45 protein-coding genes and 2 tRNA genes (1 of these 47 running past the window's edge) are annotated in these 57,671 nt (G+C 49.5%); 13 read left to right on the forward strand and 34 right to left on the reverse strand.

Annotated elements, in window-relative coordinates; translation table 11 throughout:
* From BLQ88_RS37685 to BLQ88_RS23745, 3 genes are all read right to left on the reverse strand, one after another.
* The coding region (locus BLQ88_RS37685; protein WP_090148994.1) for an ISAon1 family transposase N-terminal region protein at positions 1-256 on the reverse strand (256 nt) is incomplete at its 3' end.
* A 196-nt stretch (positions 257-452) separates the two neighbouring features.
* A tRNA-Leu gene (locus BLQ88_RS23740) sits at positions 453-541 on the reverse strand.
* 64 nt (positions 542-605) lie between these two features.
* A tRNA-Gly gene (locus BLQ88_RS23745) sits at positions 606-678 on the reverse strand.
* A gap of 381 nt (positions 679-1,059) precedes the next feature.
* Here BLQ88_RS23745 and BLQ88_RS23750 point away from each other — a divergent pair.
* Together BLQ88_RS23750 and BLQ88_RS23755 are read left to right on the forward strand one after the other, a co-directional pair.
* Positions 1,060-2,133: a TerC/Alx family metal homeostasis membrane protein gene (locus tag BLQ88_RS23750; RefSeq protein ID WP_090155144.1), complete on the forward strand. Its 1,074-nt coding sequence runs from the start codon at positions 1,060-1,062 to the stop codon at positions 2,131-2,133.
* Between the two features lie 25 nt (positions 2,134-2,158).
* Positions 2,159-6,157 (forward strand): AAA domain-containing protein, encoded by a 3,999-nt coding sequence (locus tag BLQ88_RS23755; RefSeq protein WP_090155146.1) that lies wholly within the window; start codon positions 2,159-2,161, stop codon positions 6,155-6,157.
* Here the strand turns inward: BLQ88_RS23755 and BLQ88_RS23760 are convergent.
* Positions 6,152-6,856: a 3-keto-disaccharide hydrolase gene (locus BLQ88_RS23760; RefSeq protein WP_090155148.1), complete on the reverse strand. Its 705-nt coding sequence runs from the start codon at positions 6,854-6,856 to the stop codon at positions 6,152-6,154. The genes BLQ88_RS23755 and BLQ88_RS23760 overlap by 6 nt on opposite strands.
* A 127-nt stretch (positions 6,857-6,983) precedes the next feature.
* Here BLQ88_RS23760 and BLQ88_RS23765 point away from each other — a divergent pair, with 127 nt between their 5' ends.
* Entirely contained in the window at positions 6,984-7,373 is a 390-nt protein-coding gene (locus BLQ88_RS23765; protein WP_090155150.1) for an HIT family protein, read from the forward strand.
* Between the two features lie 3 nt (positions 7,374-7,376).
* On the opposite strand, the gene BLQ88_RS23770 is transcribed toward BLQ88_RS23765, so the two are convergent.
* From BLQ88_RS23770 to aspS, 14 genes are all read right to left on the reverse strand, one after another.
* A complete protein-coding gene (locus BLQ88_RS23770) occupies positions 7,377-8,864 on the reverse strand; it encodes a capsule assembly Wzi family protein (protein WP_229212828.1) in 1,488 nt (495 codons plus the stop codon).
* 106 nt (positions 8,865-8,970) lie between these two features.
* On the reverse strand, positions 8,971-10,413 hold the full coding sequence (locus BLQ88_RS23775; protein WP_090155152.1) for a capsule assembly Wzi family protein: 1,443 nt from the start codon (positions 10,411-10,413) through the stop codon (positions 8,971-8,973).
* A gap of 48 nt (positions 10,414-10,461) precedes the next feature.
* A complete protein-coding gene (locus tag BLQ88_RS23780) occupies positions 10,462-11,883 on the reverse strand; it encodes a capsule assembly Wzi family protein (RefSeq protein ID WP_090155154.1) in 1,422 nt (473 codons plus the stop codon).
* A 33-nt stretch (positions 11,884-11,916) separates the two neighbouring features.
* Positions 11,917-12,918 carry a sugar transferase gene (locus tag BLQ88_RS23785; protein WP_090155156.1) on the reverse strand — a complete coding sequence of 334 codons (1,002 nt, stop codon included), beginning with the start codon at positions 12,916-12,918 and terminating at the stop codon, positions 11,917-11,919.
* Positions 12,919-13,254: 336 nt separating this feature from the next.
* On the reverse strand, positions 13,255-14,322 hold the full coding sequence (locus BLQ88_RS23790; RefSeq protein ID WP_090155158.1) for a glycosyltransferase: 1,068 nt from the start codon (positions 14,320-14,322) through the stop codon (positions 13,255-13,257).
* 48 nt (positions 14,323-14,370) lie between these two features.
* On the reverse strand, positions 14,371-15,486 hold the full coding sequence (locus BLQ88_RS23795; protein WP_090155160.1) for a glycosyltransferase family 4 protein: 1,116 nt from the start codon (positions 15,484-15,486) through the stop codon (positions 14,371-14,373).
* Positions 15,487-15,511: 25 nt separating this feature from the next.
* The gene (locus BLQ88_RS23800; RefSeq protein ID WP_090155162.1) at positions 15,512-16,591 is read right to left on the reverse strand and encodes a glycosyltransferase family 4 protein; all 1,080 of its coding nucleotides are present in this window, start codon (positions 16,589-16,591) and stop codon (positions 15,512-15,514) included.
* Positions 16,584-17,891, reverse strand: a complete 1,308-nt coding sequence (locus tag BLQ88_RS23805) for a hypothetical protein (protein WP_090155164.1) — start codon at positions 17,889-17,891, stop codon at positions 16,584-16,586. The genes BLQ88_RS23800 and BLQ88_RS23805 overlap by 8 nt, the downstream gene beginning before the upstream one ends.
* A complete protein-coding gene (locus BLQ88_RS23810; RefSeq protein ID WP_090155166.1) occupies positions 17,881-18,612 on the reverse strand; it encodes a glycosyltransferase family 2 protein in 732 nt (243 codons plus the stop codon). Before BLQ88_RS23810 ends, BLQ88_RS23805 begins: the two co-directional genes overlap by 11 nt.
* 3 nt (positions 18,613-18,615) lie before the next feature.
* Entirely contained in the window at positions 18,616-19,767 is a 1,152-nt protein-coding gene (locus BLQ88_RS23815) for a glycosyltransferase family 4 protein (protein ID WP_090155168.1), read from the reverse strand.
* Complete coding sequence (locus BLQ88_RS23820; protein ID WP_090155170.1) at positions 19,764-21,221, reverse strand: lipopolysaccharide biosynthesis protein; 1,458 nt, start codon at positions 21,219-21,221, stop codon at positions 19,764-19,766. The genes BLQ88_RS23815 and BLQ88_RS23820 overlap by 4 nt, the downstream gene beginning before the upstream one ends.
* Before the next feature lie 117 nt (positions 21,222-21,338).
* Entirely contained in the window at positions 21,339-22,427 is a 1,089-nt protein-coding gene (locus BLQ88_RS23825; RefSeq protein WP_090155172.1) for a Wzz/FepE/Etk N-terminal domain-containing protein, read from the reverse strand.
* Positions 22,428-22,429: 2 nt separating this feature from the next.
* Complete coding sequence (locus BLQ88_RS23830) at positions 22,430-24,850, reverse strand: SLBB domain-containing protein (RefSeq protein ID WP_090155174.1); 2,421 nt, start codon at positions 24,848-24,850, stop codon at positions 22,430-22,432.
* Between the two features lie 132 nt (positions 24,851-24,982).
* Entirely contained in the window at positions 24,983-26,752 is a 1,770-nt protein-coding gene (gene aspS / locus BLQ88_RS23835; RefSeq protein ID WP_090155176.1) for an aspartate--tRNA ligase, read from the reverse strand.
* 92 nt (positions 26,753-26,844) lie between these two features.
* Here aspS and BLQ88_RS23840 point away from each other — a divergent pair, with 92 nt between their 5' ends.
* The 7 genes from BLQ88_RS23840 (at position 26,845) to BLQ88_RS23870 (ending at position 39,361) form a co-directional block, all read left to right on the forward strand.
* Positions 26,845-27,783 (forward strand): PE-PGRS family protein, encoded by a 939-nt coding sequence (locus BLQ88_RS23840; protein ID WP_090155178.1) that lies wholly within the window; start codon positions 26,845-26,847, stop codon positions 27,781-27,783.
* 9 nt (positions 27,784-27,792) lie between these two features.
* Positions 27,793-29,679, forward strand: coding sequence for a CocE/NonD family hydrolase (locus BLQ88_RS23845; protein WP_090155180.1), 1,887 nt, complete (start codon positions 27,793-27,795; stop codon positions 29,677-29,679).
* Between the two features lie 9 nt (positions 29,680-29,688).
* Positions 29,689-31,800, forward strand: coding sequence for a prolyl oligopeptidase family serine peptidase (locus tag BLQ88_RS23850; protein WP_374754770.1), 2,112 nt, complete (start codon positions 29,689-29,691; stop codon positions 31,798-31,800).
* Between the two features lie 183 nt (positions 31,801-31,983).
* Positions 31,984-33,759, forward strand: a complete 1,776-nt coding sequence (locus BLQ88_RS23855) for a T9SS type A sorting domain-containing protein (RefSeq protein WP_090155182.1) — start codon at positions 31,984-31,986, stop codon at positions 33,757-33,759.
* A 21-nt stretch (positions 33,760-33,780) separates the two neighbouring features.
* Positions 33,781-35,631 (forward strand): leucine-rich repeat domain-containing protein, encoded by a 1,851-nt coding sequence (locus tag BLQ88_RS23860; protein ID WP_090155184.1) that lies wholly within the window; start codon positions 33,781-33,783, stop codon positions 35,629-35,631.
* Between the two features lie 253 nt (positions 35,632-35,884).
* On the forward strand, positions 35,885-38,008 hold the full coding sequence (locus BLQ88_RS23865; protein ID WP_090155186.1) for a bifunctional aldolase/short-chain dehydrogenase: 2,124 nt from the start codon (positions 35,885-35,887) through the stop codon (positions 38,006-38,008).
* 69 nt (positions 38,009-38,077) lie between these two features.
* The gene (locus BLQ88_RS23870; protein ID WP_090155188.1) at positions 38,078-39,361 is read left to right on the forward strand and encodes a sugar isomerase; all 1,284 of its coding nucleotides are present in this window, start codon (positions 38,078-38,080) and stop codon (positions 39,359-39,361) included.
* Here BLQ88_RS23870 and BLQ88_RS23875 read toward each other — a convergent pair.
* Positions 39,358-40,377, reverse strand: coding sequence for a GntR family transcriptional regulator (locus BLQ88_RS23875; protein ID WP_090155190.1), 1,020 nt, complete (start codon positions 40,375-40,377; stop codon positions 39,358-39,360). The two genes, BLQ88_RS23870 and BLQ88_RS23875, sit on opposite strands and share 4 nt — an antisense overlap.
* 142 nt (positions 40,378-40,519) lie before the next feature.
* On the reverse strand, positions 40,520-41,800 hold the full coding sequence (locus BLQ88_RS23880; protein ID WP_229212830.1) for a DUF6600 domain-containing protein: 1,281 nt from the start codon (positions 41,798-41,800) through the stop codon (positions 40,520-40,522).
* A gap of 128 nt (positions 41,801-41,928) precedes the next feature.
* Between BLQ88_RS23880 and arfB the strand changes: the two genes are divergently transcribed.
* Together arfB and BLQ88_RS23890 are read left to right on the forward strand one after the other, a co-directional pair.
* Positions 41,929-42,336, forward strand: coding sequence for an alternative ribosome rescue aminoacyl-tRNA hydrolase ArfB (arfB, locus tag BLQ88_RS23885; RefSeq protein ID WP_090155194.1), 408 nt, complete (start codon positions 41,929-41,931; stop codon positions 42,334-42,336).
* A gap of 14 nt (positions 42,337-42,350) precedes the next feature.
* Entirely contained in the window at positions 42,351-43,592 is a 1,242-nt protein-coding gene (locus tag BLQ88_RS23890; protein WP_090155196.1) for an MFS transporter, read from the forward strand.
* Positions 43,593-43,614: 22 nt separating this feature from the next.
* Here the strand turns inward: BLQ88_RS23890 and BLQ88_RS23895 are convergent, their stop codons facing one another.
* The 7 genes from BLQ88_RS23895 to BLQ88_RS23925 form a co-directional block, all read right to left on the reverse strand.
* Complete coding sequence (locus BLQ88_RS23895; protein WP_090155197.1) at positions 43,615-43,959, reverse strand: DUF6984 family protein; 345 nt, start codon at positions 43,957-43,959, stop codon at positions 43,615-43,617.
* Positions 43,960-43,988: 29 nt separating this feature from the next.
* Positions 43,989-45,020, reverse strand: coding sequence for a hypothetical protein (locus tag BLQ88_RS23900; protein ID WP_090155199.1), 1,032 nt, complete (start codon positions 45,018-45,020; stop codon positions 43,989-43,991).
* 50 nt (positions 45,021-45,070) lie between these two features.
* Positions 45,071-45,277, reverse strand: coding sequence for a DUF433 domain-containing protein (locus tag BLQ88_RS23905; protein WP_090155201.1), 207 nt, complete (start codon positions 45,275-45,277; stop codon positions 45,071-45,073).
* 380 nt (positions 45,278-45,657) lie between these two features.
* Positions 45,658-49,086, reverse strand: a complete 3,429-nt coding sequence (locus tag BLQ88_RS23910) for a DUF7133 domain-containing protein (RefSeq protein WP_090155203.1) — start codon at positions 49,084-49,086, stop codon at positions 45,658-45,660.
* Positions 49,087-49,129: 43 nt separating this feature from the next.
* On the reverse strand, positions 49,130-49,459 hold the full coding sequence (locus tag BLQ88_RS23915; protein ID WP_176885079.1) for a HigA family addiction module antitoxin: 330 nt from the start codon (positions 49,457-49,459) through the stop codon (positions 49,130-49,132).
* A 2-nt stretch (positions 49,460-49,461) separates the two neighbouring features.
* Entirely contained in the window at positions 49,462-49,740 is a 279-nt protein-coding gene (locus BLQ88_RS23920; RefSeq protein ID WP_090155207.1) for a type II toxin-antitoxin system RelE/ParE family toxin, read from the reverse strand.
* A gap of 141 nt (positions 49,741-49,881) precedes the next feature.
* Complete coding sequence (locus tag BLQ88_RS23925; RefSeq protein ID WP_090155209.1) at positions 49,882-51,087, reverse strand: DUF763 domain-containing protein; 1,206 nt, start codon at positions 51,085-51,087, stop codon at positions 49,882-49,884.
* 144 nt (positions 51,088-51,231) lie between these two features.
* Here BLQ88_RS23925 and BLQ88_RS23930 point away from each other — a divergent pair, with 144 nt between their 5' ends.
* Positions 51,232-52,524 (forward strand): hemolysin family protein, encoded by a 1,293-nt coding sequence (locus BLQ88_RS23930; protein WP_090155211.1) that lies wholly within the window; start codon positions 51,232-51,234, stop codon positions 52,522-52,524.
* Positions 52,525-52,611: 87 nt separating this feature from the next.
* Here the strand turns inward: BLQ88_RS23930 and BLQ88_RS23935 are convergent, their stop codons facing one another.
* From BLQ88_RS23935 to atpG, 7 genes are all read right to left on the reverse strand, one after another.
* Positions 52,612-53,301: an SDR family NAD(P)-dependent oxidoreductase gene (locus tag BLQ88_RS23935; RefSeq protein WP_090155213.1), complete on the reverse strand. Its 690-nt coding sequence runs from the start codon at positions 53,299-53,301 to the stop codon at positions 52,612-52,614.
* 20 nt (positions 53,302-53,321) lie between these two features.
* Positions 53,322-54,185 (reverse strand): UTP--glucose-1-phosphate uridylyltransferase GalU, encoded by an 864-nt coding sequence (galU, locus tag BLQ88_RS23940; protein WP_090155215.1) that lies wholly within the window; start codon positions 54,183-54,185, stop codon positions 53,322-53,324.
* A 190-nt stretch (positions 54,186-54,375) separates the two neighbouring features.
* Positions 54,376-55,371: a mevalonate kinase family protein gene (locus tag BLQ88_RS23945; RefSeq protein WP_090155217.1), complete on the reverse strand. Its 996-nt coding sequence runs from the start codon at positions 55,369-55,371 to the stop codon at positions 54,376-54,378.
* A 182-nt stretch (positions 55,372-55,553) separates the two neighbouring features.
* On the reverse strand, positions 55,554-56,081 hold the full coding sequence (locus BLQ88_RS23950) for a YceI family protein (protein WP_090155219.1): 528 nt from the start codon (positions 56,079-56,081) through the stop codon (positions 55,554-55,556).
* Positions 56,082-56,208: 127 nt separating this feature from the next.
* Complete coding sequence (locus tag BLQ88_RS23955) at positions 56,209-56,940, reverse strand: outer membrane lipoprotein-sorting protein (RefSeq protein WP_090155221.1); 732 nt, start codon at positions 56,938-56,940, stop codon at positions 56,209-56,211.
* 40 nt (positions 56,941-56,980) lie between these two features.
* Positions 56,981-57,169: a DUF433 domain-containing protein gene (locus BLQ88_RS23960; RefSeq protein ID WP_090155222.1), complete on the reverse strand. Its 189-nt coding sequence runs from the start codon at positions 57,167-57,169 to the stop codon at positions 56,981-56,983.
* 98 nt (positions 57,170-57,267) lie between these two features.
* Positions 57,268-57,671 carry the 3' portion of an ATP synthase F1 subunit gamma gene (gene atpG / locus BLQ88_RS23965; RefSeq protein WP_090155224.1) on the reverse strand. Its footprint extends 481 nt past the window's final position, so the window shows 404 of its 885 coding nt (coding positions 482-885); its start codon lies off the right edge, out of view — the gene reads right to left on this strand; its stop codon occupies positions 57,268-57,270.

Genomic DNA, 57,671 nt, shown 5'->3' on the forward strand with positions numbered 1-57,671 from the left:
TCTTGGTATTAAGCCATCTGCGGCGTTTGATGTGAAGGAAGACCTTATGGCCCCGAATTGGAAAATCCTGAACAGTAATCATCGGAAAGAACCCTTTGGAGAGCAAATTCTTCCTCTCCGGGTCATTCTCATCCGCATTCTTCTCATCTATATGCACGTGAAATACTCCATCCTGACGGTCGATGGATGTCAATTCAAAATTTTCAAGGATAAACTCTGGTAATAGAAACTGGATAATAGGCAAGAAACTCTCCAAAACGAACTAGGTTGATTAAAAACACAAACCTAGAAAATCCTATGCGCTCCACAAGTTTTTGATTTGATCCAACATTTGATGGTATCCCGAAGCGCAGCGGGTGGTTCAAATTCCTGGTGCATGCTGCAAGATAATGCAGGTGAGAGGGGAGTGCAATAAAAAAGGAGCTGCGATTGCTCGTAACTCCTTGGAAATTTGGTACCGGGGACGGGAATCGAACCCGTACGGGCGTTTCGGCCCACAGGATTTTAAGTCCTGCGTGTCTACCAGTTCCACCACCCCGGCAAAGCCAGGTACCGGTACCAGTGAAGAGAAAAAAAGCACCGTCTCCGGTGCTTTGCTCTCTCTGAGCGAAAGACGGGGTTCGAACCCGCGACCTCGACCTTGGCAAGGTCGCGCTCTACCAGCTGAGCTACTTTCGCGTATTTTTCATAACCGTTTCCGATTATTGTGGTGCAAATGTAGGGACGTCTGGTATTTGACGCAAGCTTTTGAGGAAAATATTTGACAAAAAAATTTCAGGAAAACATTAACAAATTGTAAATCAATCGGTCATCTCTGAAAATTTTTTTGGCCGAAAACCATCACAGGATGTGATCTGGGCCATTTTGCCTTTTAAATGTGTTTATCCTTCCGAAATACGTGCAGCGTAGGCCCCATTTGCCGCCCGTCAGTTTTCGCCTATCCGCTTCATATTTTGCTTACCTTTGCCTCCTTTAACCCCGTACGGGTCGGAACTTGCCGGTATGGCCCGGTTTTAGTAAGCGTCAGGCCCGTTCATTCAAAACTAAATTTGCTTGTTCATGTTTTCCAACGAAGTGCTGTTTTTTGGAGGTTTTATCCTGGTAATCAGTGTAATGCTGCTTTTAGATCTGGGCGTTTTCAACAAAAAAGACCATGTGGTCAAGTTTGGTGAAGCGGCCGCCTGGACTGTTGCCTGGATAGCGCTTGCATTGGCATTCTACCTGGTGATCAATACGCATGGCGACCTCGTGCATGGCATGGACAACTACGGGGAACTGGAAACGATCAAAAACAAGTACGCGCCACATCTGAAACTCATACCGGGCGACTTTGAGGAAAGCGTCGAACTCTACCGGAAAAACATGTCGTTGGAATTCATTACCGGCTACCTGCTGGAATATGCGCTCTCGGTCGACAATATTTTCGTGATTATCCTGATCTTCTCATCGTTTGGTGTAAGGCCCAAATACTTCAAGAAAGTGCTTTTCTGGGGCGTTTTGGGCGCAATTATCATGCGCTTCGTATTCATTTTCGTAGGATCGGCGCTGATGCAGCGTTTTGAATGGATCATCTACATTTTCGGTCTGCTGCTAGTTTACCAGGGCGGCAAGATATTCTTCGAAGGAGGAGAAGAGGAGAAAATCGATCCCGCGAAGCACCCGGTTGTGAAATTTGCTTCCAAATACCTGCCCGTGTTTCCGCGTTACGTGCATGAGCATTTCTTTGTGCTGAAAAAAGGGAAATGGCTTGTTACACCACTTTTTGTAGTAGTGCTAATCGTCGAATTTACCGATCTCATCTTCGCTGTCGACTCGGTACCGGCGGTGTTCTCGGTTACCAAAGACCCTTACGTGGTATTCTTCTCGAATATCTTTGCGATTATGGGGTTGCGTTCGATGTTCTTCTTCCTGAGTAACATTATGGGGCTTTTCCGCTTCCTTAAATACGGTTTGGGCGTTCTGCTGGTCTTTATCGGCGGCAAAATGCTCGCACACCACTACCTCGAATCCATCGGCTTTAAAACGGTGTATTCGCTGTACGTGATCATCGGTATTCTGGCGGTGAGTATCCTGGCTTCGGTCATTCTCCCCGAAAAAAAGGAGGTAGAGGACGAGGTCTTATCCAATAGTTAGGCATCGGGCAGCGTTTTGAGTACCTATGAGCCGGATTCTTAAAGCCTATCTAAAACGACTTACCAATCTTAGTACCCGCAACAAGTCGCTGTTACTCACAAACTTGTCTGCCGAGCAGTTCCTGGATTTCCATGATGCGGATTTCCTGCTGTCGAAAGCGTCCGTCGATGTGCTGAAACAGGTGATCCAGGGAAACAACCGGGTCGCATTGTGCGACGTGGCGGACCCGCGCTTTGAGAAGGTTAACGAGGTTAGCAAACGGCTGCGCAAAATAGCCCGTACCGAGCGCTTTATCGAAGAAGAGAGAGGTTCGCGTGACCTGTATGTGGGCTATCCGTTCGTGAAAGGAAAACTTTCCGATGGCACGCCTATCCATGCCCCGCTGCTGTTTTTCCCGGTGACGTTGCGTATGGACCGTGAACAATGGTGCCTTTTCGAGCGCGATGATAGCAATGTGGCCTTGAATCAGAGTTTCGCATTAGCTTACGGGCATTTCAATGAGGCTAAAATCCCTGATGAAGTACTTGAAAAGTCATTTGAGGATTTCCCAAACGACTTTCTCGAATTCAGGACACAACTATATGAATGGCTGAAATCGACGCCGTTTAAAATCAATTTCAATCAACAGCTTTTTGAAGATAAACTCGTCGCGTTCAGCGGGGAAAAGAGCTCGGATCTCGTAGCAAACGAGCGCAATGGGGAGTTGAAACTGTATCCTGAGGCCGTATTGGGCATTTTTCCACAGGCAGGTTCCTATCTCGTCCCGGATTACAACAAACTGCTGGATTTGGAAGAAGAGGGCAGTTTCAAAATACCACTAATCGCGTTAGACGATGAGGCCAGCGGAGAGACTGGCGATTTTGAATCCGAACAGCCGCTGCGTGAAAGCCGTCAGGCGAGGGAGGAGGATGTGCTGACACCGTTTCCTGTTGATGAATCGCAGGAGGAGATTATTCTGGCAGTGAAATCAGGCCGCTCGGTGGTGGTGCAGGGCCCGCCGGGAAGTGGAAAATCGCAACTTATCTGTAATCTGATCGCGGATTTTACTTCGAAAGGGAAGCGGGTATTATTGGTATGCCAGAAACGGGCGGCGCTCGATGTGGTTTACCAACGTCTGGCCACGACCGGTATGAAGGATTTTACCGGCCTTATCCATGATTTCAAGAACGACCGGTCGGCATTATACAGCCAGCTCGCGTCTCAAATAGAGAAAGTAGAGGGGTACCGTCAGCAGAATTACAGCCTCGATTCGGTATTTCTTGAACGACAATTTACCCAGGAAAGCCGGGCGATTGATAAGACCGTCGAAGAGTTGAATGGGTTTCGTTCCGCATTGTTCGACGAAACCGAATGCGGCGTCAGCATCAAAGAACTTTACCTTACCAGTGATCCACAGGCGCCGCACGCCGACATGCGGACCTACTGCCGGCAGTTCAGGATCGATACCTGGGACGGTTTCAAGAGGCATTTGAAAACCTACTCGGACTATGCATTTCTCATTCATCCAGCCCATCCCTGGCGTAACCGGCGGAGTTTTGCGGCATTTGGTATGGCGGAGCTGCGAACGATGGAGAATATGCTCTCGGAATGGCCGGCTGCATTTGAAAAGCAAACTCTCGGTTTTGAGCAAATAACAGGCGTTCCGTTTGATAATGCGTTTATCCGCAACCGTAAAGAAATCACAGAGCGGCTGACGGATATTACCGAACTGATTTCGGACGAAGCGTCCTGGAAACTGGTGAAAAAATATACGAGCGCGCCCGCAAATGCGCATGAACGGCTCGCATTTGTGCGTCAGGCTGTTGATGTATTGGAAGGTTTTATTGCCGAAGGCGGTATTGAAATGTCATTGCCGGCGTCGCAGCTGAATGCATTTGAAGCAATGCTCAAAAAGTCGCTTGAAACGAAGCAATCGGCTGTTTCCGGCTTTTTTTGGGATGTTTTTAGTAAAGAAAAGAAAGAAATCGAGCGGGTAGCGACGGCTAATGGCCTCACGGCTTCGCTCGAACACATGATGCGGCTGGAAGAGCGTCTCCGGAACCGCAGGCAATTGGAATCTTGGCTACAAAATGCAAGTTTGGGTTTTGAACCGGCATTCATCGATGATTTTTCGGCGGACCGCGCGGGTGAATATTTGTCATTCTTTAAATCTGCCGAGCGCGCTGCGGATGCGGTAGCGCGTATGGACGCAGGCGCGTGGAGGAATGTGTTTCAGGAAATTATCGGCTCAAATAGCCAACTCGAACGGTTTTCGGAAGCCATTCAAAATCTTAAACAGTGGCTGCAAGTTTGGGACCGCATGGAAAAAGCAATGCTGCCCTATTTGTTGCCGGAGCAGATTACCGCGCTGATCGACGATCCCGCCGGTTACAGCGGTAATCTACTGGACGCATTGCGCAACGATTTCGATTCGCTGGCCGACATGGACCGTTTGTGGGAGGAAATGACTGAATCGCAGCGGGGCACTACCCGGGCCACATTAGTGAAGGCAGCAGAGCTCGGTTTTACCCATGCACAGGAAGTGCTCAGCCTTTTTGAAAATAGCATTAAACTGGCCTGGATTGAGCATATCGAGAGCAAGTACCCGGCGTTGCGATCGGTGACTTCGCTTAAAATGAAGCAATGGGAGGATCAGATACAGGGCAGCATTGCGTTGAAACAAAAGCTAAGCTCGGATATTACGAACATCAAGTTGCGGGAAGCCACTTACGAGGATGTTGAAAAGAACCGGTTGGGGAATCGTGTGACGTACCGTGAACTCGGGCATCAGGTGACGAAAAAACGCAAGATCTGGCCGATCCGGAAGCTAATGGAAAACTACGCGGATGAAGTGTTTGCCCTTATACCTTGCTGGATGGCTTCACCGGAGGCAGTTTCGGCCATATTTCCGATGGAAAGCGGGCTGTTCGACCTGGTAATCTTCGATGAAGCGTCGCAATGCTATGCCGAGTATAGTTTGCCGGCAGCGTTCAGAGGGAAGCAATGGGTGGTTACAGGAGATAGCAAGCAGCTTTCGCCGAGCGATCTTTACCGGGTACGGTTCGAGGACAGGACCGAGGAAGAAGAATATTCAGCGGCCATTGAAATCGAATCATTGCTGGACCTTGCCGGACAGTCGCTGGATCATTACCAGCTGACAGGCCATTACAGGAGCCTTTCATTGGATCTTATTGATTTTTCAAACAGGAGTTTTTACAAAAAGAGCCTCAAACTTTTACCCGATTTCCATAAAATCAACGACCGGGAGCCGGGCATTCAATACATTAAAACCGAGGGCGTTTGGAAGAACAATACCAATGCAGTGGAAGTGGAGGAGGTGTTGCGGCTTATCCGCGAGCTTGCAGATAGCGGCAAGAGTATTGGTGTGGTAACCTTCAATTTCTACCAGCAGGCGGCCATTCAGGACGCATTGGAGCGGGAAATCGCATTGCCGAAGGACCTTTTTGTGAAGAATATCGAAAATGTGCAGGGCGATGAGCGTGACATTATCATCTTCTCCATGGGCTATGCACCGGACGAGAAGGGGCGCATTTCCATGCAGTTCGGTACATTGAATATGCAGGGCGGAGAGAATCGCCTGAATGTGGCCGTCACGCGTGCGCGGGAGAAGATTTACTTCGTTACCAGCCTCTGGCCTTCTCAATTACAAACTGAAAATACGGCGAACGAAGGTCCGAAACTGCTCCGGGCTTATATGGATTATGCATTGCAGGTTTCCGAAGGCAGGTTCGAGCCGGCGCCGCTGGCTACCGGGCAATTCCGTTCCGACTGGCTGCTGAAAGAGCGGTTGGTGCGGCAGAACCCTGCATTTGAGAAAGAACTTCCTTTTGGCGACATTACCGTAAAAGAAGAAGGGGCCTACAAGGGCTTGGTACTTACGGACGACGATCTTTACCATTACAGCAAGTCATCCAAAGAGCCTCACGCTTATCTGCCCCTTCTTTTGCGATTGAAAAACTGGCCGTTCAGGCGCGTTTACAGCCGCGAATATTGGTCGGGAAACCTTAAAAACGGCCTATTATAGTTCCTTGATGCGGATGTTGCGGTAAGAAACTTTGTTGCCGTGGTCTTGCAATGCGATCTTTCCTTTGGAAGACGCACCGAAGCCCTGCCAGGTTTTGAACTTGCTGTTGGCAACGAGTTTGTCCCATTCAGCACCCTGAGTCGGGAATTCAACTAATTTTTTGCCGTTCAGCCAGCTTTCGCCTTTGCCGCCCTTGATCACGATTTTTGCCTTGTTCCATTCGCCGGCAGGTTTTACCGCTGAGAAGTCGGAAGGAGGAAGCATATCGTACAATGATCCTGACTTGTGGTTACCGTCTTTACCAGCTTTCGCATCGGGGTGTTTCACGTCGTCGAGCACCTGGATTTCCGGGCCGGTAGAGTAGGGGCAGCAATATTTTTTGTCTTCGATCACGTGGTAAATGATCCCGCTGTTACCGCCCTCGGAGATTTTCCATTCCAATTCGAGTTCGAAATCACCGTATTCTTTGTCGGTAACGAGGTCTTTTCCACCTTTTTCGGCCAGTACCACCGCGCCATCCTCAATTTTCCATTGTGGCAGCACTTTGTCCTGTTGCCAGCTGTGCCAGCCGTTCAGGCTTTTGCCGTCGAAAAGAGAAACCCATTTGCCTTTTTGCGCTTCTGCATCATTTGAAAAGGCCAGGGCAGCCAGGGCGAGAACGGATGCTTTTCCGAAAGCCTTCCATTTTGTGAAATTCATGTTTCGCTTGTTAAAGTTTTAGGCCACAATATTAAGTACTTTTTGAGTTTTCAAAGGCATATTTGGATCGAAAGTTGGTGGCTCCTATTTTTGGGAGTAGCTCAAATAAATCTGACAACCTATCCACATGGCTTCTATATTTTCAAGAATCGTAGCAGGGGAGATACCCGCTCATAAAATTGCCGAAACGGAGGATTTTCTCGCGTTTCTCGATGCATTTCCCATCGCGCAAGGTCATATGCTGGTCATTCCGAAGAAGGAAGTCGATTATCTTTTCGACCTGGATGATGATCTGTACACTCGTTTGTTTCAGTTTGCCAAAAGCATTGTCCCTGCATTGGAAAAGACGGTTCCCTGCCTGCGTATCGGTGTAAGTGTGATCGGCCTGGAAGTGCCTCATGCGCACGTACATCTGCTCCCGCTGAATAGTATGGCCGACGCCGATTTCAGTAAGAAAATAAAAACGTCGCAAGAAGAACTCGCGACGCTGGCTGAAAAAATCAGAAGTAATTTATAAGGCTCAGTAAAACGAAAAGTCTTTTCGCACACCCAGCATGAATCCGTAAGTTTTGCGGTACAAATCTCCGATATCCGCTGCGTAGGCGCCTTTCACGGTCAGCCCGCCGAGGATATCGAGTTTGGATTGCATCATGAGCATTCCGGAGAATTGTCTGGGTGAGCCGATGAATGGTTCGAGGTATGATCCGCTATTCTCGGAGACAGAAAACTTACCCTGCCATTCGATTTTCCGAAATAATGTGCCTTGCAAACCGAGATGGAGCATCATCACCCGGTTGTTACTGGTGAAGTTGTCGGCGTAGTTGGGCCATTTCCATCGGGTTTGAGAAGTAGGGGGAATGAAAGGGGTACCTATTGTCCGATTATAGTATCCCCAGCCGTCGCGTACTTGCTGGTTGTTGAAGTAATTGTCGTGTCCTCGTTTCTTTCCGTCGCCCAGTACAAAAATATCACCTCCCTGATCTTTGGTGTATAAAAACTCCAAAACAGCTGCATTGATCTCAAAATTGGATCCATAGGAGTTTTTGCGCTTGACGCGAATCCCTGTCAGACCATCTTTAAGCCCGGTCAGATAAAAGAGCGAGCCGTCTTCATAAATGAACTGCCGGTAAAGGAAAATACTGGTTTCGTAGGTTTCGATCTCCATCGCAACATCGATCGAGCCCAGGTGGTTGCCTATCCGGCTGGTGCTGTCGAAAAAAGTAATGTCGTCGCCACTGCCGCCAATGGCCCCTATTACAGCATTGACATAATTTTTAAACCCGGAAGGCATATTCAATGACTCGTCATTGGTAACGCCCAGATTCTTTTTCAACCTACCTCCCCATTGTACCTGGTGGTTAAATCCTCCATAGAGTTTTAGAAGTGAATGCGGCTTGCCGATCCGGAGGTAGAAAGCCTTTTGATGGAATTTCAAATTTTCGGTGATCGGCCTGCTGTTCTCGAAAAGCCCGTCCGAATAAAATGCGTTGAAAGAAAGCCAGCCTTTAGTAAACGGCACCGGCACAAAACGCGTGGTACCCAGGTAAATTTTGGGGATCGGCAATGCGTTACCCGACCAGGCGTAGGAACCAGAACCTATTGTGGAATCCGCCAAGCCAAGCGCCTGTTTTTTACGGCCTACGTAAAGTTCCCAGTTTTTATAACGGATCGTCGCATGCGCCTGCGGGAGCAGGAACTGATTTTTTTGTACAAAATTACCAACCGCTTCCGCGCCAACACCCACACGCCATTCATTACGCGTTTTGTTCTTCGATATGGTCCAGTAATGTTCGAGCCCGGCACGTGCGCTGAGGTTGGGTCCGGTAACCGGCACGATGCCATATTGGTTGGATTGGATCCAGAATGGTGTATAACCATTGGTACTTCCCATTCCCACGAATTCCACATAGTTGGTGGTAGAGTCGGTGTAGATAACGGGCTCCTTGGTCTCAGATTGGGAAAAGCCAAGGAAGGGCACCATTGATAGTATGAATAGAAAAAATCTCATAGGTGTGCCCTCACGCTTTGTCCATAATGTGTATAATAGCCAACAAAAATAAGTATAACTTTTCTATTATCATATTGAACATATACGTCTCTTGCTTGCGAAACGATTAATCCAGGAACCCGCTTTTGCGCAGGCCTATCGCTAATCCGTAGGTATTTGGATACAGCTTGCCAATATCCGACGATAATGCGGAATAAACACTGCATCCTTTCAAGATATTTAAGTTTTTTTCTACACCCAGCCACAATGATACCTGCTGCTTCGCATCGTCGAACGGAGTAAGTAACGAGCCGGAATTCCGCGTGTATGTGCCGCGGAACGACAATTTCAGATGCAGCCAGGTGGCGGTTACACCAGTATGAAACGCCCAGAAACGATTATTATTGGTGAATTCGGAGTTATTGCGGGGTAAATCGCCATCGGTTGTGGCCGAGGCAGGCGCCAATGGGGTACCTATTCCCGATCCATAATACGACCAACCCCTTTGATAGACGTAGCTATTGAAATAGTTGGCCTTTTCGAATAATGCAAGTTCGGATATAGGGTAGCGATTCACCTGATTGCGCGTTCCGACCACTTCCAGGAGAAATGAATGGAATGCCAGATAGGAAGAACCTTTCGGCAGCGGTTTCGTGCGCCGGAGGCTTATCCCGTTGAGACCATCCTCAAAATTCGTAACCTTGAAAAGCGAGCCCGTTTCGTAAATATTCTGGCGGTAGAGGAAGAAATTCCAGTCTCTGCCATGCCATTCGCCGCCGATGTCGAATGTCCCGAAATGATTTCCCACCTTTCGGTAATCCAGTGTTTTGCCGGAAATGGTGTACCAATACGCTTTGAGCATATCGAGCTTGTAGAGCGGCATGATTTCCTTTTCGCCGCCCCAAATGGCCTGGTGGTTAGCGCCGAGGTAAATGCGGTAACGATGCGATTTGTTGCCGAGACGGAAATAGAGTTGTTTCTGATGCAAATAGGTGTCCGAAATGCGTGGAACACTACCGTAATTGATCCCGCTCGCGCCGAGGTAGCCGTCCGAATACGTAAATTTCAGTGCTACGAAGTTGTTGGTGAAATAAAGCGGCAGGTACTCGGGCATGGAAATCTGGACCCGCGGATAGGGCCTTGCATTACCTGCCATAGCGAGGGAGCCCGACGAAAGCGTCGTGTCTACCAGGCCGGCAGTCATTCTTTTTTGTCCGGCGAGGATTTCAATCTTGCCGATTTTCACGGCGGCGTACAAATCGGAGAGAAAAACATTCTCGGATTTGCCGTAACTGGCGATTCCCTGGATGCCCGCACTCCATTGAATAAACCTGGGATTATGAGGATTGTATACTTTGTATATCCCTGCATCGACGATTCCGAAGTTGCCGTTCAGGGGAATGCTGCCATATTGGTTGGCGTGTTGCCAAAACGGGGTTTGGGCCGTAGCTCCGGCCGCCGTCACCGACGCTTTATAGTATACCGTAGAGTCCTGGGCTTGTAATTCGGAGACGATGAGTAATAGATAAAGGGTCAGGTAAGCTCTTATGAGGGAAAATAGGAACGACATTTAGTAAATTAGGGAAATAAGTCACTCGTGTATGTAAAAGTTTTAAAGTTACCAGATAAAGCCGGATTTCCGCCAACTGACCATTACTGCCATATTTTGTGTATACAGCTGGCCGAAATCGGAAGCCAGGCTTAGCCCGAAAACGTCATTTTTCTTACTTAAAAGTGGTGCTTCAATTCTCAACAATAGGGATGTCTGATTAGCAACCGGCTCGATCGGGTTATCGAAAGTACCCGAATTCTGGGAAAAACTTCCTTTTAGCAGGAAATTTACCTTTTTCCAGGACGCTTCGGCACCAAGATGGTAGGCGACGATCCGGTTGTTTGCCGTAAAAGCGCTCTTTGATATGAACAGCTCTTCACGTGTGGTGGCCTGGGGAGCGATCATCGGAGTACCAAGACTGTTTCCACGGTACGACCACCCCTGATTGTAAACGTAGTGGTTGAAGTAGTTGTCTTTTCCGAAAATGCCGTTCAGGTAATCGAATATGGCTCCGCCCTGGTTTTTGGTGTAAAGAAATTCAAAGAGCAAGGTGTTGAATCTGAATGCAGGTACGTTTTCGCCTTTCTGCCTTCTTTTGAACCGCAACCCGCTCAAACCGTCCGAGACTGTGGACAAGTTTTTCAGCGAGCCGTCTTCATAGATCGTCTGGCGGTACAGGAAAATATCCCACTTTTTTCCTTTCCATTCCGCGGCAACATCAATTGTCCCGAAGTGGTTGCCTACGCGGCTGTGGGCCCAGGGCTTTCCGAAGACGACATATTCATAGGCTTTGCCCCTTTTAAGACCACCAGTGTAAATCTTGTTCTCACCACCCCACATTGCCTGGTGATTGAAACCTCCGAATACATTGAGGCGATGGGAACGCTTGCCCAGTTTCAGGTAGAGGGATTTTTGGTGAAGGTATACGTCGGGTACACTCCTTACGTTGCCGTAATGCACGGCCGCCGAGCCGAGGAGTCCGTCTCCATAAGAAAATTTGAAAGAAACGATATCGTTGCCTGGAATGAGGCTTACAAAATTGGGCGTTGAAATCTGGATCTTCGGATAGGGACGGTAGTTAGGCGACATGGCAATGGGACCCATCGTAAGCAGGCTGTCGCCCAGGCCCATAAATTCTCTTCTTTGGCCAATGCTCAGTTCCACCGGACCTGCTTTTCCCGCAATGAAGAGATCGGTAAAGAATGCGTCGTTTTTTTTGCCTGCGTAGCCAATCAACTCCGCGCCTCCCGACCATTGGAAGAAGCGAGGGTTGTTTTTGTTGTATAGCCGGTGAAAACTGGCCGCTCCCTGAACGAAAGAGCCCTTTTCTGGCATAGTCGCATTCCGATTGGCGTAGAGCCAGAATGGAACACCAGCCGTCGAGCCGACGGCATTTATTCCCGCGGAATAAAAAAAAGTAGAATCCTGTGAGTGACTTTCAGCGCAAAGTGCTGCCGATAACAGCAGCACATAAAGGATTTTCCTCATTCCAGGACTATTAAGAATTAGGTGTCAGAGGGATTACCTGCCTTTTTTGCCGAAAATAACTACGGCTGTCAGGAGTATGATTTTCAGTTCGAGTAGCAGGTTCCAGTTTTTGATATAATAAAGATCGTACATCAGCTTGTGGCGTGCGTCGTACACACCTGCTCCGTACGAGTACATAACCTGCGCGTAGCCTGTGATGCCGGGCTTGATGTTGTGGCGAAGGTTGTAGTAAGGAATGATCTCGTCGAATGTTTCGGTAAAAACGGGACGTTCCGGGCGCGGGCCGATCAGCGATAGGTCGCGTCTGAAAATATTGATGATCTGAGGCAGCTCATCGATACGCGTAAGGCGCATAAAAGAACCGTATGAGAATATCCGCGAATCGTTCTTCTTCGAAAATGACGCTCCGTTTTGCTCGGCATCCAGGCGCATTGACCGGAATTTGATACAGTTGAACGGTTTATTGTTCATTCCGACACGTTCCTGGAAGTAGAATACCGGTCCCGGCGATTCCAGCTTGATCCGGAAATAGCTGAGGATCCAGAGCGGGAACGTAAGCAGGAAGAGAATGATTGAAATCGTGATGTCGATGATTTTTTTCGGATAACGAACCCTTCTGCCGAATGTGGGGACTGACAGAAGATTGGGATTGATTTCGGTAACGTCGTCCGGGATATATACTTTTTTGAGGTCTCTCTCGCAGAAATCGTAAACGGTGGTGATCCGTATCGACTTGTTTTTCCTTACTACCAGTTCGTAGATAACCCGGTTACGACGGTCGTACTGGGGATTGGTAACCAGGTGTATTTTTTCAAATCTGTCGAGTAATGGCCTTACTGTGTGGTTTAGCAGATAATCGTCATTGTCTGAATGCGGGATCAGTATAATCTCCCTGTATCGTCTAAGGAGTGTCGCCAGATCGTGCTTTTGAAGAAAATAGTCGTAGCTGGTTACAATCAGGACTTCTTCTGAGACGGCATTTTTGCTTAGAAGCCGGTGAATGTACTTGCGGTCAGATACGTAAGTGTTGCCCATATGTGTGTATTTTATGAACTGAAATAGTGTGATTGTAGAATATACGTGTGTTAAAGCTACAAGTTTAGGAATAAACTTCCGAAATACGAAATTATAAACACGGTCGAATCAAATATAATTTTTGGCAGAGAAGGGCCTTAATGCAAAAAATTTATATTTGGTGGAGAAGGGGTGAAACTACATCAGCAAATATAGGGAAGGATTTGGCACAAAATATTATTTTACTGTAAAGATTTTTGCCATTTTTTTTACGGCTTACGGGGCTTCGGGAGATATTATTGATTTATCACATTTCCTATAATGATTAGCGTCGCATATGTGACCGCACGGTGAAGTTCAGGCCATCGACTTGTAGAGGGATAGGTACATCCGGTACATCGCGTCCACCGTAAAATATTTTTCATACGACTTCCTGGCTTCGGATTTTGCTTTCACCAGGTCGGCCGGATGGTTCGCATAATGCAATATCTGGTTCGCGAATTCATTTGGTGTGTTGGCTAATGCCCTTCCATTCAGTCCATTAAGTACTTCTCCAATGCCGCCTACATCGGACGCGATCACCGGAACAGAGTAGCACAATGCTTCCAGAATGGACATCGGCATTCCCTCGTAATTGGAAGGAAGCATGAACAAGTCGGCGTGCTGCAAAAGCCGGTGTGCATCCTCCGTTTCGCCGAGGCAATACGCATTTGCCGGAAGATCCGCCATTTCATCCTTGTTGCCGATCCAGAAAAAGTGAACATTATGGCCGGCCAGCAATTCCGCCACTTCACAAAAAAGCTCAAATTTTTTCTGCGGCGAGATCCGTGCGATGCACATGACCTTGAAGCCATCTTTCGATTGGATCAGTTCAGTTAGCCGCTGGTAACTTTCGCTCTGGTTTTCGGAGGCATTCGTCGAGTAGTCGGTAATGCCATTATAAATGTAGGATACGTTTTTTTTGATCCCCTCGTTCAGCAGGTTTTCATAGTCGTATTTACTTACACCCACAATGTGTTTCGCCCTGATCTGGAGCAGGCGTTCCAGGTGGAGGAACTTCCTGAATGCGATGCGGATGGAGTCGAAGCCATGGACAGTGTAAACGATTTTTTTCTTAGGAAACGCGAGGCGGCCGAGTATCCCGATTTTGGACGAATGCAGGTGGACCACATCCGGCTTGAAAATCTGGTACAGACGGCGCAATTCATTCACGACCTTATGCTCTTTGGAAAGACTGATCGACCGCTGCAACGGGTTGATCTTCCATTGAGCAACTTCCGATGGCAGCACTTTCCATAGTTCCCCATCCTCCGACGACGCCACCATTACCTCATGGCCATCGTTGACGGATTCCCGCGCGAGATTGATCACCACGGATTGAGCACCTCCGAGTTCAGCAAGCGTGATGACATGTAATATTTTCATAATCTCAATAACAACTCCAAAGGAACCGTTTCCCTGTTAAATTCAATATTAATGGCTGCCGGCAGCACCGGCCTTTCTCAGCATTCCCTGTATGCTGGCTACCAGGGATTCAGAATAGGTACCTACTGCTTTGAGACTTTCGTAACTATCCGACGAAATCTTTTGGTAAAGATTCGGATCTTCGATCGCCGATTCCAGTTTTTTCAAAGATTTGCCGAATGCTTCGGGTGTACTAATATCGGCAAAAATTGCCGTCTTCATGTCCGTTGCGTAGATCGGAATTTCGCCAACTGCCGTAACGAAGCATACCAGCCCGTTTTGCATCGCTTCTGCCACGCTCATAGCCATTCCTTCGTGGGTACTCAGCTGGATCAGAAAATGATAGTTCCTGAATAATTCCAGTTTTTGGCTCCCATTCACTTCGCCCTGAAACCGGACCCGGTTTTCGAGCTGGTTCGTACGAATGTATTCCATTACCGTTTCGAGCATACCATCATCCCTACCGTAAATATCGAGAGATACATTGTGCCCGCTGTCGGTCAGGTATCGGATCGTGTCGATGGCCAAAGGTAGGTTTTTTACGGTATTGATCCGCCCGAGAAACATGAAGCGTAGATCCTGTTTATCCAGGGGTGGAGCTGTTTTATAATCCGGTGAATGTGTAGTAAAAAACGAAATGACCTCGACGGCGGCCGACGGCTTGAAGTGCTGGGAAACAAATAGGGCAGTAGCCCGGGAATCGGTAAAGATCAGATCGGCATTACGGATGGCCGCCTGGCTGAATAGCTGGTCGAGACGGTGAAAAAATGCGGTGTTGTGTATAAAGGAGATGAACCGCAGCCGTGGCCGGAGCTTTTTGGCAATTACACCCAGCAGCGATGCCCGCCAAAGCGAACAGATCATCACATCGGGTGCAAAGTTCAATATGAACCGGATCATTTTGGGAATGACCAGCGGATACATGCTCAGCTTATAGTCGAACGGAACCAGACAGGCCTTCTCCTCGGGGGAAAGGTGGCTGGTTATATTGGCATCGACGCTTCCGAGTACCATCACTTTCAGGTCAAATTGCCTGTTCAGTTCGGGTAATGCCGATAACATCGCTACTTCGACGCCGCCGATCTGCACGTCGTGCAGGATGTAAAGTAGTTTTCGTTTGGCCAAGGTTAGTGTGTCGTTCAGTATGGTGTTATTTTGTGAATACCTGGCCCCATTGTTCCATAATGCCGCCTAATTCGAGCGAATGGAGCCTTTGCGACTTGTACGTTCTCATACGCCCGCGGAGATCGTCGTCCTGCATCAGGGCGGCCAGGGATTGCGATAATTTTTTCACATTTCCCGCTTCAACCAGGATACCATTCTTTCCGTCTTCGATCAGCTCTTCCGGTCCCGTATCGCAGTCGAATGCGACAATCGGCAAATGGAATGCCAATGCTTCCAGAAGTACCATCGGTAATCCTTCAAACCGCGAGCTCAGGCAGTATATTGATGCCTCCTGAAAGTAGGTGAACACAGCTTTCGTAGCGCCGACGAGTTCCACAGAATCTCCGATACCGTGCTCCGTTATCTTCCTTTCGAGATCAGGTCTGACTTCCCCATCGCCGATGATAAGCAACTTCCATTCTTTCCGAAGTTCTACCGGCAGTGCGCGCCAGGCATCTACCAATTGATCGAAGCCCTTCTGAAAAGTGAGCCGACCGACGGAAATGACCGTTTTGGAAGGATTATCATTCATTTGTTGCTCTTCCAGGAACATCGGGTTGGGAATGTGTACGAGTTGCGCATGCTGGTACCAGCTTCCTTGCTTCCAGAACTGGATATCGCGGGTCGTTAGCGTAATGATCCTGTCGGCGAAGCAAAGTGCAAGCTGCCGGGCAAACGACCGTGCCGGTATACCCAGATTTACTTTAAAATTGAAATGCTCCCAAACGATATGCCGGATACCGGTAAAAGCCAGAGCCGGTACCGAATACGTAGCCATGATCGATTCTACCGTAACAAATGAGTCGATGTGGTTGCTGTTAACGAACTGCCTTATCTTATGGTGTGAATAAAGGATTTTCCGGATTCCTTTCATCGTATCTATATGCAGGCTGGTTACTTTCACATTTGGTTCGAAAGGAAAGAAAACCTTTGCGGGATCGCCATAAAGGCCCAGGACATGAATATTATAATTTCTTTTGGCAAGCTCATTGATAATGACCGAAGCTACGCGTTCTGTCCCACCAACCGCCGAGATATTATAAATAAAAAAGACAATATTAGGCATACGATTTTTGTCTGGTGACCACTTGGAGCACCAGGTGTAGGATTTTAGCTACCACATAAGATACTGTCAAGAAAAAGAGGGCCCAGAAACTTGTATTGCCGAACAGCAAGAGATCATCGATAAGGCGCGTGGAGCAACTGATCAGCACGACAATGAACAGGAACGAAAAATAGTTCATATTCAGCGGGTTCAGGTTTTTAAATGTGTTACGCAGGTATCCTACCAGCAAGCCGATGATCAATGCATAAATAATACCTCCCCAAAGCCCGAAGAAATGATAGGCCAGGTAATTGTATCTCGCATTTGCACCTGAGGTCCTGCGGCCGGTATAATAGGCAAACACATCCACCCCCACCGGTTCCGGCGGCGTAATCGCGAAACCGAGATTTTTCAGTATCGTACCCCAGCCTGGGTAGAAAGCATATTTAAAAAAGGAAGATGCCTGGATGCTATCCATTACCTCGTCGTAATACCCCAGAAGAAAAATGTCACCACTCGACATAAGCCGCAGGCCTACCTGCTGAATGGCCGAGTTGATGTTGGCGCCTGCGGAGACGATCACAATGGCAACGGGGAAGCTAGCTAACAGTGCCATCATCGGCAGCGAAAGCTTGATCGTTTTCATCCTTCCCTGTACTACCATCGGGTAGGTAATCAGGAAATAAAGGATGAAGAAAATCAAAATGGATGACTTTGACCCGCTGGTAGCGATGTCGATCAACAGTACGAAACAGATGACCATCTCGAACAGGCTGAACCGCTTTTTGAGGTAAATGAGTTTGTAGTAAAGTGTGATGATAACCAGTGTCCGGTACGATATCAGGAATGCACGGATAATCCCGTGGCCGGCATAAGCCGAAACGTGGTTTTCTTCTTCGTTAAGCAGTACGATACCAACCGTTTTCAGATTGACGGCTACCACCAGTACATATGCGACGCAAACCACGAAAAGGAACAAATCGAACTCGCCTATGCCGCGGGTTGGTGTTTCAACTTTATGCGTATCACCCCCCAGCTTTATAACAGGAATGTATGCGGCGATCGAAAGACCGAGGAACAGCGCGATTTCAGTTCCTAAAAATGACCAGCCATATACAGGTTTCAATTGCTGGTCGGAATAGAGGAAGTACACGCAGAACGCCCCTCCGGTGAGGTTAACTACTGTGAGCAACAGCGGGTCGAGGAGACCCCAGTAAATCTTTCGGTACATGAAAAGGTAAAAGCATAGAAATCCCGCATAAATAGCTCCGTAGAAGAGCCAGTTATCTATGATCGACTGTATGAAAAACTCATTTCCCACCTTTCAGGCTGTTTTTAAAATTCGAAAGCTTCACACGGAACCAGTAGTAAGAGCCGACAGCACTGCCAAGGTTATTGAACACAATTCCGACAATGTCTTTTTTATGCCGCTGGTCTACATTCAATGAGCTCATACCTAGGTCGTTGTACAGTGAAATGAGTTTGGGCATATAAACGAAATGCTCGCGAAGTCGGCCATATAATTCCACGTTGTAGACATGGTCGGCTGCTAACTTATAGTCTAAGTTATACTTCTTTTGTTTATAAACGGACCTCGGGTAGAAAATGGCCTGGTGCGAAATGTTACGCAGCGGGATGTTCCATTTACTGGCTTTACCGGTATAAATTCGGTTACTCTTTTTGAGATAAGTATTCCCGTAGTAGATGCTGTCGGCCAAGGTAAATTCGGCGGCCACCTCTTCAATGATCGTGGGCGAGGCCAGTACGTCATCACATCCCAGGAAATAAGCCCAATCTCCTGTCGCGAGATCGAGCCCCTTGTTCATAGCGTCGTAGATCCCGCGGTCGGCTTCGCTTTTCCAGAGTGCGATCTGACCCTCATATTTTCGGATGATATCCAGTGTCCCGTCGGTCGAAAGCCCATCCAGAATGATGTACTCAATATTGTCGTAACTCTGGTTGACGACACTTTTGATAGCATTTTCCAGGTCTTTCTCGCCGTTCCTTACAACTGTGATGATCGAAATTTTAGGATACTGCATAACTTAGATTTTGCGGCAACTTGCTACTTCTCTGAGGAAGTTGTCGCGATATTTTGAAATCGTGAAATTTTGAGAAACATGGTCGCGCGCACGTTCGGCTATGCCTGCGTACAAGCTATTATCATTGAGTAATCTTTCAAGTTCAATAGCCAGCCCGTGTTCGCCGGAACGGAAAAGCAAGCCGGTTTGCTCATGCTGCACGATCTCGCTGGTGCCTGCCGAATCGTACGCAACCACTGGAGCGCCATACATCATACCTTCGATGGTGACGCGCCCGAGCGCCTCGTTGAGGGAGCACATCAGTAATACGTCGAGCCGGCGATAGATGCTTTGAATATCTTTGGTAAACCCCGTGAACCGGACATGATCGCTTATCCCAAGGTCCTGTATACAATTCGCAATTTCCTCATAATAAGCCGGATCACCAATTTCGCCTACAATTTCCAGTTCAACAGCAATGCCTTTTTTCAGGAGCGCATTCACGGCTTTTACGGCAGTCAACTGGCCTTTGGCGGGAACGATAATGCCTACAATGCCCAATAAGGGCGTCCCATTCCGCGTGCGTGAGCGAATGGCGGGAGGCGTGTCCACAAGTCCATTGTAGATTATGACATGCGGTGCGGTTACGCCCGCTTCGATCACCCTTTTCTGGGCAACGCTTTCTGAAATGCAGATTATGCGAGCCGCTTTGTTAGCCCAGAACCGGAAAGATGATCTGCCGAAGTTATATTTATAATCGTAATCCTCGTACACGAACTCGCGGATGTGCCATAGGTGCTTGCGACCTGAAAAGAAAGCGACGAGTGCTCCAATGAAGATGACCGAGGAGTTGGTATGGATCAGGTCGATTCGTTTCCGGATAACCAGCATTGCCATGTACAATGCGGCCACAATATTGAATCCAAATCTTTTAATGCTGTGAAACCATTGCGGAAATCTCGGGTCCTTGTGAACATCGTTGGCAAACCTGACGACTTTGTATTCGATGCCGTTTTGGGCCAGCTCCTTAGTGAAGTCGCCTTCTTCCAGGCATATCACCCACCAGTCGATCTCGTCACGCGTGGCGGTGAGTAATGTTAAAAGCGACCTGTTGGCACCGTAGAGTGTGCTGTAATGGCTGAATGACAATATTTTTGGCTTTGTTCCGGTCTTCATGACTTACTTTTCAAATGGCTCAGCTTTTTGACATAAGGTTCAATCAGAGGGAAATTAAAGGCGGCGGTTACCAAACCCATGATACAAAGTTTGATACCCAGTGAGATAATCACTATGGAAGGCCCCGAAGTCCAGCTGGCAGCGATATTTGCTTCCAGCAGGTAGGCGATTATGAGAACCACTAACGAGGGGATCCGCCGTGCAAGCAATGCGTAAAGTTCATAAACACGCTGTTGCAGCACCTTGTTGATCAGCATGTAAAACACGACCGAAAAGTTGACGTAAAAGGCAGCGACCAGCAGGATCGCCGTCATTTCCAATGATTTGAAATACAAAACACCACACAGGATAGAGAGGACTGTGACCGTACTGCAAATCAAGCCGGTGGTGAAGAGCAGATCGGTCCTTCCGGCAGCCTGAAAAATAGCACCGCTGCTGGACATCAGCATTTGTATCCAGATCGAAATACTGAGAATTCGGAGGATAGGCACTACCCCCAACCATTTTTCACCCAGAAATAGCTGGATGAGTTCCGGAGACGAGAAATAGATGAATACAGACACTGGCAGCCCGAGGATAGCCAGTATTTTCACAATTTTAATGTACTCCTGAAAAATAACCGCCTTGTTATGCTGGTACTTAGCCAGGATCGGGTGGATGACGGGCGTTATAACATGCGTGAGGTTCGATACGGGGTACATCATCAGCTGATAAGCCTGATTGTACAATCCCAGACCTGCATTTCCTATGAACTTACCCACGAGGATGTTATCGAGGTTCCTCGAAAAGTAGTTGATACAATTGAATGCAAACTGGTACGACGAATACTTCGCGATTCCCCGTATTCCGGAAAACGAAATGCCGGAATGGATTTTCAAGCCGGAGTTGACAAAATAAAGCGAAAAGACGAGGATGCTAAAAGCGATTGAACGCCAGACAATGGAGAAGAAACTGAAATCGTGGTAGGCAAGAGCGACGCCCAGGCAACCGGTCAGAAACGTGCTGGTTACGTCGATAAGACCGATGGTTTTAAATGCCTGTGCCTTGATGAGCATGTTTTTGGGAACGATGCACAATGCACTGAAAAATACCTGAATGGCTAGCAGCCGGCTGATTTTGATGTAAACGGGATTGTCGTAAAACGCCGCAATGGGGTAGGAAAGTAATGCAAATCCGGTTGCCAGCACGACGCTTAGCAGAATGCTTACTTTAAATATGTCCGAAAAATCTTTACCGGTAAAATCCTGCTTCTGAATGATTGCCGAGCCCAGCCCGATGTCGCTCAGGATGCTGAAAAACGTGATGAAAACAGTTACTACCCCTACAATTCCGAACTCCGCAGGGGAAAGCAAACGGGCCAGCATTGAATTTATGACCAGCCCCAGCAGTATTCCACTGTATTTCGTGATGAATACGATGATTGCCCCTCTCTTGATTTCCTGCTGAACTTTCATTGACCAGTTATATTTGAACGAGTTCGGGATCGTTGGCAATGAATGTAGCAGATACCTGCGAGGTAAACCGGGTAATCAAAAAACTAAGCATGTGTATTAAGTTGAGTATTGGCGCACTTACTGTTGTTCGTTTGCGCCCGAAACGATCTTCTGTATTACTTGTTCTTTAACGAGAAGGATGTATAAAAGGGTGAAGAAGCCGCCGAGGAAGCCCCATATCAAACCAATGCGCAACCTTTTGGGACTGCTTTTAGCCAATGGTACTTTCACCGGTTCGAGCACCTTAAACACCGGCCGCTCCTCTTTTACATTTACTTTGGCCTGCTCATATCTCCGCACGAGGTCGCTGTAAAGCGATTCCGACAGCACATATTCAGCTTGCAGCCGCTGTTCTTCAATTTTGGCAGTATTTGAAAAGATATTCCTGTTCTGGTCACGGTAGCTCTGGAGCGCATATTCTGCCGAGCGAAGTCTGGTTTTGGCTTCTTTCACACGGTCGGCGAGTAACCCTTCGCGCTGGCTGGCCTTGGACGAGCGGTAATCTTCCACGTAGTCGATCAGGTATTTTTGGGCTGCTTCGACTACGATTGCGGAAACAAAGGGATCAACCGTTTCCGCGCTGATGTCGATTACGCCGCTTTTCGGATCAACTTCTGCCGAAAGCATGGAAATCGCACCGATTACATTGGATTGCTCCTGAAGTGAGTAAGACAAGATTCCGTCTTTATTGAGCTTGATCTCTTTCTTCGGCGCATCCGATGATGAGGAGGAGAACAGACCGGAGAACAAACCTGGTTTCTGCTGTGCACGCATGAAATCCAGCAGCGTTTTATAAGGCTTATTGGTTTGATCGACAACGGGCTGTTTCAGGAGAAATTCGCCAAAGGGCGAGCTCTGCATGATGTTCGGGTAAAGGTCTGGTTGGAGTTTCTCCGCACCTTCGCCGAGTCCGGCGCCGAGCAGTGAGAACGAGCTCCTTCTGGAAGCACCATATTCAGGCAGCAGGCTCACTTTGGCTTCGTACTTTTTGGTGAGTGTGAAGCTGTAAGCAATACCGATTATTACAGACACAACCGCGACGATGATCAACAATTTGATATACTTTCCTAGGAACAGGATGATATCGGTGAAACGTATTTCCGAAGCGTCGAACGATCTTTCCGTGATGTTGGCTACTTCCGGCTTTTTTTCTGGATGGGATATCATGGTTAATTTCTGCTCAGGGTAATTGCCGCCAGGGTGATCGTACTTACAATGGATGCGACGAAAGAGAACAATGCGATGCGCTCACCAGGTGTCCGCTGACGATCCGGCTCGGCTACCTTCACGGGGACGGTCACGACCGCACCTGGCTCCACTTTCGGGAAGGATTTAAAGAACAGAAAGCTTTTTGTCCGATGCGTCCGGCCATTGGGGTAAGATACGAACACACGTTTTTTCCAACCTTGCTCGGTGTAACCGCCAGCCTGAGATATGTAATCCTCGTAACCGAATTTTGGATCGAAGTTCATCACGGACGGATTGTGCACGCCCCCTTGAATCCGCACTGTTTCCAGTCGCCTCGGGATGATCAGCGTGTCACCATGCATCAGCAACAGGTTCGATGAAAGCGACGGCTTATTGATAATTGCTTCGATATCGACGGCAATGAGCTCCTGGCCCCGGTAGAAACGTGCTCCGGGCAGATAAGCTTCGGACCGGAGGCCGCCTACCTTGCCGAACAGATCCGAAATGCGTTCGAAATTGTTGATAATAGTGTAGTTACCCGGATACCGGACTTCACCGATGATGGTAACCGATTTTTGAGCTTCGTATCGTGGCGACTTGCGTACCACGATAATGTCCTGTGGTTGCAGTTTGAACTTCTGATCATCAGGGTTCAGTACCAGGTTATCGGCTACGTCGATCGAGAAAATGCGAACGTTTTGCGAAGCAGGCAAATCAAGTGTATCGTTCTTTACACGACGAGATACTTCAATGCGATAAGGGATACCGCCTTCGGTATAGCCACCGGCCTGGAAAATAAGGTCGGCGATCGTAATGTCTTTATAATAGTAATAGTTTCCTGGGTTGATCACCGAGCCGCTAATGGTCAGGAAAGTAAATTCTTTCAGATCCTCCACCGATTTGATGGTCAGAATATCACCTGCCAGCAATGGAATGTCCGAAATTTCACCATTCACAAGTTTCCGGAGATCGATTGCTACGATACCCGTTTGGGTTTCGCCGCTGGACCTTTCCAGGATTGCCCTGTTCAGGAATGCACGCGGGCTGAGTCCCTGCGCCATCTGGATCAGTTTCAGCACCGAGTTGCAGCGCTCTTCCAATGCGTACGGGCCCGGTACCGTCACTGCACCGCGTATCTCGACCTGGTTTGCTACGACATCCAGGATTCGCTTTACATTGAAAATATCACCGTTTTTGGGTGCGAACGTCTCGATCTGAACAGAATCGATGCTACCGATCATGTAATTGGTACCGGTATTCCGCTGGTAAGTGAAAGTTTTGGTATAAGCTTCCGGTGTAAACCCGCCTGCATAGCGGATAAGGCTTGCCAGGCTCTCGCCTGCTTTCGCTTCGAAAATGCCGGGACGTTTCAATTGCCCATTCAGTTCGATCCTCGTTTCAAAAGGTCGGATAAGGATAATGTCCTGGTCTTGCAGGGCTATATTGTCGCGCAGGTCGGCATCGACGAGGAAGCGGTAAAGGTCGATTGTGCGGATGACCTTGTTGTTGCGTATCACCTCGATATTACGATACGAACCGTTCAGGCTTGGTCCGCCGGAAATCGAAAGGGCATTGAATGCGGTAGCGAGTGACGATACGGTGTATGTGCCGGGACGTGCAGCCTCGCCTGTGATCATCACGTGTATGCTGCGTACATTACCCAGCGTGATCGACGAGTAGGTACCCGAACCCGGGCGGTTGAGCGTCGAATAGGCCTGGCGCAGGCGGTTGATAATACGTTCACTAGCTTGCTCGATAGTCAATCCATTGACATACACCGGCGCGAGATTGAGCATTTTGACGGTTCCTTCCGGGCTGATCTTCATGCGGAAGTTATCCACAGCATTACCGTAGATATCCACCACAATCTCATCTTCCGGCCCGAGAATGTAGTTCCGGGGCGTGGCAATGCGCAGGTTGGGCTCAAATGTGGAGCGGGTCCGCGAAAAGAAGTTATATCCGAATGTGCGTCTTAACCGGCGGTTGCGCGCACGACGCGCGCTGGTGGAGTCGCGTTCGTTGTTGGCTTCATCGTCCAGTTCATCCGCTTCGTCCTGCTCCCTGGTTTCATCCAGTTCATCGCGATTCGGATCCTCCTGCTGCTTCTCGTCGGGCTTCTGTTGCAGCCGTTTGCGCATGGTCGATATCTGGTCAAGCGTATAACCTCTCTGCAATGCAGCCCGTTCGATATCCATATCCGACATACCCGCCGATTTGGCCTGGTTGTAGAAGTCGACAGCCTGCTGGTTGGTCACCTGGGAAGGGTCGACTTTGGGTTGCGTCGGGTCCGTCGGGAGCTGTGGAGAAGTGTTGTTTTGAGCAAAGACGCCGATGTTGATCAACAGGAGCAGCAACAAAAAGGCATTCCTGAAATTACTTCTTACAAAGGATTGATAATGCATGCAGTGTAGTTTAATTACAATCAGGACCGCTCCGTTTCCGGGTGGTCCTGCGGTTAAATATAAATGATGCCCGGGGCAAATCTACAAAATCTATTTTTATTTAAATGATCCGTCGGATCGATCCGGCTCTGATCACGAACCGGCACCTTCTACCCGGATTGCCAGCTCTTTAAGCTGCCCGTCCGATATCGTCGAAGGCGAGTCGATCATCACGTCCCTTCCGGAATTGTTCTTAGGGAATGCAATGAAGTCCCGGATCGAATCCGCCCCGCCGAAAATCGAGCAAAGCCTGTCAAAACCGAATGCGATACCGGCATGAGGAGGAGCTCCGAATTCAAATGCATTCATCAGGAAGCCGAACTGCTCCTGCGCCTCTTCGGCCGAGAATCCGAGGATCTCGAACATTTTCCGTTGCAGCTCTTTTTCGAATATCCGTACAGAACCTCCGCCCACTTCAACGCCGTTGATTACCATATCGTATGCATTGGCCCTTACTTGTCCCAGATTTCCATCGAGCAATCCGATATCCTCCGGTTTGGGGCTGGTGAACGGGTGGTGCATTGCAAACCAGCGGTTTTCCTCTTCCCCGAATTCGAGCAGAGGGAAGTCGATTACCCACAATGCACGGTATTCGTCGGGATTGCGCAGCCCCAGGCGGGAACCTATTTCGAGGCGCAGCTCATTGAGTTGCTTACGCGTTTTGTCGCCCTGGCCCGACAGAATCAGTAACAGATCACCCGGCTTGGCATCGAACGCTTCAACCCATTTTTTAAGCTCTTCTTCGGTATAAAATTTGTCTACGGACGATTTGATCGATCCATCGGTATTGTAACGAACGTATACCAGCCCTTTTGCGCCGATCTGCGGGCGCTTGATCCAGTCCGTCAGTTCGTCGACCTGCTTTCTTGTATAACCCGCGCAGCCGGTGGCATTGATACCCACTACCAGGCCTGCATCGTCGAATACGCCGAAGCCTTTTCCGGAAGTAAGGTCGCGATCTTCCCCTTTCAGTTCCACAAACTGCATTTCAAAACGAATATCCGGCTTGTCTGAACCGTAAAGGCGCATCGCGTCCGCGTAGGTCATGCGGGGAACTTCGGGCAGGTCTATATTTTTGACTTTTGCGAAAAGTTCGCGGATCATGCCTTCGAAGGTGTTCAAAACGTCTTCCTGCGTCACGAACGACATTTCACAGTCGATCTGGGTGAATTCCGGTTGGCGGTCGGCGCGCAAATCCTCATCACGGAAACACTTCACGATCTGATAATAACGGTCGAAACCGGCCACCATCAGCAATTGTTTGAATGTCTGCGGGGATTGGGGCAATGCATAGAACTCGCCTGGGTTCATACGGCTCGGTACCACGAAATCGCGGGCACCTTCCGGCGTCGATTTGATAAGGACCGGCGTTTCCACTTCGATAAAATTCAGGTTGTCCAGGTAAGTACGGGTGTAGCGTGCCACCTGATGGCGCAATTGCAGGTTTTTACGAACCACATTCCGGCGAAGGTCGAGGTAGCGGTACTTCATGCGGATATCGTCGCCGCCGTCGGTTTCGTCCTCGATCAGGAACGGAGGGAGTTTCGCGGGGTTCAGAATGCTGAGTTCAGCCACGCGGATCTCGATGTCGCCGGTTGCGATCTTGTCATTTTTTGCGAGACGCTCGATCACCGCACCTTTGGCCGAAATTACGAATTCGCGGCCCAGCGAGCGGGCGGTTTCCAACACATTTGCGGGGGTTTTACCCTCTTCGAAAAGAAGCTGGGTGATGCCGTAACGGTCGCGTAGATCGAGCCAGATCATGCCTCCTTTGTCGCGGACGCGCTGAACCCAACCACACAATACAACGTCTTGATTTACATGTTCTAAGCTTAATTCCCCGCAGGTATGTGTACGTAACATATAACTATTTTAATACTGATATAATGAAAGTCGCTGATAATAAATGCGGCAAAAGTACGTATTTTTAGCAAATCTAACATGAAGTGTTTTTTATGAAAATATATGGCAGCGTAGGCGGACGAGTGGGGTTGGTACTTTCATCACTTGTTTTTTCCGTAACCTGTTCATGCAGCGACCCCGAACCTTCCCCCGGCGGAAGCGGCCTGTCGGACCAATTTGAAACAGCCCCAGAACAATTCCCGATAGCTTCCGGGGTGATCGATGAAGCGTCCGGTCTCGCGGCAAGTGCTACCATGCCCGGTTACCTCTGGACGATCCAGGATTCCGGCCAGCCCAATGCATTGTACCTCATCAGCAAAGACGGTAAAAGCATCAAACAATATAATGTACCCGGCAGCAACAACCACGATTGGGAGGAAGTGGCGGTAGGCCCCGGCCCCGATAATGGCGTTTCCTACGCATACATCGCCGACATCGGCAACAACAATCAGCCGGTGACTTCTACGAACACCATTTACCGCATTCCCGAAATCACAGGAACGGATGGTTCGTTCAGCGAGAATGCTTTGCAAAAAATCACATTCAGCTATCCCGACGGCCCCCGCGATGCCGAAGCATTGATCGTCGATCCGGTAACAAAGGACATTTTCGTATTGTCGAAAGAATTGCGGGGCACAAACATTTACCGTCTTGCATTTCCCCAGTCAACAACGGATGTGAGTGTGGCCGAAAAGGTCGGTACTGTTCCGGGCGTGTTATTTGCAACGGCGGCCAGCATTTCCAGGGACGGTAGTGAAATAATGGTTCGCACGTACACGACTGCATATACTCCGGCTGTATATTATTGGAAAAGGAACAATGGCGAAACTGTCGCACAAACACTCGTCAAATCCGCCAATAAAACTTTGATGGTCGCGCTTGAACCGCAGGGCGAGGCGATCTGTTTTGAAAACGAAGGCAAAGGCTTCTACACTTTGAGCGAAAAGGGAAATGCCGCCAGCGTATCACTGAATTTTTACAAGCGAAAATAATCACAAACTATGATCAGAAATTTACTCCGCGCAGCACTCCTCGTGCTGGCGCAGCACGTTTATGGGCAAGTCGCTTCCGACGAGCAGTACATCCGTGAAAATTATTCCAAAGCCGAATACGACATTCCGGTAAGAGACGGCGTGAAGCTGCATACCATCGTTTACTCGCCCAAAGACGCCTCCGCGGACAAGAAATACCCCTTTTTAATGCAGCGCACCTGTTATAGTGTAGCGCCGTATGGAGCCGACAAATACCCGCCTCGCATTGGCCCAAGTCCCGCACTCATGCGCGACAAGTTCATATTCGTCTACCAGGATGTGCGCGGGCGTTACATGAGCGAGGGCACGTGGACGAACATGACCCCGCATATCGATCAGAAGAAAGGTAAGAACGACGTCGATGAGGCGTCGGATACTTACGATACGATCGAATGGCTGCTCAAAAACGTAGCCAACAACAATGGCCGGGTAGGGCAATGGGGTATTTCGTATCCCGGCTTTTATACTACCGCCAGCGCATTGGCCGGGCATCCCGCATTGAAAGCGTCGTCTCCGCAGGCTCCCATCGCCGACTTCTTTTTCGACGATTTTCATCACAATGGCGCATTTACACAAGGTTATTACCTCACATTTCCGGTGTTCGGCATTAAGCCGCCGAAGCCTACGAGCGATTCCTGGTTCACGGGTGAAATGTTTACCCCGAAGCCGGATGGCTATACATTCAACCTGGAAATGGGTTCTTTGAAAAATTTCGACAAATACTATTCCCAAAACTTTTACTGGCAGGAGACCGTCAACCATCCTAATAAAGACGAGTTCTGGAAGAAACGCGACATCCTGCCGCATTTGAAAGGCGTAAAACATGCATTCATGACCGTAGGCGGCTGGTTCGATGCGGAGGATTTGTATGGCCCTTTGAATACCTATAAAACCCTTGAAAAGAACAATCCTTCCATGTATAACACATTGGTGGTAGGGCCGTTCGGCCACGGCCGTTGGAGCCGTGAAACCGGGCATACACTGCATAATGACATTTATTTCGGAGATAGCATTGCCACTTTTTACCAAAACAATATCGAAGCGAAATTCTTTAAGCACTTTTTGAAAGAGGCGGGAGACGGAAAAACCGGTTTGCCGGAGGCATATTTGTTTGACACGGGAAAAAAGGAATGGAAGACATTCGATAAATGGCCGGCAGCCAATGTAGAAAAGCGCAAATTGTATTTTCACGCGAAAGGCAAGCTGGATTTCAATGCCCCGAAGGAAGGTAAATCGGTGACCGAATATGTAAGTGACCCGCTGAAACCGGTTCCCTACACGGCCAATTACAAGCAGATGTCGGGCTTCACGCCATTTGAGTACATGTCGGAAGACCAGCGCTTTGCTGCTACCCGAACCGACGTCCTCGTTTTTGAAACAGATATTTTAACCGAAGATGTTACCCTTGGCGGCGAAATCAATGCATTGCTGAAATTCAGCACGACAGGTACCGACGCCGATTTCTTCGTGAAACTGATCGACGTGTACCCCGACGACGAAAAGAACCACGCCTATATGCCCGACCCGAAAGTGGTGCTGGCCGGCTACCAGCAAATGGTACGCAGCGAGGTAATGCGTGCCCGCTTCCGCAACAGTTTTGAAAAGCCCGAACCCGTAATCGCAGGCAAGGTTACCGACCTGAAATTCCGTTTGCAGGATGTGCTGCATACCTTCAAAAAAGGGCACCGCATTATGGTGCAGGTACAGAGCACGGCATTCCCGCTGTTCGACCGCAACCCGCAGAAATACGTAGAGAATATTTACAAAGCGCAGGATTCCGACTTTACCAGCGCCAAACACACTATTTATCATCAGGCCGACGCTCCAAGCTCATTGGAAGTGGAGATCATTAAATAGGCCGTTTTTATGAATTCAAAAATTTTTGTGATGAGTTTGATGACAGCATCGGCATTGTCGGGGCACGGCAATGCACAGCAACTGAAATACCCTGACACGAGAAAGCAGGAGCATTTTGACGAATACCACGGCGTGAAAGTGGCCGATCCCTACCGCTGGCTCGAAGACGACCGTTCGGAAGAAACTGCGGCCTGGGTGAAGGCGCAGAACGAGGTTACCTTCGGCTACCTGAATGCGATCCCGTTCAAGGAAAAGATATTCGACGATCTCGAAAAGGCTTATAACTATCCCAAATATTCCGCACCGGGAAAGAAGGGCGAGTATTTCTATTTCTACAAAAACGATGGTTTGCAAAACCAGGCCGTACTGTACCGCCAGAAAGGGCTGAACGGCAAACCGGAAGTCGTGATCGACCCGAACAAGCTTTCGCCGGACGGTACAACGCGGCTTACTGTTTTCAGTTTATCCAAAGACGGTGCTCACGCCGTATTCGGCTTCTCGAAAGGCGGCTCCGACTGGCAGGAATATCAGGTGATGGATATGAAAGACCTCTCCATGCTGGCCGATAAGGTAGAATGGGTGAAGGTTTCGGGTGCTTCATGGCAGGGTGATGGCTTTTATTACAGCCGCTATCCCAAGCCGGACGGCAGCGCACTAGCTGCCAAAAACGAAAACCACCAGGTGTATTTCCACCGCATTGGCACGAAACAGGAGCAGGACAAACTCGTATTTGAAGACCAGGCTAACCCGCAGCGTTTTCACACCGTGGGTACCACCGAGGACGAGCAATATGCAGTGCTGAATGTAAGCGACCGCGGAAAAGGCAAGGATGGCAATGCAATTTGGGTATTGAAAAAAGGGGAGAGTCATTTCGTACCCGTCCGTGAGGAGATCACCGACGCCAGCTTCCGCATTATCGAAAACATCGGCCCCGATTTCCTGATCGAAACCAACGACGACGCTCCGAATGGAAAGGTAACGCTTTTCAAAACGGCCGGCAGGACTTGGGAAACTGTGCTGCCAGAACGCCAGGAGCCGCTGGAATATGCACAGCTGGCAGGCGGAAAGTTGTTTGTGTCGTATCTGAAAGACGTTACGAGCCGTGCGTACGTGTACACCCCCGCGGGCAAGCTCGAAAGCGAGATTGTATTGCCCGGGCTCGGCGCAGCGGCGGGTTTTGGCGGAGATAAAGAGGATACTTTCGTGTTTTACGCATTTACCTCTTTCAATTACCCGTCGACAATCTTCCGCTACGACATTGCGAGCGGTAGAAGCAGTGTATTCCGCGCACCCGAAGTTGCATTCAAGCCGTCGGACTACGAAACGAAGCAGGTATTTTATCCAAGCAAGGACGGTACCCGCATTCCGGCGTTCATTACCTATAAAAAGGGTTTGAAACTGGATGGTGGCAACCCTACAATCCTGTATGGTTACGGCGGCTTTAATGTGAGCCTGCCGCCTGCGTTTAGCCCTACCCGTATCCCGTTTTTCGATCAGGGCGGTGTGTTTGTACAGGCCAATCTCCGGGGCGGCAGTGAATACGGCGAGAAATGGCACGAGCAGGGTATGAAGCTGAAAAAGCAGAATGTGTTCGACGACTTCATCGCGGCGGCGGAGTATTTGATTCGTGAAAAATATACATCGCCGGAAAGGCTGGCCATTCAGGGCGGTTCCAATGGCGGGTTGCTGGTGGGTGCGGTGATGAACCAGCGTCCGGAGCTTTTCAAAGTGGCGTTGCCGGCAGTAGGCGTAATGGATATGCTCCGTTTCCACAAATTTACTATCGGCTGGAACTGGATCGCCGATTATGGCAGCAGCGATAATGCGGAGGAATTCAAGGTTTTACATATGTACTCCCCGCTCCACAATATCAAAGCAGGCGGACATTACCCCGCAACCATGATCACCACCGCCGATCACGATGACCGCGTAGTGCCCGCGCATTCATTCAAATACGCCGCGGAATTGCAGGCACAAGCCGGCAGTACTTCCTCCAACCCACTACTCATCCGGATCGACACCAACTCCGGCCACGGCGCGAGCAACACCAAAAAAGCGCTGGAAACCCAGGCGGATATTTACGCTTTCCTCTTCCGCAACATGGGCCTCACCTGGAAGTAATTAACAGGTAATCCATACGACAATATTAAGCTTCAATAATTTTTTGTAACCGGTGCACATTTTATTGTGCATTCGGTTACATTTGTATATACAACATTCTTACAGTACCGGCAGCATCTTCTGCCGTCCCAGGCACCCGCTCAACGTTTTTCGGAGAATTTCATTAACCCTTTTTTTGACGCTATGAAAAGATGTCTACTTGGGCTTATCGGCCTTGTTATTTCTATTAGTTCATTTGGCCAGTCGCTGGAAACGGATCGGCAGGCGCTTGTTGCAATTTACACCAAGGCTAATGGCCCGGATTGGGGGCTCAATTGGGTAGTACCGGGGAACACCGGCGACAATCCTTGCGGGTGGGATGGCGTGACTTGTGCCGGTGGCCGCGTGACACGACTGCGCATAGACAATATCCGGCCTGCAACACTGCCGGTAGAAATCGGGAATCTGTCGGAACTGACCCACCTTATTATGAATTCGGGATATCTGGGGCCGGGATTTATGGGAAATATCCCCGCTGAGATCGGTAACCTCTCCAAGCTCGAATACCTGGATCTTATGGGTAATGTTTTCAACGCGGACGGCATATCTGCCATTGGTAGCCTTACCAGCCTGAAACAGCTGCATATGACACTACCGGGAAACGTACCTTCCACGTTTGCAAACCTGGTCAACCTGGAACGATGCACACTGGGCAGGTTTGGGCCTATGGACGGCCAAATTACAATTGCATTTCCTGATGCTATTTACCAGTGGTCCAAAATCAAATTCCTGCGCATGGCGGGCGTCATTTTCTCAACGCCAATGTCAAGCCAGATAGGAAACCTCACTACGCTCGATTCGCTGGAATTAACCAGATCACTTTGGGGAGGCGGTGGTTCAGGCGATCCTGTTTGGGGAAGCATTCCCGCTGAAATGGGTAACCTCACCAACCTGCGCTACCTGAATCTTTCATCTAGTGGCCTTACCGGGCAAATACCATCGTCATTGAGCTTGCTGTCAAATTTAGAGGTGCTTGATTTGAGTTATAACGCGCTTACAGAAACAATTCCCGCCGTTACCAATTTTACGAAAATTAAGAGAATGGACTTATCAAATAACGAACTGGTGAGTATGATACCGGATCTATCAGCCATTCCCTTATCCGCGAATGTTAATATTGCCAATAACAAGTTTTCGTTCTCGGGGATGGAAAATAATATCGCTTACCTCGACACTTATTCCCCGCAAAAAGATATCAGAATTGCCGTGGGATTCCCAACAGGCCCTCTGAATGCGGAAGCAGGAGGAATGATATCAAACAACGTGTATAAGTGGTATTTTCAAGATCAGCTGATATTTACCGGCAATGGAAACAGTGAGTTAATGTTTTCAGAGAACGGTTTATACAAGGTACAAGTTACCAATGCATTGGTGCCAGGCCTTGTTTTAAAAGGCGAGGTAGACGCGACAATTCTTCCCGTTACCCTTATCTCTTTCGAAGGCAAATCGCAAGACAACCAAACCAAGCTCACCTGGAAAACCACTTCCGAAACCAACAACAAAGGATTCGAAATCGAGCGCAGCGCCGATGCGCGGACGTTTGAAAAAATTGGTTTTGTAGATGGCAGCGGTGATTCGAAAGAGAATCAGTTTTATCACTTTACCGACCTGGATCCATTTGCAAAAAGCTATTACCGCTTAAAGCAATTGGATTACGATGGCAAATTCGAGTATTCGACAGTCATCGCCGTGAAGGGCGAAGGGGCGATTTTGAAAGTTTACCCCAATCCTGCACAGGAATATCTGACTATATCAGGCATTGCTCAAAAACAGTTCTTCTCGATTACCGATCAAAGCGGACGCATTGTCCTGGAAGGTCAGGTGGCGGATAAGGGGCAGATCAGTATTAAGAATCTGGTACCGGGCCGTTACGTCGTGCGAATAGACGGTGAGAGCAGCAGGTTATTGATCCATAGATAATCGTAAATAATCAGAATACTGATGCGAAAACTATTATTACTTCTTCTACTAGTTTCCTTAAAATCATTCGGGCAGACGCTGGAAACGGACCGTTTGGCCTTGGTGGCTATCTACAACGGGATTTCGGGACCGAACAACCATCCCGAGTTTGAAAATTGGGTTGTGCCGGGCAATACGGGTGACAGTCCGTGTGGATGGAATGGCGTTACCTGCGAAAGTGGCCGGGTAACGAAGTTGAATCTGAGGCATAGCGGGATTCGAGGTACGCTAGCTCCGGAGGTAGGTAACCTCACTGCATTGACCACCTTGGACCTCACGGGCGTCGGCGCGGAGTTGGGCGCGTGGGCGGGCGAGCTCCCGGCAACGATAGGCAATCTTACGAATCTTGAATATCTGTACCTCAGCGAAAACAGGTTCGGTACCGCGAATATGGGCGTCATCGGAAACCTTACCAAGCTGAAAGGTTTGTCTTTAACTCCGCTGGGGCCGATACCGTCGCAGCTGGCAAACCTGGTCAACCTTGAAACACTGTACCTTGGTGCCGACGAAGCGCTGGGCGGCGGTATTCCCTCCGAGTTCCCGGTTTTTCTGACAACATTACCCAAATTGAAAGAGCTCTACCTCATCCAGCAGGTAACAGGCACCCTTCCTGCCGAAATAGGAAATTTGTCGAATCTGGAAGTTCTGGTACTCGACCGTAACTTCTCCATGGACGCTCATTTGCCGACCGGAATAGGTAATCTATCGAATCTTACAAGACTGAAAATTAGCCAGCTGAATTCGATCTCGGACCTAGGACCGATTCCGTTTGATTTGGAGAACTTTCCGGATCTTGAAGAGTTAGAAATATCAGGAAGCCCCTACTCGGGAGCACTGCCTGCTGACTTGTGGAATCTTACCAAGCTTCAAAAGTTGAAAATCGGTTCTACAAATATGAACGGACCGGTTCCTGCTGCTATCAGCAATTTACCCAATCTGACTCACCTGGATTTAGCAGGCAATGCTTTCAGCGGCCCGCTTCCGAGCCTCTCCAACATCCCGGTTTCGGGATTTGTGGATTTGCAGTTTAATGCTTTCACATTTGCCGGTCTGGAAGAGAATATCAGTAAGCTCGACCTTTATGTGGTACAGGCCAAAATTCCTGTGTATGCGCAATTTGTTTCGGGCGGTGCAAAACTGTATGCGCAAGTAGGCGGCACATTGGCAAATAATACCTATAAATGGTTCAAAAATAATGTGCTGTTTGCCACCAACATCGGTGATAGTACATTGACCGTAACCGAAGAGGCTGCCTACCGGGTGGAGGTAACCAACAGCGTCGTTACAGGGTTGACATTATCTAGCAATGGTTACAGCTACGTAAAGCTCCCCGTTACCCTTGTCTCCTTCAACGGCAAATCGGTAAACAACCAAACCAAACTCGCCTGGAAAACAACCTCCGAAACCAGTAACAAAGGCTTCGAAATCGAACGCAGCGCCGATGCGCGGACGTTTGAGAAAATCGGTTTTGTAGATGGCAGCGGGGATACGAAAGAAAATCAGTTTTATCACTTTACCGATCTCAATCCGCTCGCAACAGGCTATTACCGCTTGAAACAGTTGGATTATGACGGAAAGTTTGAACACTCGAAGGTGATTGTTGTACGGGCTGGTGAGGGAATTGTCAAGATGTATCCGAACCCTGCGCAGACGGAACTTACTGTCGAAGGTGCTGCGGAAAACGAACCGGTGTCGGTATTCACGTCAGCGGGCAGGCCGGTCGTAACCGGGGCGAAACTATCGGGTGGTAAGTTCGATGTGACAGATTTGAAAGAAGGGATCTATACCATCAAAATCGGCGATGTTGCGAAGAAATTGCTAATAAAGCGGTAGTCCAGTAAGGTTATTTTCCTTTTTAGTGGTCTGAACTGTTACAAGCACGGTTCAGACCATTTGTTTTTTATCAAAACTTCCAATTCTCACATTAATTCTCGATTTATTTCAACATGCAGGATACAACAGGACGGTGTGCATTGCTAAGTTTCCTAATCTTGCACATACGTTCAGAGTAGTATTAATCTGTTAAAATACTTTCAGCAAAGAAGAATTTCTTACCTCAAAATCGATAAATAATCAGGAAACAAATATGAGCAGTTCAAATGTAAGCCAGTACAGGTACGTAAGCTATTTATGGGATGAAGAGAAAGCCGCTTCCCTGGGTGATGATCAGGTTGCACTTCTTCTGTACCGTTCAAATCTGTTGGGTGCCGATCTTCGCCTGACCAACTATGCTGGTGGAAACACGAGCTGTAAAACCATCGAAAAAGATCCGTTGACGGGCAACCCCGTCGAGGTAATGTGGATCAAGGGTTCGGGCGGCGATATTGGTACTTTAACAAGAAGCGGACTGGCCGGTCTGTACGTCGACCGCCTGCACAGCCTGAAAAACATCTATCGCGGACTGGAATTCGAAGATGAAATGGTAGAGCTGTTCAACCATTGCATTTACGACCTGAAATCGAAAGCCCCGTCGATCGATACGCCGCTGCACGGTTTGCTGCCATTCAAGCACATCGACCACCTGCACCCCGATGCATTGATCGCGATCGCGGCATCTAAGGAAGGCGAGGCTATCACCAAAGAACTGTTCAACGGCGAGCTGGCGTGGGTACCCTGGCAACGTCCCGGTTTCGACCTCGGTTTGCAACTGGAACAGGCATTGAACGACAATCCAGGTATTCGTGGGATCGTTTTGGGCGGCCACGGCTTGTTTACCTGGGGTGATACTGCTTACGAATCATACATTAATACGCTCGATACCATCGAGAGAGCGTCGGAATACCTGGCTGACAACTATGGCAAAAGCCGTCCGGTTTTCGGTGGCGCACGCCTGGAAAGCGAGCCGAAAGAGCGCCGCGCTTCGATAGCGGGCAAACTCGCTCCTTATCTGCGCGGGTTGGCTTCGGAAAAACAAGCCATGATCGGCCACTTTACCGATGATGAGCGCGTGCTCGAATTCATCGCAAGTCATGACCTGGACAAACTGGCGCCACTCGGTACCAGCTGCCCCGACCACTTCCTGCGCACGAAAATCCGTCCGTTGGTACTCGACCTGCCATTCGAAAAACTCGAAGCGGCCGATGCCGAAATCCTCGATCACATCCGTCCGCAATTCGAAGCATACCGTGAAGATTACGTTGCTTATTATGAGCGCTGCAAGCATTCCAACAGCCCCGCGGTTCGTGACCCGAACCCGGTGATCATCCTCTTGCCAGGCGTGGGTATGTTCTCGTTCGCGAAAGACAAGCAAACTGCACGTGTAGCGGCGGAGTTCTATATCAATGCTATTAATGTAATGAAAGGCGCCGAGGCGATCTCTTCTTACGTTTCATTGCCGGAGCAGGAAGCATTCGACATCGAATACTGGTTGCTCGAAGAAGCGAAATTGCAGCGTATGCCGAAAGAAAAATCGGTATCCCGCAAAGTAGCGTTCGTAACAGGCGGCTCGGGCGGTATCGGTAAGGCCATCGCTCAGAAACTGTTGCAGGAAGGTGCTTGCGTAGTGATATCGGATATCGATGAAAAAGCATTGGCGGAAACCAAAGCGGAATTCGATGCGAAATTCGGTAAGGACTTCTCCGACACCACCGTAGCAAACGTGCTCGACGACCAGGCGATCAAAGACGCATTGCACGCAACCAAACTCAAATACGGCGGTTTGGATATCGTGATCAACTGCGCGGGTCTGTCCATTTCGAAACCATTGGCGGACACGACTATCAAAGACTGGGATATTTTGCAGGATGTGTTGGTAAAAGGCCAGTTCCTGGTATCGCAGGAGTCGGTGGCGATCATGCGTCAGCAAGGCCTGGGCGGTGACATTATCAACATCGCGAGCAAGAATGGTATCGTTTCCGGCCCTAACAATGTGGCTTATGGAACGGCTAAGGCTGCTCAGCAGCACATGTCGCGCCTTTTGGCTGCCGAACTCGGTCCGGACAGAATCCGCGTGAACGTGGTGAACCCCGACGCGGTAATTGCCGGAAGCAAGATCTGGGAAAGCGGCTGGGCTGCCGGACGTGCGAAAGCATACGGTATCAAAGTGGAAGAACTTCCTGCTTACTACGCGAAAAGAACTGTTTTGAATGCAGAAATCCATACGGACGACATCGCGAACGGCGTGTACATCTTCGTGAGCGGCTTGCTCAACAAGAGCACCGGAAACGTGATCAACGTCGACGGCGGTGTTCCTGCGGCATTCCTTCGCTAGTTATCAAAATATGTTAAATCAGACTTGGCGGGTTGTTCCAACTTGCCAAGTCTTTTTAATTCTATCCAGATGAAAATTGAACAATATCAGATCGACCAGCATAACGACAGCCTTTTTTCGCGGCATAACAACCAGTACATCTTCCTGCAAGAGCAACTGGGCGAGCAGGGTATTCATGCCAAAGACATTGTAAAACAGCTGGAAGCATTCCAGGTGGCGATCCCGAGCTGGGCATTGGGCACCGGCGGCACGCGCTTCGGCCGATTTTCGGGCGTAGGAGAGCCTCGTTCATTGGAAGAAAAAATCGAGGACGTTGGCTTGCTGCATGCATTGAACCGTTCAAGCGGCTCTATTTCGCTGCATATTCCCTGGGACATTCCCGGCGAAACACAGCCCATTATCGACCTGGCAACGTCGCTGGATTTGAAATTCGATGCCGTTAACTCCAACACATTCCAGGATCAGAAGGATCAGGAGCTTTCCTACAAATACGGCTCCCTCTCGCACGTGGACGCACAGGTTCGCAAGCAGGCGGTAGAGCATAATATCGAAGTGATCAAACACGGCGTGAACCTCGGTTCCAAAGCATTGTCGATCTGGCTTTCGGATGGCTCCTGCTTCCCAGGTCAGTCGAACTTTGTCAAAGCATTCCAGAACACACTCGAATCATTGCAGGAAATTTACGCGGCATTACCCGACGACTGGAAGGTTTATGTGGAATACAAAGCCTACGAGCCTAATTTCTATTCGACAGTTATTCAAGACTGGGGCAGCTCGCTGCTTTTCTGCCAGAAACTCGGCCCGAAAGCGGATGTGCTCGTCGATTTAGGCCACCATTTGCCCAATGCAAACATCGAGCAGATCGTCGCGACATTGATGATGGAGGGGCGTCTGGCAGGTTTCCATTTCAACGATTCCAAATATGGTGACGATGATTTGACAGTAGGCGCTATTCGCCCATACCAGCTGTTTTTAATTTTCGTAGAACTAATAGAAGGCATGAAACGCGCCAACCGGGCAAGCGACACGTACGCCTGGATGATCGACGCGAGCCATAATGTGAAGGACCCGCTGGAAGATTTGCTGCAATCGGTAGAAGCGATATTGATCGCCCAGGCCCAGGCATTGCTCGTCGACCGCAAGAAACTGGAACAGGCCCGCAACGAAAACGACGTGGTACTGGCCCAGCAAATCCTGCAAAATGCATTCCGCACCGACGTGCGCCCGCTCGTACGCGAGGCCATGCGCCTGAGCGGTGGCTCCCTCGACCCGATCGCATTGTACCGCCACCTCGGCGTCCGCAACGAGTTGCTGAACGAGCGTGGGAAGCTGACGGTAGCGACCGGACTTTAAAGCGATTTCCGCCTGATCAACGTAAACGGGTTCTTGATAATGGCCCGTTTACCTTCTTTAATGATTTCTGCCGCGGTTTTACCCATTTGCTCGTGATCGGTGGAAATCGTGGTAATGCCGTCGAGCAGGATTTCTTTCAGCGGCGTCTCGTTGTAGGAAATAATGCCGACATCCTTTCCCACCACAAGCTGCTGTTCCTTACATTTCTTGATGAGGTTCACCAGGTCGTTTTCCTCGATCACCACATAGGCCGTATCCTTCACGGCCATGCCGTTTTCGTGAAAATCATACATGATTTCGTGCTCGAACTCGTGCTGAATGCAGAAAATGCGGAAGCCCTTGATGATTTCCTTCGGGTAGCGGATCATCGTTGGGAAAATGAGGATCAGCTTTTTGTAAACTTTCAGCAAATCCACGGCTTCATTGAGCGCGTGCACAATGTCCTTCTCGAAATTCTGGAAAACGGATGAATGCTTTTTGCTGTTGAACTCCATGTCCTTGTCGAGCAGGATTAGCTTCTCCGGCGGGATCATTTTCAGCGTTTCAATGGCCTCTTCGGCTTTTTCGTAGAAATGGGGCATGATCACGTAGTAATCGTACTCGCCCAGGCTGTTCTTGATCAGGTTTTTAAAAATATTGGTATTGGAGTGATGGATATGCAGGTCCACATTCACGTTCCGACCGATATTCTCTACAAATGCATTGTAAACCTGCTTTTTATAGTTGCTTATCTTATTAAAAACCAGCAGAATGCGTAGCGAAGTTTCAATGTCCACGCGGTTGATAAAATAACCTTTTCCGCGGACTGAAATCAGTACGCCGTCTTTGATGAGATGCTTGTACGCCTTTTCGACGGTATCACGGGAAAGCAGGTATTCCTCACTCAACTGGTTAATAGAAGGGATCTTATCGCCGCGTTTTAGCTTTCCTTTACTAATCGCCTGCAACAGCGATTTAATGATTTGCATGTACTTGGGTGCACTCTCCTTGAACTCAATGTCAAATTGTATTTCCATTCAATACCGTGGGTTGGGGATCAAGCTAAAAATAACATTTTTATCTGTTTCCAAAGCGTAAATCGAAAGTCTTGATAAACAAAAACAACCCGGTGAAGAATACTACTATCCCGCCGGGTTGTTTTTATGTTAAGCGTTGAAATTATCTGGGGCCTCTGCTGCTGCGTTCGCTGGAACCGCCGCCTCCGCCACGGTTTCCATTATCGCCACCGCCGCGATTGCCGCCTCCATTGTCGCCGCCGCGGTTACCGCGATCGTTGCTGCGAGGCTCCGGTGCGCTTCTTTCCTGGCGTTCCACACGCGGTGCGGGCTCATACGACCGGTTGCTGCGTTCCTGTCTTTCGGGACGTTCTACATTCGGGCGTTCTGCGCTCGGACGTTCCACTCGTTCCGGACGGTTTTCAAATCCGCGGTTGCGTTCGGGACTGTTGCCCGGGTTGCCGTAGTCGCGGCTACGTTCCGAGCGGTTTGGCGCTTCGTAACGATCATTGCGGCCGGGGTTAGGCGTTTCGTTGCGGTTATCGCGGCCATCGATCGGCGTCGATTCGCGGTTACGCTCCGCACGGTCGTCGCGGCCATCGAACGGGCTGCGCGAGCCACGTCTTGAATTATCACCCGGTTCAATGCGGCTGTTGTCGTTGCGGTTGCTGCGGTCGGTGCGTGGGCTAGCATCGATGGTGCGGTTTCCACGGCCGTTGTCGCGGGTACCGTAGTCGTACCGGCCATTGCCACGGTCGGCGATAATTACCCGTCCTCTGCCTCTCGGGCTGGCGTCGATCGTACGTACAGGCACGCTTCTGCGGGTAATGCGCTCGATCTCGTCGCGGCGCGGGCCGTATACATAGGTGCGGTTGTTGCTGCGGTAATAGTTATTGATGATAACCGTATTATTGTAATAGTGCGATACGCGTCGCGCAGGGGCGCAGTACGAATGCCAGCGCGGGCTCAGCACATAGCGTTGCGGAACGAAAACCCACCAGAACGACGGAATATTGATCGAAACATTGATATTCACGCCCGGTCCCAGCGGTGCCCAGCCGTAATAGCCGCCGCCCGAACGCCAGTTTACCCACGCCGGGCCCCATTCGTAATCGGGAACCCAAAACCAGCCGTAGTAGTCGTCGTGCGACCAGCGGCCGTAGTGGAAAGGTGCCCAGCCCCAGTCATATTCCGAAACCCAGGTATTGCCATATTCTGTCTGTTCCCAGTAACCTGCGGTGGAGTAGGGCTGAAAACCACGGGGAACGTCCGGGATCCAGACGGAACCGTAATGCGGATTACGCACCCAACGGCCATAAGGGGCAAGCTCGTCGTAAAAAGTTTCAAAGGTAATCCTGAAACCAGGTTGTGCCTCGGTTTTGTTGGAAACTGAAACGCCGACGAACATGAATAGGAACAAGCCGATAATTCTTAATGTACGCATGGTGTCCATGGCTTTATGTGTTAATTGTTTTCCTGTTGTTTAAAAATCGATTCTTGGACGTTACTTTTAGATCCTGGTTTAATGGGCCCGCCGGACATTAACACGTGTTAACAAAACTTGCATTACAAATGATCGATCCTGAAATCCTGCACCCCGAACTGGTCTTCCAGACAGCCAGGAGCGGTGGTAAAGGGGGGCAAAATGTGAATAAGGTAGAAACAAAGGTAGAACTGCGTTTTGATATCCCGAATTCGCAGTTCCTGACCGGCGAGGACAAGCAAAAGCTGACCGAAAAATTATCCAACCGATTAACGAACGGTAAAGTGCTCGTATTATACCACCAAACCGAGCGCTCGCAACTGGCCAACAAAGGAAAGGTTGTCGAGAAATTCGACCGGCTTATCCGCCAGGCGCTTACCGTTGAGAAGGACCGTAAACCCACCAAGCCTACATTGGCCTCCAAACTTGAAAGGTTGAGGGCCAAGCAGCGCAATGCCGCCGTCAAATCGATGCGCCGCAAGCCTTTTGACGATTAAACGAAAACATTTATATGACCGCCGCCACTCCTGTTCAACCCAAACTCAGTGCCGTTTTTACATTACCCGTCATAGTAGCCTCACTGGGCTATTTCGTGGATGTTTACGATTTGCTGCTCTTTAATATTGTTCGCGTTCCGAGCCTGAAAGATCTCGGGCTTTCGGAAGAAGAAATCTCACAGATAGGTGCCAATATTTACAACTGGCAGCAGGCCGGCTTGCTGATCGGCGGTTTTTTATGGGGGATTTTGGGAGATAAGCTCGGCCGTCGCTCGGTGCTTTTCGGCTCGATATTAACCTATTCCCTTGCGAATATCGCCTGTGGCTTTACACAAAATGTCGAAATCTACTCGATACTGCGGTTTATCGCCGGTTTCGGCCTCGCCGGAGAATTGGGAGCTGGCATTACGTTGATCGCCGAAATACTTCCCAAAGAATTGCGCGGCTACGGCGCATCGGTAGTAGCGAGCGTGGGCCTGGCAGGTGCCATTGCCGCATTCTTCGCAGTGAAACTGACCGACTGGCGTATGGCCTATTTCATTGGTGGCGGAATGGGTTTGATACTGCTGATCCTGCGCGTAAACGTGCTGGAATCCATTGTTTTCAATAAAAGCCTTGAAAAGCGCGGCTCAAAGCCGGTACCCTGGTGGACGATCTTTACGAGCTGGTCACGGTTTGTGCGCTACATGCGCTGCATGGGCATCGGCCTACCGACTTACATGGTCATCGGCATTTACTCCACATTCGGGAACGAGTTTGCGAAAGCATTAGGCATTGCGGAAGAGATTCAGGCAGGTACCTGCGTGCTGTACACATACATAGGCGTGGTCACGGGTGATTTTTTCAGCGGGATACTGAGCCAATGGCTGCATTCGCGCAGAAAAGCCATTTTATTAATGATGCTGATGACGCTCGCAGGGGTAGCGTGGCTGCTTTCCGGCGGTATCAATAATGCTGATACGTTGTATATCTGCTATGTATGGCTCGGCTTCTCGATCGGGTACATTGCGATGTTTCTCACTACCACCGCCGAGCAGTTCGGTACCAACCTCCGCGCGACGGTTACTACTTCGGTAGCCAATAATGTGCGTGCTACCGTGTTGCTGACATTGCCATTGTTCCAATTCCTGAAAAAAGATTCGGGCGTGCTGCACTCGGGTGCGATCGTGGGCGCGATATGCTTCTCGCTGGCCCTGCTTTCGCTTTGGAGAATGGAGGAAACTTACGGTAAGGAGCTGGATTACGAGGAGAATTAAGTGTATTCCAAAGATTTCGCGGCTACTCTTCGGGTGTCTTGCCGAATATAAGCCTGTCGGGCGTGGGGTATTCGAGCAGTTTGGTAAAATCCACTTTCCAGAAGTCGAGGTCGAGTAGCTGGCCGTCGGTGTCCTGGGTTAATGTAATCACCACCGGGGTGTCGTCGATATCCACATATTCGGCCTGGATGAGGTCGCCGGCGTAACCATTCACATTCCCGCCGAGACTGATACTGCCCATTTTACCGCCTTCATATTCATCCACCATTTCGCTTACCGGGAAGTCGATCGGGTCGAGGTTCAGTTTTTCGAGGAGGAAATGAATAATGTCGAGTTCTTCGCCGCGGATCGGTCTGATATTGCCCATTGTATTGTTTTGTAATAAAAATGAATGCTTCACCCTGCCGTTTTGCCACGCCATTGTTCGGCTTTTTTGGCTACGAACCAAAAGGATAACGCCAGCAATGCAAAGAAAATCCCCGCATTGGTACGATCCCAGAAATATTCGAAATAGCGGGTATAAATGTTCAGCAGGAAGAAAACGAGGCAAAGGTCGCGCAAGGTTTCCTGCTTGAATTGAAATGCATAATAAAGCATTCCCGCGAGCACCAGGGTAAAACTCAACGCCCAAAACCAGAAATGACTTTGTTTTAATGCTTTCCAGCCCTCATAATCGGCATAGTTGCCGAAAATCGAAAGCGTCCAGCCTGCCACCAGGAACAGCAGCAGCCCTACGGTGTAAGTAGTCGTCTTCAAAAATGCCAGCGAACGCACCTGCCCGATTACCCACGACGACGTCCAGATTACCAGCCCGAACACCGTCATCCGAAGTGGATAGTTCATACCCAGGAACCGGAAACTTCCGCCCGACCAGTAGTGCGTCTGCGCGCCCCACCAGCCCGCCAATGCAATAATGGCACTCACCCAAAGCAAGGTAGACCGGAGAAAAATCGCGATCCCTGCATAAGCAATCGCCGCAAACAGCAATGGTAATGCATAATTTCCCGGCCCGTCGAGCAATCCGCGCGTCCAGTAAGTGATCGCAATCGCGACGGTGAGGATAATGGCGATGTTATAAACCTCGTTACTCGCTTTTGCGCTTCCGGAATTACCCATCCGACGCCTGGCGAGATACACAAAAAGCCCGGCCACAAGTGTGAAAAGTATACCGACGATGTTCTCTGAAAAGCCCCAGCGCTTCCGCAGCAGCTCGATCCATTTCTCGTCCAACACCAGCGCGCCGAATGCCAGCAGCCCGCATGAAACCGCCGAAATCAGCGCGTAGATGGCGATCGCATCCACATTCGCATTGCGCACGCTGTAACTGCCCCGCAGCTCCGTTGCCAGCTCTTTGGAAATACGCGCCTCATCTTCCCAGGACTGTATCGCCCGGTTCACGACTTCCGCCTCTTTTTTGTCGAGTTCCATTCAAATTTTTTGGTGTTGATGAAATTAAAACCGTGCCTGGAAATGGCCACCTACAAATAGCTGTTTTTGAAACTGATGCATGCTTCGATATCTTCTTTTTCTAATGAAGGATATTGTTGAAGTAACTCTTCGGTCGTTGTTCCAGCAGAAAGAAAATCCAGAACGGTTTTGACAGTAATGCGCATCCCACGAATGATGGGTTGTCCATTGCAGATTTCAGGATCGGCAGCAATGCGTTGTGTGAGGTACCTAGTCATTATTTATGGGAGGCTCCTCCGGAGCCGCGAATGTGTGTCTTGTTATCGTTTGCTACAAACAGGGTGATCCTCCGGATCAGGTATATTGGAATCGTCTGTGGAGTTTTCAGCAATAGATGGTCATCGCCGGCCGCAGAGCGGCATCCTGTTTATAGGAAATCAAACGATCTTGTTAGCGCGGCTCCGGAGGAGCCTCCTAACGTTGCTGAATTTTCAATTTGCTTTTTATCAAATACCGCCTCAAATGCTATACCGAAACACTCCGCGTCAAATATACTCATTTCGGAACATCGTAAACAATTCGTTAATAATTACCGGTTACATAAAAACAAACCCCGGAACGATTAAATCCCGGGGCTTTAAATGCAATTTGAATTTGCCTATTTCTTCAAACCGGAAAGGAACTCCACTACGTCGCGGATCTCTCTTTTCGACATGATATTCCCCATCGGCGGCATGCTCGATGGTACGTTTTCGCGTTTTGCAATGCGCGAAGTCGCGATCTTCAATGGTTCAGCTTCCGAAGTTTTCAGTATCAGTTCGTGCTCGTTTTCCTGTGCCAGGATTCCCGCTGCGGATGTGCCGTCTTTCAACGTCAGCATCACCATACCGAAACCGGGCGAGAGGCGCGCACTCGGCTCGACGAGCGCTTGGAGGATTTGCTCGCGCGTGAGGACGTTACCGATGTTGGAAAGGTTAGGGCCTACTTCTCCGCCCTGACCGCCGATCGAGTGGCAACGCACGCATTCCGCCGCTGAACTGGTCATGAAATAGCGACGGCCCGCTTGCGCATTCCCGCCAAACAATGCATCCTGATAGTCGGCTGCGGTGTTGCCTTGCTTGCGCAGCGGTGCCATTTTGGCTATTAATGCGCTCGATTTGGTGGAGTCGATCGCTTCGCCCAGGTCGAGTTGCAGGTTTTGCGGCAGTTTGTTATCCGCCATCTTGCCGATCAGGCCGGTGAAAATGGTTTCTGTTTTCGCAACCGGCAGGCTACCGAGCACTTTCAGGATTTGCTGCTGCTCACGCACGCTGCCTTTCTCGAAAATCGTATTCGAAATGTCGGTCAATGCTTCTTTCGACATATTTACGCTTCCCACCATACCCAATGCAGCCGTGCGTACATCGGCGTCGGAATCGCTCATGCCTTTTTTCATGACGGTTTCCATATCCGAATATTTCAGATCGTTCAATGCGACCAGCATGGCAGCACGCACTTTCGCATCGCTGCTTTCGTTCAGGATTTTTGCTAATGTGGCATTGTTGTCGCCGACATTCAGGTTCGTCAGCATTTGTGCGGCAGCGATGAGTATCGCTGGCTCGTTTTCCTGCAAAAGATCGGCTACCATCGGCTTGATCTTCGCTTTCACGCCAGCCGGATCACGTTCCATCGGGCCACGGTAACGGCCGTCTACACGGTCGGTGACCGATGGGCTGGCCCAGGTTCCAAGCGTTGCCAAAGCTTCGGCGCGCATGGCTTTGTCTACGTCCTTACGCTTCGCAAATGCAATGAGGTCGTTGAGCTGAGCGTCACCTCCAACGCGCAATGCGGCATTGATAGCTCGGCGCAGCAATGGCTCCGAAGTGAATCCTTTCTCGTTCAGCACAGCTGCCAATGCGGGCAATGCAGCCGGAATGGAAAGATCGTCGTTGATACCGCGAGCGGCTTCCGTAACAATGTATTCGTCTTTGTCTTTCAGGAATGCGCTGATCTGCTCATTTTTCATCCGACGCAATACAAGCACACCGGCAATGCGTAGTGATTTTTCGGGGCTGGTCGCCAATGCGGCGATCGGCGCAACTTCACCTATGCGTGAAAGTGCCAGCACGCCCGCGTGACGGATGTACACGTCCTGGTCGTTGTTCGCTTTCACCATTTCAATCAATGGCTGTACGGCATTCTTGTCCTTCACCCGACCGAGTGCCTGCGCCGCGAAGAATTGTACGCGCGGGTTTTTGCTTTTCAGCATTGGGATCAGCATTGGCGCGGCCTCGGCGATTTTAGCGTCGCCCAGCACTTTCGCAGCCTGTACAGCAATTTCCTCGTCCGAATCTTTCAACAAAGTCATCAGCACATTGGCATACGACTTATCCTGGCGGGCCAGTTGACCCATTCCCCAAATCCCGTGGATGCGGCCGAACTGGTTGCCTTTCTGCTCAATGGCCTTGCCCAGTACCGCAGCACCTTTCGCGCCTCTCGAAGCGAGTTCAAATTGTGCTTTCTGGCGAATGCGCATGTCTTCATAGGAAAGCAATGGCAGCAATGCATCGTCGGATTGCTTGGTATAATCCAGCTGCATTAAGCGCTTGGTTTCGGTACGGATCGCTTTCAGGTCATTTTTCTCGTCGGTAACATCGAGTTTCCATACGCGGCCATAGTTTTTTGTATCCCAACCATTGATCCAGTCCGCAACGTATAATGCGCCGTCCGGGCCGAAACGGATACCGGTCGGCAGGATACCTGTCAAAATGTTTTTCTCGCCATCCAGCACGAATGAAGCGCCTTTGGGTTTCAAACCAAACGACCAGATCGGCGAACGCGCAGGGTTACCTACGAATTCAACGAGGAAGAACTTGTTTTTCCAATCCTTACCCAATGCCGTTCCCGGGTTGTATTGCATACCGGTAGGGCCGTTGTGGAAGTTTTGAATTGGCGGGATAATGTAGGCAGCCTGACCGTCCCACCGCGGTTTGAACAACTTTTCGTCCATCCAAACCTTGTAGCTGTTGTTTTTAGGGTCGGTATATTTCCCGTATTGCCAGTTGGAGCGCCATCCTGCATCGGAACCTTCCACAACGTGTACCAGACGCTCGCTTTCGCCAGGGTGGTCGCCATCGTTGTCGGAGCTGATGAGGTTACCATATTCGTCGAACACAAACTCGTGCGTGTTACGCAAGCCGTGCGCGTAGATTTCGAAATCGCTGCCGTCGGGGTTCGAGCGGGCGATGATACCGGAGTTCGGGTGCTCGTGTTTTACACCTTCGGCCGTGGTAATGTTGGCACCGATATCCCCGATATTCCAGTAAATTTTACCATCCGGCCCCTCGATCGGGTTCGACATGCCGTGCCCGCTGAAACCGATATGCACGCCGTAACCATGGCTGATCGACGTTTTTTCGTCCAGCACACCGTCGCCATTGGTATCTCTCAAACGCCACACGTCGGGTGCGATGGTCACGAAAATATCCTTAGCACGCACGAGCAAGCCGCCCGCCACGTCGGAAACTTCGTCGAAGAAATCGTCGAGAATGCGCATGGATACGTCGGCGATACCGTCGTTATCCGTGTCTTCGATGCGCCAAACTTCGTCTTTTTCCACAGCGAGGTCTTTCCAGTCGTGCGAACCGTCGCCGTTGAGGTCTTTCAGCCAGTTGTTTTCCTCGCTTTTTTCGGGGGCAAATGTCTTGTGCAGAAATTTGCGGCGGTCTTCGACAGTCTGCAATGCAATGGATTCGGTGATCCAGTTGCGGTGCCCGCGAATATCGAATTCGGAGTTTTTCTGGCGGTTGGTCCGGTTGAGGTACACCCTTCCGGCATCGTCCATCGCAATTGCCACGGGATCGGGCGCGAGCGAATCGGAGGCCCAGAGATCGAGTTTCAACCCGTCGGCCAGCTTGACAACCGTTTTTTCGCGGATTTCTTTGGCATGTGCCTTGCCCGTCGCGGCGTCTTCTTTCACCACCACTTTGGTGCTGTTGGTCTTCACGACCGGCCCCGACGACATAGGCGCCATTTTCATACACGACACTACCGCAATCGTGGTAGCCGCCATGAGGGTCAAAGGAGTTTTGAGATTTTTGGAGATCATTGAGTATTTGGTATTAACATAGATTCTTGATTAGCAAGTAATACTAAACCGGTTGTAAACGGCGCTTCTGCATAGGAATAAAATGCTGAATGCTCGCCCGGTTGATCTTCTGCTCGGCATGCCAAAGTTCATAATCACTTTGCAGTTTCAGCCAGAATTCAGGACTTGAACCGAAGGCCTCAGATAATCTGACGGCCATTTCCGAGCTGACACCCTGATGCCCGTTTAAAATATTGGAAAGCGTTTTAGGAGAAATTCCTAATCCCGCCGCAACCTGCCGAATCGTCAGGTCGTTGCCAGTTTCTTCTTTTATACCCTCCATAATATCCCGGATCATCGAGCCGGGGTGTGGAGGCATCATTCCTCGTTTCATAATCAGTGATAATCTAAATAGTCGACGTCGAATACGTGCCCATTGTCAAATCTGAAAGTAATTCGATAGTTCCCGTTTACCTTGACAGACCAGTGATTTTTCAAGTCACCTTTCAGCGGATGAAGATTCCATCCAACTATATCAAGCTCTTCCAATGTGTGAGCCTCGTCCAGCCGGTATAAAATTCTTCTTATTTTCTCAACGTGGTGTGGTTGCAGTCGGGTAGGGTTGTTAGTTTCGAAAAACAACCGCAAGCCTTTATGCCTGAAACTATTGATCATAGCCGTTCCAAAAATAGTACTTCCCGGGCGAAGTACCTAGGTTGTTGAAAATCCTGTTGGAACGTGAGTGGTAAGTCTGTTATCGGTAAGAATCCCCAAACCGATAGCCGCTTGCCCAAATTAGCAAATCAAATCTATCCGTCAAAACAACTCCAACTGCCCGTCCCAACCCTTCGGCTTCTTCGCCTTACCTTTCACAGTGCGGCCTTCGTATTTCCAGGAAGTGTCACGCTCGTGCTGGACGATTTCGTTGAAGCGGTTATTCGGTTGAAAGTCCTTTTCTAGCTGCGCGGAAACTTTCGAGAGGTTTTTCAATGCGTCGGATTTGTCGTTATCACCCATTTTGGCGAGCTGAATGGCCCGGTCGAGCGTGAGGATGGACTCGTCGTATACGGTAATGGGCACGGGAAACGGGTGGCCATCCTTGCCGCCGTGGGCGAACGAAAAGCGCGCCGGATCGCTGAAACGCGACGGCGTACCATGAATAATCTCGCTCACGAGCGTGAGCGACTGGATCGTGCGCGGGCCTACGCCTTCGAGCATAAGCAGCGACTCCATGTTATCGACCGGGTTATCGTGTGCTAATGCGAGTACCGCGCCGAGTCGTTTGAGATTCACATCTTCCGCACGCACATCGTGGTGATCGGGCATGATCAGTTTCGAAACTTCCCGTATAACTTTATCGGGATTTTCTTTGGTAAGATCTAAAATGCCGGTGCGTGTCGGGGCGGCGGCTTTGGCGGTCAGGTTAAGGATATCGCCCTGATTTTGCCCGTAAATGAATGTATGGGGCTCTTCAATGAACGACTGGATACTTGGAGAATGCCAGTGGTAACGACGCGCCAGACGGTCGTTGGTGTTCATACCCTGCTGGATCACGGCCCAGTTGCCTTCTTTGGAAAGGACAAAAGAATGCAAATACAGCTGGAAGCCGTCCTGAATAGCTGTATTATCGACCTTCGCGGAGAGCTTGCTGTGCTGTACGAGCAGGTTGCCGTCAAGCCCCGTTTTATCGGCGATCGCCAGCAGTTCGGAAGGTGTTTGTCTTGAATACTTACCCCGGCCGCCGCAAATGTAAATGCCCAGGTCCGACGATCTGCGATTCACGGATTGCTTCAAAGCACCCATTACCGACGTTGTAATGCCCGATGAATGCCAGTCCATGCCCAGCACACATCCCAGCGACTGAAACCAGAACGGATCGCTCATTTTTTGAAGCAATGCATCTCGCCCGTACTCCATCACAATCGCCTCCACGATGGCGCCGCCGAGCGCGCTCATGCGTTGCGCGAGCCATACGGGCACTTTCCCGTAATGCAGGGGTAAATCGGCGTGGCCACTTTTCATATGCATTCAATTTACGAAAATTCGCGGTGGCGGGAGGTCACCACACATGTATTAATGCGCGATAGCGTTTCCCAATGGTACAATTTTTTGTTAAAATGCAGCCTTAAAACGTATTTTCATCTTAAAACTGATCCATCTGCCTCCATGCTTTTACAGGTTATCATTACCCTTGTACTCGTTCTGCTCAATGGTTTTTTCGTCGCTGCCGAGTTTGCAATTGTCAAAATCCGCGCCTCGCAGCTCGAACAAAAGGCCCAGGAAGGGAACCGCATGGCTATTCTTTCCAAACAGATCGTCTCGAATTTGGACGGGTATCTCGCTGCTACCCAGTTCGGGATCACGCTCGCGAGCCTTGGTTTGGGTTGGATAGGGGAGCCGGTCGTTTCGAAGATGATCATCGGCGCTATGGACCTGTTGGGCCTTTCCATCGACCCGGAACTGGCACACCATATCGCATTGCCCACCGCATTTGCCATTATTACCGTTTTACATATTGTTTTCGGCGAGCTCGCCCCGAAATCGATCGCTATCCAGCGGCCGGAGTCGACGACCTTGGCTTTGTCCTATCCGCTGCACGGCTTTTTCCTCGTATTCAGGCCGGTAGTGTGGTTGCTGAACGGTATCGCCAATGTGATCTTGAAAGGTGTCGGCATTACGCCGTCGCACGGCAGCGAGGTGCACAGTAGTGACGAGCTGCGCTATCTGGTTCAACAACAGAAAGATAGCGGGATGATAGAAGCCGCGGATTATGATCTGATCAAGAACGCATTCGATTTCTCGGAAAGGGTAGCGAGGCAAATTATGATCCCGCGGCCGCAGGTAGTAGGGATTGATATTAACGACTTTTCAGAGGCCAAACTTGAAAAAGTAATAGAAGAAGGTTATTCGAGAATGCCGGTTTATGAGGATACCCTCGATCAGGTGGTCGGTGTTCTGCATTTGAAGGACTTGTTGCTTAAAATGCGGCAGGGCAAGGAGATCGTTTTGCGCGAGATGATCAGACCCATTGCCACCGTCCACGGCTCGAAAGCGATTGGTGCATTGCTGCGCGAGTTTCAGCTGAGCCGCCAGCAAATGGCGGTGATTGTGGATGAATATGGTGGCGTGGATGGTATCGTAACCATGGAGGACATTCTGGAAGAGCTGGTAGGAGAGATTCAGGACGAATACGACAATGAGGCACCGATCGTCAAAAACGAAGCGGACAACACTTACACCGTGCAGGGGGCCGCGTCCATCGCGGATTTAAATGATCGGTTGCCGCATGACATTACCAAGCGCCCGGATTACGAAACGCTCGCCGGTTACCTGATCTGGAAATGCGGCCGCATTCCGGCGGTAGGCGAAAAGCTCAAAACGAAGCATTATGAGTTTACCGTGCTCAAAAAGCAGCGCAGCATGGTTTCGCAGGTGAAGATTGCGGTGTTGGAGGGGTAGTGTGACCGCCGACCATTGACCGCCGACCGCCGATGTTGCTATTCTGTGATCCGAGTCGGCGGTCGGCCGTCAGCGGTCGGTAGTTAATTAAGCCTCATTATAAAGCTTCAAAACTGTTTGCCGTAATTTTTTTCCCGTATCACTTAATACAAATGCCACACCCTCGGCCATGTCGGGGGCGGAAATCCATTTGCTGAAATCTGAATTTGGCATCGCGGCGCGGTTGTCGGGCGTGTCGATAATGCTTGGGACGATGACGGTAGCGGTGATGTTCTTCGCTTTTCCTTCTGCATTGATGAGGTCTGCCATTTGGAAGATCAGCGTCTTCGCAAGCGTGTAAGCGAAACTTCCGGTACCTGCCTCAGGTACGAGCGCGGGCCGTGCGCCTATGAAGATAAACTGGCCGCCACCATTGGCTTCGAAATGCTTCATCAGAGGCTTCACCACGTGAAATGCCGTTTTGAAATTCATCGTCAGCATTTGCTCGATGTCGGCATCGGTCGTGTCGGTCAGTTTGGCCATCGCGAACCCGCCTGCGAGTAGTATCCCCGCTTCGATTTTGCCTGCATTGGTGATCGCTTCGGCTACGAAAAGTTCGGTTTGCGCCGCGTCAGAGAGGTCGGCGAGGTAGTTGGAGACGCTCGCATTGTCGGCGTAGGCGTTCGTTTTGCCTTCGCGGACATTGATATGCAAGCCATAACCAAGCGCTGTCAGTTTTTTCACAACATCTTTACCGAGGTTTCCCGTGGCTCCGGTTACGATCACTTGTTTGGGCATGGTTATGGCTTTTTAAATGCTTATTTGTTTAGAATATCAACCAGGAATTTCCGGAATGGTTCAGCAAATTCCTTCCTTTTCAATGCGAACTCGACGGTTGTTTTGAGGTAATCCAACTTATCGCCGATATCGTGGCGCTTTCCTTCGATATGGTGTGCAAAGATATTTTCACGTTTCAAAAGGAGCAACAGCGAGTCGGTGAGCTGGATTTCGTTGTTTTTGCCTTTGGGTGTTTGCTCGATGGTATTGAAGATTTCGGGTGTCAGCACGTAACGACCGGCAATGGCGAGGTTGGAAGGGGCCTTGTCGATCGCAGGTTTTTCGATTAATGTGCTCAGCTCCATAATGGAGTCGCTCAGCGAGTTTCCGCCGACGATACCGTAGCGGTTCACCTTATTGGCAGGTACTTCCTCCACCGCGATCACCGAGCCGCCGTATTGTTCGTAAGTATCCATCAATTGCTGCGTAACCGGGATCACCGAATCCATGATGGTATCCCCCAAAAGCACTGCAAATGGCTCGTTACCAACATGGTGTCGTGCGTAATAGATCGCGTCGCCAAGGCCGTTGGCTTCTTTCTGGCGCACGAAATGCACGTTGGCCATATCGGCGAGGCGGCGCATTTCATTGAACCATAGCAAGTCTTCCTTTTCTTCCAGGCGACTTTCGAGCTCCACGTTCCGGTCGAAATGGTCCTCGATGGCGCGCTTGCCTTTTCCGGAAATGATCAGAATGTCTTCAATCCCCGAATCCACGGCTTCCTGCACCACATACTGAATGGTAGGAATGTCGATAATCGGGAGCATTTCCTTCGGCATCGATTTGGTTGCCGGCAGGAAGCGGGTTCCGAGTCCGGCAGCGGGTATAACGGCTTTGCGAATCATAGTTTTGGTTGTGTGCTGCCGGTATTTGTGGACAGCTCTTTGATTTTGGATGAGTATAATGATGTAGTTGAGTATTCGTTTTGACGGCCGACGGCCGACCACTGACCGCCGACCGTAAGTTAGCTAGTCGATGATTTTACTTAAAACAATAAATGACTATCCCTGACAGCACTTGACAACTTTTGACACATTAAACGACGAACGGACGTATCACCCTTGCATTGAATTTTTTCAACTGGACAAACAGCTGGTTCAGCATATCGTCGTCCTTGTAAATGCCGATAATGGTGCCGCCTGAGCCGGCGAATTTGGCCGAAGCGCCGCAGGCACGAGCTGCGTTGATCAGTTTTTTGTTCGATTCAGGGACGTTATAGATTTTGCATCGCAAGTCGAAATTCTCGTTCATGAGCGAATGCAGGTCATCGGGGCGTCCTTCAAGTAACGCGGTACGGCCGTCTTCGGCCTTCTGCGCGATCTGTCCGAGGACATCGATCACATCCTGCTCGCCGCGGTCGTAGCGCGTGCGTACGTCGTTGTGTACCTTGCCCGAGACTTTGCTGAGGTTGGTGTTGTAGGCTACGTAAAGCTTTGGCAGTAGTTCGGGGTTAATGCGTTCGTAGCGGCCATATCCCTGCGTCTGGATCATGGTTTTATCAAAATCCATATATACACAGCCTTCGTAGCACTGGATCACGCGGTCCTGCAAGCCGGCGGTAATGCCCAGCTCTTCGGTTTCGGTTACCATTACCAGTTGCGGCAATATTTCGAGGGGTATCTCAACCTTGTAAAACTGCATTAACGCCCGGAACAGCGCGACGATAATGGCGCTGGACCCCGACATGCCTACTTGCCGCGGGATAGAAGAGCGGTACCGTACGGTAAAGTTCTTGTTGGGTAGCCTGATATTGTTTTCCTCGCAATAGTCGCCGAATTTCTTGATACCGGCTTTAATAAGCGGAATGCCGCCATTGTAGCCCAGCATGTTCACCGAATCACGCAGGTGGAAAATGCTGCGGAATGTGTTCAAATCCTGCGGCTGGGGCTCGATATGCAGCTCGGGCGACTCGTAAAGCGAAATGGAAGCCCCGAAATTTCTTACAGATATGGAAATCGTTTTACCGAAAAACCCATCGGAAGGATTGCCTAAAAGCCCCGCACGGGCATAGGCGCGTGTTTCAATGATCAATGTAAAGCGTGTTTAGCCGGAAGTAATAACTATCTGGACGATAAAATACCATTTTGCCCTTATAAGGCGGCATTTTAGAATTTTACCCAATGCGGCTTGAAATCTATGAATGAACGGGCTGGAAACAAAAAAAGCGCGGATAAAAATATCCACGCTTTCTTTAGAGGAACGGTTTATTAATATTATTGTCTTACGACCTGAACGTTTGCGATCAGTTTCACCTCGTCACCTACAACCACGCCGCCCGCTTCGGTTACAGCGCTCCATTCCAGGCCGAACTCTTTACGGCTGATTTTACCGTTGATCTCGAAACCTGATTTGTTGTTGCCGTAGAAGTCGGTCATGTTACCGCCGAATTCTGCTGCGAAATCAACAGTTTTGGTCACGCCTTTCACGGTCAATGAGCCTGTAAGATTATAGTTTTCACCGCCTTTTTTAGCAAGTGTTCCCGTGAACGACAGTTTAGGGTGGTTGTCAGCGTCAAAGAAATCAGCTGATTTCAAGTGCTGGTCACGTTGTTCCTGTTTGGTATCTATACTTTCTACATCGGCAGAAAAGTGGACGGTAGCACCGTCGAAGTCTTCGCTAGTTGTTTCAACACCGCCTTCAAAGCTGGTGAATGCGCCAGTTACTGTTGAGATCACAAGGTGTTTCACTTTGAACTGGATTTCTGAATGCGTTGGGTCAATTACCCATTTAGTAGTAGCCATTGTCTTTGTTGTTTTCTGTGTATTAACATTTAATGTATATACATCTAATTGTAAATATTAGTTTCAAATGCATAAAAAAAATCCCGAAAAAATTTTTCCGGGATTGAAGAAAGTGCTTTTACAGCTTCTATTGAGGCATTTCAAAAATTTTGGGATCAATTTTTGGGTTGACTTCCAATGCGGTTATTTTGAGCCCCATCTTGGTCCCGGGCATGGCGGAGGTAGTCACTTCGGAAGTGAACGGATAATAAATGCCATCCACCGCACGGAAATCCGACTGCACATTTTCAGACATGATCTCCTGCCCGTTCATCGACGTCTGGGCAACGATTTTCAGGATGTAGAAAGTGTCTTTCGAAATGTAGTTGATTCTACGAACGCCGCTGGGCAAAGTCATGGTTACCTTGTAAACTTTCGCACCCGCGAGCTCTTCTTCACCGTCGAGCGTCACTTTATAGCCTTTTTCTTTATAGTTGTAGAGCCCGGTAAGATCGGTTTCGTTCGCCAGGGATTTCACCGCGTCTTCGGGCAATGCGGTAGCTTTCGTATTGCCGGCCATCGGGTTGATCGTCCAGCCTGCATTGCCATTCACCGCCTGCACGACCGTCATCCCCTGCACCGTACTCTCGCTCCGGAAGCCTTTGTTTTGCACGATAGTCGTCGTAATGGGAACTTTCATGTTCATAATATCCATTTCGGCTGAAATCTTCATGCTTTGCAGCTTGCCCAGCTTCTCGCCGCCCATCGCTTTGATGTGTTTGGCAATAACATCGTCAACAGTCTGGGCGCTTACCGCATTGGTAATGCCTACGATGATCAGGAATGCGAGTAGTTTGAAAAGGTTTTTGGAATGTTGCATATGGTGTGGTTGGTTGGTGGAATTGAGAAGTCAAGTATTGTCAGTAAGTAATGCAGGCATCTATATCAGCATCTTCAAGTGAGGGAAATTGAAATAGGATCATTTTCCGGTCGTCGCCACCTGCCAGATGCTCTAATATGGTTTGAACAGTTATCCTTTTATTCCTGATGGTCGGCTTGCCGTTGCACAAATCAGGATTTACCGTAATTCTTTCTATTAAGTCAGCCATTGTAGTACCATTTAAATGACGATAGTGCACTGGTAAATAAACAAAAAAACGGCCGGATTGTTGCAATCCGGCCGTTTGGAATGGGGTATTGAGGTAACCTAGTTTTTCAATGCTTCGGCACCACCTACGATTTCAAGGATCTCTTTCGTGATCGCTGCCTGGCGCGTACGGTTGTAAACGAGGCGCAACTCTTTCAGAAGTTCCTGGGCGTTTTCCGTTGCTTTGTCCATCGCTGTCATACGCGCTCCCTGCTCCGATGCATTGGATTCGAGAACGGCGCGGTACAACTGGATTTTCAGCGACTTAGGAATCAGTTCCGCGAGGATTTCGTCTTCGTCGGGTTCGAAAATATAGCTAACCTCGGTCTTTTTCGACTTGGTCGATTTATTTTCAGCTACGATCGGCAGGTACGGATCAGCGTGGATGATTTGGGTAGCAACGTTTTTGAACTCGTTGTACACGATATCCACTGCGTCGTAACGGCCTTCCGAGAAATCTTTCA

Origin of the sequence: Dyadobacter soli (assembly GCF_900101885.1) — a bacterium.
Taxonomy (GTDB): Bacteria; Bacteroidota; Bacteroidia; order Cytophagales; family Spirosomataceae; genus Dyadobacter; species Dyadobacter soli.

Bases quoted from the DNA above. Each gene is read 5' to 3' on its own strand.
- aspS (WP_090155176.1), bottom strand. From the start codon at position 26,752: ATGTTACGTACACATACCTGCGGGGAATTAAGCTTAGAACATGTAAAT.
- BLQ88_RS23810 (WP_090155166.1), bottom strand. From the start codon at position 18,612: ATGCAGTATCCTAAAATTTCGATCATCACAGTTGTAAGGAACGGCGAG.
- BLQ88_RS23920 (WP_090155207.1), bottom strand. From the start codon at position 49,740: ATGATCAATAGTTTCAGGCATAAAGGCTTGCGGTTGTTTTTCGAAACT.
- BLQ88_RS23905 (WP_090155201.1), bottom strand. From the start codon at position 45,277: ATGACTAGGTACCTCACACAACGCATTGCTGCCGATCCTGAAATCTGC.
- BLQ88_RS23855 (WP_090155182.1), top strand. From the start codon at position 31,984: ATGAAAAGATGTCTACTTGGGCTTATCGGCCTTGTTATTTCTATTAGT.
- BLQ88_RS23860 (WP_090155184.1), top strand. From the start codon at position 33,781: ATGCGAAAACTATTATTACTTCTTCTACTAGTTTCCTTAAAATCATTC.
- BLQ88_RS23765 (WP_090155150.1), top strand. From the start codon at position 6,984: ATGGCTTCTATATTTTCAAGAATCGTAGCAGGGGAGATACCCGCTCAT.
- BLQ88_RS23790 (WP_090155158.1), bottom strand. From the start codon at position 14,322: ATGAAAATATTACATGTCATCACGCTTGCTGAACTCGGAGGTGCTCAA.
- BLQ88_RS23895 (WP_090155197.1), bottom strand. From the start codon at position 43,959: ATGGGCAATATCAGACCGATCCGCGGCGAAGAACTCGACATTATTCAT.
- BLQ88_RS23865 (WP_090155186.1), top strand. From the start codon at position 35,885: ATGAGCAGTTCAAATGTAAGCCAGTACAGGTACGTAAGCTATTTATGG.
- BLQ88_RS23750 (WP_090155144.1), top strand. From the start codon at position 1,060: ATGTTTTCCAACGAAGTGCTGTTTTTTGGAGGTTTTATCCTGGTAATC.
- galU (WP_090155215.1), bottom strand. From the start codon at position 54,185: ATGATTCGCAAAGCCGTTATACCCGCTGCCGGACTCGGAACCCGCTTC.
- BLQ88_RS23880 (WP_229212830.1), bottom strand. From the start codon at position 41,800: ATGCGTACATTAAGAATTATCGGCTTGTTCCTATTCATGTTCGTCGGC.
- BLQ88_RS23850 (WP_374754770.1), top strand. From the start codon at position 29,689: ATGAATTCAAAAATTTTTGTGATGAGTTTGATGACAGCATCGGCATTG.
- BLQ88_RS23820 (WP_090155170.1), bottom strand. From the start codon at position 21,221: ATGAAAGTTCAGCAGGAAATCAAGAGAGGGGCAATCATCGTATTCATC.
- BLQ88_RS23800 (WP_090155162.1), bottom strand. From the start codon at position 16,591: ATGCCTAATATTGTCTTTTTTATTTATAATATCTCGGCGGTTGGTGGG.
- BLQ88_RS23910 (WP_090155203.1), bottom strand. From the start codon at position 49,086: ATGATCTCCAAAAATCTCAAAACTCCTTTGACCCTCATGGCGGCTACC.
- BLQ88_RS23845 (WP_090155180.1), top strand. From the start codon at position 27,793: ATGATCAGAAATTTACTCCGCGCAGCACTCCTCGTGCTGGCGCAGCAC.
- BLQ88_RS23815 (WP_090155168.1), bottom strand. From the start codon at position 19,767: ATGAAGACCGGAACAAAGCCAAAAATATTGTCATTCAGCCATTACAGC.
- BLQ88_RS23925 (WP_090155209.1), bottom strand. From the start codon at position 51,087: ATGAAAAGTGGCCACGCCGATTTACCCCTGCATTACGGGAAAGTGCCC.
- BLQ88_RS23785 (WP_090155156.1), bottom strand. From the start codon at position 12,918: ATGGGCAACACTTACGTATCTGACCGCAAGTACATTCACCGGCTTCTA.
- BLQ88_RS23760 (WP_090155148.1), bottom strand. From the start codon at position 6,856: ATGAATTTCACAAAATGGAAGGCTTTCGGAAAAGCATCCGTTCTCGCC.
- BLQ88_RS23935 (WP_090155213.1), bottom strand. From the start codon at position 53,301: ATGCCCAAACAAGTGATCGTAACCGGAGCCACGGGAAACCTCGGTAAA.
- BLQ88_RS23950 (WP_090155219.1), bottom strand. From the start codon at position 56,081: ATGGCTACTACTAAATGGGTAATTGACCCAACGCATTCAGAAATCCAG.
- BLQ88_RS23875 (WP_090155190.1), bottom strand. From the start codon at position 40,377: ATGGAAATACAATTTGACATTGAGTTCAAGGAGAGTGCACCCAAGTAC.
- arfB (WP_090155194.1), top strand. From the start codon at position 41,929: ATGATCGATCCTGAAATCCTGCACCCCGAACTGGTCTTCCAGACAGCC.
- BLQ88_RS23955 (WP_090155221.1), bottom strand. From the start codon at position 56,940: ATGCAACATTCCAAAAACCTTTTCAAACTACTCGCATTCCTGATCATC.
- BLQ88_RS23840 (WP_090155178.1), top strand. From the start codon at position 26,845: ATGAAAATATATGGCAGCGTAGGCGGACGAGTGGGGTTGGTACTTTCA.
- BLQ88_RS23890 (WP_090155196.1), top strand. From the start codon at position 42,351: ATGACCGCCGCCACTCCTGTTCAACCCAAACTCAGTGCCGTTTTTACA.
- BLQ88_RS23775 (WP_090155152.1), bottom strand. From the start codon at position 10,413: ATGTCGTTCCTATTTTCCCTCATAAGAGCTTACCTGACCCTTTATCTA.
- BLQ88_RS23780 (WP_090155154.1), bottom strand. From the start codon at position 11,883: ATGAGGAAAATCCTTTATGTGCTGCTGTTATCGGCAGCACTTTGCGCT.
- BLQ88_RS23830 (WP_090155174.1), bottom strand. From the start codon at position 24,850: ATGCATTATCAATCCTTTGTAAGAAGTAATTTCAGGAATGCCTTTTTG.
- BLQ88_RS23960 (WP_090155222.1), bottom strand. From the start codon at position 57,169: ATGGCTGACTTAATAGAAAGAATTACGGTAAATCCTGATTTGTGCAAC.
- BLQ88_RS23915 (WP_176885079.1), bottom strand. From the start codon at position 49,459: ATGAAACGAGGAATGATGCCTCCACACCCCGGCTCGATGATCCGGGAT.
- BLQ88_RS23870 (WP_090155188.1), top strand. From the start codon at position 38,078: ATGAAAATTGAACAATATCAGATCGACCAGCATAACGACAGCCTTTTT.
- BLQ88_RS23770 (WP_229212828.1), bottom strand. From the start codon at position 8,864: ATGAGATTTTTTCTATTCATACTATCAATGGTGCCCTTCCTTGGCTTT.
- BLQ88_RS23900 (WP_090155199.1), bottom strand. From the start codon at position 45,020: ATGGAACTCGACAAAAAAGAGGCGGAAGTCGTGAACCGGGCGATACAG.
- BLQ88_RS23930 (WP_090155211.1), top strand. From the start codon at position 51,232: ATGCTTTTACAGGTTATCATTACCCTTGTACTCGTTCTGCTCAATGGT.
- BLQ88_RS23755 (WP_090155146.1), top strand. From the start codon at position 2,159: ATGAGCCGGATTCTTAAAGCCTATCTAAAACGACTTACCAATCTTAGT.
- BLQ88_RS23825 (WP_090155172.1), bottom strand. From the start codon at position 22,427: ATGATATCCCATCCAGAAAAAAAGCCGGAAGTAGCCAACATCACGGAA.